General features: G+C 63.8%; 51 protein-coding genes and 2 tRNA genes (2 of these 53 running past the window's edge). 20 read left to right on the top strand and 33 right to left on the bottom strand.

Annotated elements, in window-relative coordinates:
* Window positions 1-433: the start of an acyl-CoA dehydrogenase gene (locus PVU19_RS09670; protein ID WP_050661543.1), read on the bottom strand. It extends 791 nt beyond the left edge of the window; 433 of the gene's 1,224 nt are visible here — the first part of the coding sequence; its start codon is at window positions 431-433; its stop codon lies off the left edge, out of view.
* A 101-nt stretch (window positions 434-534) separates the two neighbouring features.
* On the opposite strand from PVU19_RS09670, the gene PVU19_RS09665 reads away from it, so the two are divergent.
* Entirely contained in the window at window positions 535-1,446 is a 912-nt protein-coding gene (locus PVU19_RS09665) for a LysR substrate-binding domain-containing protein (protein WP_050661544.1), read from the top strand.
* Between the two features lie 3 nt (window positions 1,447-1,449).
* On the opposite strand, the gene ntrX is transcribed toward PVU19_RS09665, so the two are convergent.
* From ntrX to dusB, 5 genes are all read right to left on the bottom strand, one after another.
* Complete coding sequence (ntrX, locus tag PVU19_RS09660; RefSeq protein ID WP_050661545.1) at window positions 1,450-2,859, bottom strand: nitrogen assimilation response regulator NtrX; 1,410 nt, start codon at window positions 2,857-2,859, stop codon at window positions 1,450-1,452.
* A gap of 7 nt (window positions 2,860-2,866) precedes the next feature.
* Entirely contained in the window at window positions 2,867-5,119 is a 2,253-nt protein-coding gene (locus PVU19_RS09655; protein ID WP_050661546.1) for a sensor histidine kinase NtrY-like, read from the bottom strand.
* 120 nt (window positions 5,120-5,239) lie between these two features.
* Entirely contained in the window at window positions 5,240-6,601 is a 1,362-nt protein-coding gene (locus tag PVU19_RS09650; RefSeq protein ID WP_050661547.1) for a sigma-54-dependent Fis family transcriptional regulator, read from the bottom strand.
* A gap of 3 nt (window positions 6,602-6,604) precedes the next feature.
* Window positions 6,605-7,681: a two-component system sensor histidine kinase NtrB gene (locus PVU19_RS09645; protein ID WP_050661548.1), complete on the bottom strand. Its 1,077-nt coding sequence runs from the start codon at window positions 7,679-7,681 to the stop codon at window positions 6,605-6,607.
* The gene (gene dusB, locus PVU19_RS09640) at window positions 7,678-8,673 is read right to left on the bottom strand and encodes a tRNA dihydrouridine synthase DusB (protein WP_050661549.1); all 996 of its coding nucleotides are present in this window, start codon (window positions 8,671-8,673) and stop codon (window positions 7,678-7,680) included. The genes PVU19_RS09645 and dusB overlap by 4 nt, the downstream gene beginning before the upstream one ends.
* Before the next feature lie 162 nt (window positions 8,674-8,835).
* Here dusB and PVU19_RS09635 point away from each other — a divergent pair, with 162 nt between their 5' ends.
* From PVU19_RS09635 to PVU19_RS09625, 3 genes are read left to right on the top strand one after another with little or no spacing between them, the layout of a single operon-like run.
* Entirely contained in the window at window positions 8,836-9,975 is a 1,140-nt protein-coding gene (locus tag PVU19_RS09635) for a bifunctional 2-C-methyl-D-erythritol 4-phosphate cytidylyltransferase/2-C-methyl-D-erythritol 2,4-cyclodiphosphate synthase (RefSeq protein ID WP_050661550.1), read from the top strand.
* A complete protein-coding gene (locus tag PVU19_RS09630; protein ID WP_050661551.1) occupies window positions 9,966-10,463 on the top strand; it encodes a phosphatidylglycerophosphatase A family protein in 498 nt (165 codons plus the stop codon). Before PVU19_RS09635 ends, PVU19_RS09630 begins: the two co-directional genes overlap by 10 nt.
* Window positions 10,460-10,939, top strand: coding sequence for a CinA family protein (locus PVU19_RS09625; protein WP_050661552.1), 480 nt, complete (start codon window positions 10,460-10,462; stop codon window positions 10,937-10,939). The genes PVU19_RS09630 and PVU19_RS09625 overlap by 4 nt, the downstream gene beginning before the upstream one ends.
* On the opposite strand, the gene PVU19_RS09620 is transcribed toward PVU19_RS09625, so the two are convergent.
* Window positions 10,922-11,374: a type II toxin-antitoxin system RatA family toxin gene (locus PVU19_RS09620; protein WP_050661553.1), complete on the bottom strand. Its 453-nt coding sequence runs from the start codon at window positions 11,372-11,374 to the stop codon at window positions 10,922-10,924. The two genes, PVU19_RS09625 and PVU19_RS09620, sit on opposite strands and share 18 nt — an antisense overlap.
* A 71-nt stretch (window positions 11,375-11,445) precedes the next feature.
* On the opposite strand from PVU19_RS09620, the gene hpt reads away from it, so the two are divergent.
* On the top strand, window positions 11,446-11,991 hold the full coding sequence (hpt, locus tag PVU19_RS09615) for a hypoxanthine phosphoribosyltransferase (RefSeq protein WP_050661554.1): 546 nt from the start codon (window positions 11,446-11,448) through the stop codon (window positions 11,989-11,991).
* Window positions 11,992-12,185: 194 nt separating this feature from the next.
* On the opposite strand, the gene PVU19_RS09610 is transcribed toward hpt, so the two are convergent.
* The 5 genes from PVU19_RS09610 to pdxH form a co-directional block, all read right to left on the bottom strand.
* Window positions 12,186-15,851 carry a vitamin B12-dependent ribonucleotide reductase gene (locus PVU19_RS09610; protein WP_050661555.1) on the bottom strand — a complete coding sequence of 1,222 codons (3,666 nt, stop codon included), beginning with the start codon at window positions 15,849-15,851 and terminating at the stop codon, window positions 12,186-12,188.
* A gap of 515 nt (window positions 15,852-16,366) precedes the next feature.
* A tRNA-Pro gene (locus tag PVU19_RS09605) sits at window positions 16,367-16,443 on the bottom strand.
* Window positions 16,444-16,510: 67 nt separating this feature from the next.
* Window positions 16,511-16,975: a DUF192 domain-containing protein gene (locus PVU19_RS09600; RefSeq protein WP_152911583.1), complete on the bottom strand. Its 465-nt coding sequence runs from the start codon at window positions 16,973-16,975 to the stop codon at window positions 16,511-16,513.
* Window positions 16,972-17,508: a cold-shock protein gene (locus tag PVU19_RS09595; RefSeq protein ID WP_082237387.1), complete on the bottom strand. Its 537-nt coding sequence runs from the start codon at window positions 17,506-17,508 to the stop codon at window positions 16,972-16,974. Before PVU19_RS09595 ends, PVU19_RS09600 begins: the two co-directional genes overlap by 4 nt.
* Before the next feature lie 122 nt (window positions 17,509-17,630).
* Window positions 17,631-18,233, bottom strand: a complete 603-nt coding sequence (gene pdxH / locus PVU19_RS09590) for a pyridoxamine 5'-phosphate oxidase (protein WP_050661557.1) — start codon at window positions 18,231-18,233, stop codon at window positions 17,631-17,633.
* Window positions 18,234-18,384: 151 nt separating this feature from the next.
* On the opposite strand from pdxH, the gene fabI reads away from it, so the two are divergent.
* The 7 genes from fabI (at window position 18,385) to PVU19_RS09555 (ending at window position 25,067) form a co-directional block, all read left to right on the top strand.
* On the top strand, window positions 18,385-19,191 hold the full coding sequence (gene fabI / locus PVU19_RS09585) for an enoyl-ACP reductase FabI (protein ID WP_050661558.1): 807 nt from the start codon (window positions 18,385-18,387) through the stop codon (window positions 19,189-19,191).
* 12 nt (window positions 19,192-19,203) lie between these two features.
* Window positions 19,204-19,809, top strand: a complete 606-nt coding sequence (locus PVU19_RS09580) for a LysE family translocator (RefSeq protein ID WP_050661559.1) — start codon at window positions 19,204-19,206, stop codon at window positions 19,807-19,809.
* 5 nt (window positions 19,810-19,814) lie between these two features.
* Window positions 19,815-20,312 (top strand): xanthine phosphoribosyltransferase, encoded by a 498-nt coding sequence (gene gpt, locus PVU19_RS09575; protein ID WP_050661621.1) that lies wholly within the window; start codon window positions 19,815-19,817, stop codon window positions 20,310-20,312.
* Between the two features lie 95 nt (window positions 20,313-20,407).
* A complete protein-coding gene (locus tag PVU19_RS09570; RefSeq protein ID WP_050661560.1) occupies window positions 20,408-22,246 on the top strand; it encodes a peptidyl-prolyl cis-trans isomerase in 1,839 nt (612 codons plus the stop codon).
* 12 nt (window positions 22,247-22,258) lie between these two features.
* On the top strand, window positions 22,259-23,770 hold the full coding sequence (trpE, locus tag PVU19_RS09565; RefSeq protein WP_050661561.1) for an anthranilate synthase component I: 1,512 nt from the start codon (window positions 22,259-22,261) through the stop codon (window positions 23,768-23,770).
* A 98-nt stretch (window positions 23,771-23,868) separates the two neighbouring features.
* Window positions 23,869-24,483: a rhodanese-like domain-containing protein gene (locus tag PVU19_RS09560; RefSeq protein ID WP_050661562.1), complete on the top strand. Its 615-nt coding sequence runs from the start codon at window positions 23,869-23,871 to the stop codon at window positions 24,481-24,483.
* Window positions 24,484-24,521: 38 nt separating this feature from the next.
* On the top strand, window positions 24,522-25,067 hold the full coding sequence (locus tag PVU19_RS09555; RefSeq protein WP_050661563.1) for a pseudouridine synthase: 546 nt from the start codon (window positions 24,522-24,524) through the stop codon (window positions 25,065-25,067).
* An 18-nt stretch (window positions 25,068-25,085) separates the two neighbouring features.
* On the opposite strand, the gene PVU19_RS09550 is transcribed toward PVU19_RS09555, so the two are convergent.
* The 6 genes from PVU19_RS09550 to PVU19_RS09525 form a co-directional block, all read right to left on the bottom strand.
* Window positions 25,086-25,583 (bottom strand): hypothetical protein, encoded by a 498-nt coding sequence (locus PVU19_RS09550; RefSeq protein ID WP_050661564.1) that lies wholly within the window; start codon window positions 25,581-25,583, stop codon window positions 25,086-25,088.
* Window positions 25,584-25,711: 128 nt separating this feature from the next.
* Window positions 25,712-25,879 (bottom strand): hypothetical protein, encoded by a 168-nt coding sequence (locus PVU19_RS09545; RefSeq protein WP_235575671.1) that lies wholly within the window; start codon window positions 25,877-25,879, stop codon window positions 25,712-25,714.
* Window positions 25,880-25,979: 100 nt separating this feature from the next.
* Entirely contained in the window at window positions 25,980-27,242 is a 1,263-nt protein-coding gene (locus PVU19_RS09540; protein ID WP_152911584.1) for an alginate export family protein, read from the bottom strand.
* A gap of 64 nt (window positions 27,243-27,306) precedes the next feature.
* Entirely contained in the window at window positions 27,307-28,089 is a 783-nt protein-coding gene (locus tag PVU19_RS09535; RefSeq protein ID WP_050661566.1) for a polyphosphate polymerase domain-containing protein, read from the bottom strand.
* Window positions 28,090-28,101: 12 nt separating this feature from the next.
* Complete coding sequence (locus PVU19_RS09530) at window positions 28,102-28,623, bottom strand: DUF4956 domain-containing protein (protein WP_050661622.1); 522 nt, start codon at window positions 28,621-28,623, stop codon at window positions 28,102-28,104.
* A 394-nt stretch (window positions 28,624-29,017) separates the two neighbouring features.
* Window positions 29,018-30,499: a S8 family serine peptidase gene (locus tag PVU19_RS09525; RefSeq protein ID WP_235575673.1), complete on the bottom strand. Its 1,482-nt coding sequence runs from the start codon at window positions 30,497-30,499 to the stop codon at window positions 29,018-29,020.
* Window positions 30,500-30,606: 107 nt separating this feature from the next.
* Between PVU19_RS09525 and PVU19_RS09520 the strand changes: the two genes are divergently transcribed.
* Window positions 30,607-31,113: an RNA polymerase sigma factor gene (locus tag PVU19_RS09520; RefSeq protein WP_050661567.1), complete on the top strand. Its 507-nt coding sequence runs from the start codon at window positions 30,607-30,609 to the stop codon at window positions 31,111-31,113.
* Between the two features lie 27 nt (window positions 31,114-31,140).
* Window positions 31,141-31,848: an anti-sigma factor family protein gene (locus PVU19_RS09515; RefSeq protein WP_050661568.1), complete on the top strand. Its 708-nt coding sequence runs from the start codon at window positions 31,141-31,143 to the stop codon at window positions 31,846-31,848.
* A gap of 192 nt (window positions 31,849-32,040) precedes the next feature.
* On the opposite strand, the gene PVU19_RS09510 is transcribed toward PVU19_RS09515, so the two are convergent.
* A tRNA-Ser gene (locus PVU19_RS09510) sits at window positions 32,041-32,130 on the bottom strand.
* 191 nt (window positions 32,131-32,321) lie between these two features.
* Between PVU19_RS09510 and lexA the strand changes: the two genes are divergently transcribed.
* Entirely contained in the window at window positions 32,322-33,023 is a 702-nt protein-coding gene (lexA, locus tag PVU19_RS09505) for a transcriptional repressor LexA (RefSeq protein WP_050661569.1), read from the top strand.
* Here the strand turns inward: lexA and PVU19_RS09500 are convergent.
* Window positions 33,017-35,035 (bottom strand): ComEC/Rec2 family competence protein, encoded by a 2,019-nt coding sequence (locus PVU19_RS09500; protein WP_050661570.1) that lies wholly within the window; start codon window positions 35,033-35,035, stop codon window positions 33,017-33,019. The two genes, lexA and PVU19_RS09500, sit on opposite strands and share 7 nt — an antisense overlap.
* A gap of 77 nt (window positions 35,036-35,112) precedes the next feature.
* Between PVU19_RS09500 and gltX the strand changes: the two genes are divergently transcribed.
* Together gltX and gltA are read left to right on the top strand one after the other, a co-directional pair.
* Window positions 35,113-36,525, top strand: coding sequence for a glutamate--tRNA ligase (gltX, locus tag PVU19_RS09495; RefSeq protein WP_050661571.1), 1,413 nt, complete (start codon window positions 35,113-35,115; stop codon window positions 36,523-36,525).
* Window positions 36,526-36,598: 73 nt separating this feature from the next.
* Window positions 36,599-37,894 (top strand): citrate synthase, encoded by a 1,296-nt coding sequence (gene gltA, locus PVU19_RS09490; protein WP_050661572.1) that lies wholly within the window; start codon window positions 36,599-36,601, stop codon window positions 37,892-37,894.
* 92 nt (window positions 37,895-37,986) lie between these two features.
* Here gltA and PVU19_RS09485 read toward each other — a convergent pair whose 3' ends face one another.
* The 10 genes from PVU19_RS09485 to PVU19_RS09440 all read right to left on the bottom strand — a co-directional run bounded on the left by PVU19_RS09485 (window position 37,987) and on the right by PVU19_RS09440 (window position 49,392).
* On the bottom strand, window positions 37,987-38,736 hold the full coding sequence (locus PVU19_RS09485; RefSeq protein ID WP_050661624.1) for an enoyl-CoA hydratase-related protein: 750 nt from the start codon (window positions 38,734-38,736) through the stop codon (window positions 37,987-37,989).
* A 103-nt stretch (window positions 38,737-38,839) separates the two neighbouring features.
* Window positions 38,840-39,292, bottom strand: a complete 453-nt coding sequence (locus PVU19_RS09480; RefSeq protein ID WP_050661573.1) for a cytochrome c-type biogenesis protein — start codon at window positions 39,290-39,292, stop codon at window positions 38,840-38,842.
* Window positions 39,289-41,253, bottom strand: coding sequence for a heme lyase CcmF/NrfE family subunit (locus PVU19_RS09475; RefSeq protein ID WP_050661574.1), 1,965 nt, complete (start codon window positions 41,251-41,253; stop codon window positions 39,289-39,291). The genes PVU19_RS09480 and PVU19_RS09475 overlap by 4 nt, the downstream gene beginning before the upstream one ends.
* A 75-nt stretch (window positions 41,254-41,328) precedes the next feature.
* Window positions 41,329-41,895 (bottom strand): holin family protein, encoded by a 567-nt coding sequence (locus PVU19_RS09470; protein WP_050661575.1) that lies wholly within the window; start codon window positions 41,893-41,895, stop codon window positions 41,329-41,331.
* Window positions 41,889-42,497 (bottom strand): holin-associated N-acetylmuramidase, encoded by a 609-nt coding sequence (locus PVU19_RS09465; protein ID WP_050661576.1) that lies wholly within the window; start codon window positions 42,495-42,497, stop codon window positions 41,889-41,891. Before PVU19_RS09465 ends, PVU19_RS09470 begins: the two co-directional genes overlap by 7 nt.
* A gap of 143 nt (window positions 42,498-42,640) precedes the next feature.
* Entirely contained in the window at window positions 42,641-43,087 is a 447-nt protein-coding gene (gene ccmE / locus PVU19_RS09460; protein ID WP_050661577.1) for a cytochrome c maturation protein CcmE, read from the bottom strand.
* A 15-nt stretch (window positions 43,088-43,102) separates the two neighbouring features.
* On the bottom strand, window positions 43,103-44,131 hold the full coding sequence (gene argC / locus PVU19_RS09455) for an N-acetyl-gamma-glutamyl-phosphate reductase (RefSeq protein ID WP_050661578.1): 1,029 nt from the start codon (window positions 44,129-44,131) through the stop codon (window positions 43,103-43,105).
* Window positions 44,132-44,196: 65 nt separating this feature from the next.
* On the bottom strand, window positions 44,197-45,009 hold the full coding sequence (locus tag PVU19_RS09450) for a glutamate racemase (RefSeq protein WP_050661579.1): 813 nt from the start codon (window positions 45,007-45,009) through the stop codon (window positions 44,197-44,199).
* Between the two features lie 18 nt (window positions 45,010-45,027).
* Window positions 45,028-45,891 carry a lysophospholipid acyltransferase family protein gene (locus tag PVU19_RS09445; protein ID WP_050661580.1) on the bottom strand — a complete coding sequence of 288 codons (864 nt, stop codon included), beginning with the start codon at window positions 45,889-45,891 and terminating at the stop codon, window positions 45,028-45,030.
* Between the two features lie 81 nt (window positions 45,892-45,972).
* Window positions 45,973-49,392: an indolepyruvate ferredoxin oxidoreductase family protein gene (locus PVU19_RS09440; protein WP_050661581.1), complete on the bottom strand. Its 3,420-nt coding sequence runs from the start codon at window positions 49,390-49,392 to the stop codon at window positions 45,973-45,975.
* A gap of 171 nt (window positions 49,393-49,563) precedes the next feature.
* On the opposite strand from PVU19_RS09440, the gene PVU19_RS09435 reads away from it, so the two are divergent.
* The gene (locus tag PVU19_RS09435; RefSeq protein WP_050661582.1) at window positions 49,564-50,469 is read left to right on the top strand and encodes a LysR family transcriptional regulator; all 906 of its coding nucleotides are present in this window, start codon (window positions 49,564-49,566) and stop codon (window positions 50,467-50,469) included.
* 216 nt (window positions 50,470-50,685) lie between these two features.
* On the opposite strand, the gene PVU19_RS09430 is transcribed toward PVU19_RS09435, so the two are convergent.
* Together PVU19_RS09430 and PVU19_RS09425 are read right to left on the bottom strand one after the other, a co-directional pair.
* Window positions 50,686-51,816, bottom strand: a complete 1,131-nt coding sequence (locus PVU19_RS09430; RefSeq protein ID WP_050661583.1) for a M24 family metallopeptidase — start codon at window positions 51,814-51,816, stop codon at window positions 50,686-50,688.
* Window positions 51,813-52,844 carry a pyridoxal-phosphate dependent enzyme gene (locus tag PVU19_RS09425; protein WP_050661584.1) on the bottom strand — a complete coding sequence of 344 codons (1,032 nt, stop codon included), beginning with the start codon at window positions 52,842-52,844 and terminating at the stop codon, window positions 51,813-51,815. The genes PVU19_RS09430 and PVU19_RS09425 overlap by 4 nt, the downstream gene beginning before the upstream one ends.
* A 200-nt stretch (window positions 52,845-53,044) precedes the next feature.
* Here PVU19_RS09425 and PVU19_RS09420 point away from each other — a divergent pair, with 200 nt between their 5' ends.
* Both PVU19_RS09420 and purL read left to right on the top strand, forming a co-directional pair.
* Window positions 53,045-53,545, top strand: a complete 501-nt coding sequence (locus PVU19_RS09420; RefSeq protein WP_235575674.1) for a phosphoribosylglycinamide synthetase — start codon at window positions 53,045-53,047, stop codon at window positions 53,543-53,545.
* A gap of 161 nt (window positions 53,546-53,706) precedes the next feature.
* Window positions 53,707-55,872 carry a phosphoribosylformylglycinamidine synthase subunit PurL gene (gene purL / locus PVU19_RS09415; RefSeq protein WP_050661585.1) on the top strand — a complete coding sequence of 722 codons (2,166 nt, stop codon included), beginning with the start codon at window positions 53,707-53,709 and terminating at the stop codon, window positions 55,870-55,872.
* A 166-nt stretch (window positions 55,873-56,038) separates the two neighbouring features.
* On the opposite strand, the gene hflX is transcribed toward purL, so the two are convergent.
* Window positions 56,039-56,652, bottom strand: the 3' end of a protein-coding gene (gene hflX / locus PVU19_RS09410) for a GTPase HflX (RefSeq protein WP_050661586.1). 664 nt of this gene lie beyond the right edge of the window; the window shows 614 of its 1,278 coding nt (coding positions 665-1,278); its start codon lies beyond the right edge, outside the window — the gene reads right to left on this strand; its stop codon occupies window positions 56,039-56,041.

Raw genomic sequence — 56,652 nt, 5'->3', positions numbered from 1 at the left:
ACTCGCCGCTCGCCAGCCCCGGCAGGTACTTGCGGCGCTGCTCTTCGCTGCCATAGGCGTAGATCGGGTACATCACCAAGGAGCTTTGCACGCTCATCATCGAGCGATAGCCCGAATCGACCCGCTCGATCTCGCGCGCCACGAGGCCATAGCTCACATAGCTCGATCCCAACCCGCCATATTCCTCGGGGATGGTGGTGCCCAAGAGGCCCATCTGCCCCATTTCCTTGAAGATTTCCGGCTCCACCCGTTCTTCGCGATAGGCGTCGATGACGCGCGGTTGCAGGCTTTCCTGCGCGAAGGTGCGGGCGCTTTCCGCGATCATCCGTTCCTCTTCCGAGAGCTGATCACTCAGGCGGAACGGGTCGCTCCATTCAAAGGAATTGAGATCCGGCGCATCCTTGGCGCGGAGCGTGGGGGTATTGGCGTTCATGGCGCAATCCTCATGCAATTCTTGGGTTAGAGGCACTTTACACTGGCCAAACCGGCCTGAATAACGATAAATCCACATAAACCCATGAGTTTTTCGCAAGCATGACCCTGCCCCGCCGCTTCCTGCCTTCGATCTCCTCGCTGCGTGCGCTTGAGGCGCTCGACCGTCTCGGGAGCGCCACTGCCGCCGCCGAGGAGCTGTCACAAACGCAAAGTGCGGTCAGCAGGCAGTTGAAAACACTTGAAAATCAGCTTGGCGTGACGCTGTTCCTGCGGCAGGGGCGCAGCATGCGTCTGACGCCCGACGCGGCGGTCTATGCAGACAAGGTGCGCGGGGCGCTGCAGCAGATCGCGCAGGCCTCGGTCAACATGACGGTTAACCCGGTCGGCGGCAGCCTGAGCCTTGCGATCCTGCCCACCTTCGGCATGCGCTGGCTGGTGCCGCGGCTGGCGGATTTCGCGCGCCGTCACCCGGAGGTGACGATCAACCTCTCGACTCGTCTCAAACCGTTCAACTTCGCCTCCGAACCCTTTGACGCGGCGATACATTTCGGGACTGCAGACTGGCCTGGAACGGATGCGCTGCGGCTGAAAACCGAGGCAGTTCTGCCGGTTGCAGCCCCCGACCTTCTGTCGGCCCATCCCCCGGTCACCTCTGCGCGGGACCTGCTGCGTCTGCCGCTCTTGCATATCGAGACGCGGCCCAATGCCTGGGCCGATTGGTTTGGCGCGCATGGCATCGAGGATGCGCGCATCACCGGGACGGTCTATGATCAATTCTCAACCATCACGCAGGCGGCGCTGCACGGGTTGGGCGTGGCGCTGCTGCCCGATTACCTCGCGGAGCAGGATTTGGCGACCGGGCGGCTGGCCCGCGTCTGGGGCGCGCGCACGGAGATGTCGGGCGCCTATTACCTCGTCTGGCCGGAAAGCCGCGCGCGCGATCCCGCGCTGCTGACGTTCCGCGACTGGCTGGCGGGACAGACCGAGGATGAGGACACGCTGCCGCGCTAGGCGTTATCCTGCCGCGCGCGTTGCCTCGTCATCTTCATCGTCGCGCCCGCCCTTGGCACTGGTCACCACGCCGAGCGATTTCAGCTTGCGGTGCAAGGCGCTGCGCTCCATCCCGACGAATTCCGCCGTGCGGCTTATGTTGCCGCCGAACCGGTTGATTTGCGTCATCAGGTATTCGCGCTCAAACGCCTCGCGGGCGTCGCGCAGGGGCATGGTCGCGACGGCCCCCGACAGCACGACGCGCCCCTCTTCCACCGGGCCGCTGCTCTCGCCCGGCAGTTCGGCGACGCCGATCGGCCCGCCCCCTTCGCCAAGGATCAGCACCCGCTCGATCACGTTGCGCAGCTGGCGCACGTTGCCCGGCCAGTGCATGGTCTGCAAGAGGGCCGCGGCCTCCTCGGACATCTCGCGCAGCGGCAGCCCTTGGGTCTTGTGCAGCATGTCGATGAAATGCGCGGCCAGCGCCGGGATATCCTCGCGCCGCTCTTCCAGACTTGGGACGCTGATCGGCACCACGTTGAGCCGGTGAAAGAGTTCACGACGAAACCGGTCGGCGGCAATTTCGGCCTCCAGATCGCGGCTGGTCGAGGAAATCACCCGCAGATCGACCTTGATCTTGTCGCTGCCACCGACGCGCAGAAAGGTCTGATCCACCAGAACCCGCAGGATCTTGGACTGCGTGCCGGGCGGCATGTCGGCCACCTCGTCGAAATAGATCACCCCGCCATTGGCCTCTTCGAGCAGGCCCGGTGTCACGCCGGTCTCGGTGTTTTCACGGCCAAAGAGCACCTCTTCCATCCGGTCGGCCGCGATCGAGGCGCAGCCCACGGTCACGAACGGGCCGGTGGCCCGGTGCGAATTTGCATGGATATAGCGCGCGGCGAGTTCCTTGCCCGAACCGGCCGGCCCGCTGAGCATCACCCGCCCGTTCGATTTTGTGACCTTGTCCAACTGCCCGGTCAGCGCACGAAACGCGGGCGCATCGCCGAGCATTTCCGACGGGGCCGTCTCGCGCCGTTTCAGAGCCTGGTTCTCGCGCCGCAAGCGGCTGGTTTCCATGCCGCGCCGGATCACCACCATCAACTGGTCGATGTTGAATGGTTTCTCGATGAAGTCATAGGCGCCTTGCTTGATCGCCGCGACCGCGATTTCGATATTGCCATGTCCCGAGATGATCACCACCGGCACATCTGGGTAGTCGCGTTTCACGGTCTTGAGGATGTCGATGCCGTCCATCTGGCTGTCCTTGAGCCAGATATCGAGGATCAGAAGGCCCGGCTGTTCGGCGGCGATTGCTGTCATCGCCTCGTCGGAATTGCCCGCCCGCCGGGTGGTATAGCCCTCATCCTCGAGAATATCCGAGATCAGTTCGCGGATATCGCGTTCGTCATCGACAATCAGAATGTCACTCATTGGTCCCTCACATGGCCGCCATGGCCTCTACAATCTCGTTTTGTGCCGTCAAAAGCGGCAGGCGCACCACCGCACAGGCACCAGCATGCGCGCCCGGCGCAAACGGCACAGCGTCCTCCAGCGTGAGCGTGCCGCCATGCTCTTCGATGATCTTCTTGACGATGGGCAGGCCGAGGCCGGTGCCCTTGTCGCGCGTCGTCACGTAAGGCTCGAAGAGGCGCGCGCGATCCTCGGGCAGGCCGATGCCGTTGTCGGAAATGCGGATCACCGCGCTGTCGCCGTCTTCGGCGCTTTCGATGCGTATCATCGGCTGATGCCCCTCGGGCGCGCCTTTTTCGGTCAGGCTCTCGATGGCCTCGCCCGCGTTCTTGATCAGGTTGGTCAGCGCCTGCCCGATCATCGACGGGTCGATTTCGGCGCGCAGGGGCGCGTCCGTCATATCGAGATCGAACCGCACGTCCGGCTGGCCGCTCTCTTGCAGGAGTGCGGCCTCGCGCAGGACCTGGCTCAGGCTCAGCGGCTCGGTCTGCGGCTCGGGCATGCGGGCGAATTTCGAAAATTCATCGACGATCCGGCGCAGGTCATTGGTCTGGCGCACCACCACGTCGGTCAACTGCTCCAGGCTCTCGGCCTGATCCGGCTCCAGCTGGCGGGCGAACTTGCGCTTGATGCGCTCAGCGCTCAGCTGGATCGGCGTCAACGGGTTCTTGATCTCATGCGCGATGCGCCGCGCGACGTCGCCCCAGGCGGCCATGCGTTGCGCCGTCACAAGATCGGTCACATCGTCGAACGCCACCACATAGCCCTCGCGCCGTCCGCCCTCGCCCATCCGGGTGGACATGCGCACCAGCAGATTTTCCTGCCGCGTGCCGCGGCTGACCTTGATTTCTTCCTGCACAAAGCCGCTCGGAACCACGCGCAGCCGGTCAAAGAGCGGGCCGAATTCGGGCACCGCCACCGACAGCGCCATGGATTGTTGATCCTCCTGCCAGTCGAGCAGGCGTTCGGCGGCGCGGTTGACGAAGGTCACACGCCCCTTGGCGTCGAGCCCCACCACCCCCGACGAGACCGACCCCAGCACCGAATCAAAGAGGCGGCGGCGGCGCTCGATCTGTTGGGTATTGGCCAGCAGGCGCTCGCGCTGGCCCTTCAGCTGCCGGGTCATCTGGTTGAAATAGGTGCTGAGCTGCGCGATCTCGTCGTCGCCCTCTTCCTCGCGCACCTGCGTATCGAGATCGCCCTCGCCGACCCGCTGCGCGGCAGAGGTGAGCCGTCCGACGGGCCGCGACAGACGCTCGGCGAACCACATGCCAAGCCAGATCGCGGCGAGGATCAGAATGACCGCGAAGCCGAGATAGAGCAGCCCGAACTCGAATAGAAGCCGCCCGCGCTCGCTCTCGCGTTGCTTGTAGAACCGTGCGGTCTCCTGCGTGTCGTCGAGCAGGTTGAGGATCGCGCCATCGACATTGCGGCTGATGTAGAGCAGCCGGTCGGAAAAGGCATCGAGCGGCATCAGTGCGCGAAACTCGTTATTGTCCCAATCGCGGATCACCGTGACGCCCTGCTCTCGGGCTTCGGCGATATGCTCGGGCGTCGGCTCTTCGTAGTCGAAGAGATAGGAGCGCTCGCCGCGCGCGCGCAACTCGCCGGTGCCGTCGATCACGAAGGCCTCGCGCAGCCCGCGCTGAATCTCGCGCTGCCCAGATGAGAGGACCTGCCGGATGTCGCCATCGCTCATGAAGACCGTCGCGCGCTTGGTGGTATTGATCACCTGCGCCAGCACCCGTGCATCGGTCACCAGATCGCGGCGGTGCTCGTCTTCATAGGCTTGCGCGGCGGCCACGGAACTGTCGACCACGCGCCCGACCCGGTCGGAAAACCACGCCTCCAGCCCCATGTTGACCGATAAAGTGGCAAAGACCGCCACCGTGATTGTCGGCAAGAGCGCCATCAGCGCGAATACGCCGGTCAGCCGCAAGTGCAGCCGCGAGCCCGCCGAGCGCGACCGCCGCGCCGCGATCATCCGGGCCACGCGTTGCAGCACCAGCCCCGCGACCATGAGCACATAGATCATGTCCGCCAAAAGCACGAGCCGAAGACCGTTGGAGGAGGTGCCCTGATCGAGGGGGCCGAGCAGCAGGTAGGTGGCGAAGGCCAGAACAGGGCCAAGGATAACAAGGCCCAGTGTGGCGTAGCTCCGCAACTGACGCAGCCGCCTCAGGCGGGTGATCCCCTCCCATGACAGGCGCCTGCCGCGCATTTTGCGTGTCCGCGTTGCCACGCATGCCCCCCATCGGTTAGTGGGGCGGCCGCGCCTGCCCCGCAACATCTGGCCCTGCGGCGCGCGAAACGCCGGTCAGGTCACAGTCCTGTTGCAGTTTTACATCAACTTGCGGCGGCGTGTCACGTGAATATCAAGATCGGTGATTTTCTTGCGCAGCGTATTGCGGTTGATGCCAAGCAGATCGGCGCATTTCATCTGGTTGCCGCCGGTGGCATCGAGCGCGATCTCGATCAGCGGTGTTTCGACCTCGCGCAGAATGCGCCCATAGAGCCCCGCAGGCGGCAGGTCCGCACCGTGCAGATCGAAATAGCGTTGCAGATGCCCCGCCACCGAGGCCGACAGGCTCTCGCCGCGCACCTGCCCCATTACCGGCTCGGCGCGCGGCTGATTGCCCAGCACCGCCTCGACCTCGGAGCGGGTGATTTCCTGCGCCAGCGCAGTGAGGCCGATCCGGCGCACCGCGTTCTCCAGTTGCCGCACGTTGCCGGGCCAGCTATAGGCGCGCATCAGCTCCACCGCGCCGTCCGACAGGTGACGCGCGGGCTGTCCCTCGCGTTCGTCCCGGGTGAGGAAATGCGCGGCAAGCAGCGGGATATCCTCGATCCGTTCGCGCAGGGACGGCACGTCGATCACGGCCCCGCTCAGCCGGTAATAGAGATCCTCGCGCAGTGTGCCGTCCTCCAGCGCCTGTGCCGGCGGCACCCGGCTTGTCGCCATGAAGCGCGGCACGTGATCGCCCGGCGCATCCATCATCCGCACCACGCGGCCCTGCGCCTCGAGCGGCAGATCGCTCGCCTCGTCCAGCACCAGCGTGCCGCCCTTGACCCGCGCCATCACCCGCGACGGGCCGTCAAGTTCGCTCAGATCGCTTGCCGTCACCGTCACGAAGGGCAGCGTGCGCCGGTCCGAGAAATCGTGCAGCGCCTTGGCGATGAGCGACTTGCCGGTGCCCGATTCGCCGCAGATCATCACCGGCAGATCGCTGTGCATGACCCGCGCCACCACGCGGTAGAGGGTCTGCATCGCGGGCGTGCGCCCGATCAGCGGCAATTCCTCGGGTCGGTCCTCTTCGGGGGCGACCACGCTGCGCCGGGCGCGGGCCTCGAGCGCGCGCGCGGTGCGTTTCATCAGATCGGGCAGATCGAAGGGCTTGGGCAGGTAGTCATAGGCCTCGGCCTCGGCGGCCTTGATCGCCGTCATGATCGTGTTCTGCGCCGAGATCACGATCACCGGCAGGCCGGGCCGGTCCTGCGCGATCTTGGGCAGCATCTCCAACCCATTGCCATCGGGCATCATCACGTCCGAGATCACCACGTCGCCCTTGCCTTCGCCGACCCACCGCATAAGCGTGGTCAGGCTCGACGTGGCATGCACCCGGCACCCCGCCCGTGTCAGCGCCTGTGTCAGAACCGTCCTGATCGTGCGGTCATCATCGGCGACCAATACCGTGCCGTCCATGTTCTAGCCTCCCTGCCCTGTCGTCGTCTGTGCGCGTTGCAATGAAATGCGGAACACCGTGCGCCCGGGCACCGAACTTACCGAGATCCAGCCGTCGTGATCCGAAATGATCTTGGCCGCGAGCGCGAGGCCAAGCCCGGTGCCATTTTCGCGGCCCGACACGAAGGGATCGAACACCTCTTCGGCGATCTCGGGCGGCAGGCCCGGCCCGTCGTCGATGATCTCGATCTGAAGCGGCAGCGCCTTGCCCTTGCCCTCACCGCGCCGCACCCGCAGCGATTGCTCGTAATAGCTGTGCAGGCGGATCGTGCCGGGCCGTCCCTGTGCTGCTTCCGCTGCGTTCTTCAGCAGGTTCAGCACCACCTGCAACAGCTGATCCGCATCGCCAAGCGCCAGCGGCAGCGACGGGTCGTAATCCTCGATCATCGTCATATGCGCGGCAAAGCCCAGCATCGCCGAGCGACGCGCGCGATCCAGCACATCGTGCAGGTTCACCGGCTTCAGATCCGGGGCACTGATATTGCCGAACTGCTCCACCCGCTCCAGGAGGCCCACGATGCGGCGGCTTTCGCTGACGATCAGATCGGTCAGTTCGAGATCGTCCTGCCCCAGCGTCATCGACAGAAGCTGCGCCGCGCCCGTAATGCCCGCGAGCGGGTTCTTGATCTCATGCGCCAGCATCTCGGCCATGCCGATCGCCGATTTCGCCGCCGATTTCACGTTGCTGTTCTGCACCATGCGGCCGGCAAGCTCTCGCGGGCTGATCAGCATGATCATGTGGCCGGGGCTGCCCGCCAATGGGGCCACCTGAAGATTGCACTGCATCGGCGCGCGCTCTCCCGTGCCGACGTCCACGTCATTGACGAAAAGCGGCGCGTCGTTCTCGCGGGCTCGTTCGAACGCCTCTTCCAATGGCGCATTTACCGCCAGTTTGTCCCAGAGCGGCTGACCGGTCAGCGCGCGTTCGGAACTCATCATGAAGCCCTCGGCGGCGGGGTTGATCCGCGTGATGCGATCCTCGGCGTCGATCACCAGCGCGGGCACCGGCAATGACGTCCAGATCCCCTCCTCGGTGCTCATGCCGCGTGCCTTTGGCAGACGCTGTCCTGCATGGCATCTGGCAAGAGGTGCAGCACCGTGTCCGGCGCCGCCGTCAGCACCCGGCGACGCAGATCGGCCCCGGTGCCCGCGTGATCCATGTACCAGCCCAGATGCTTGCGCGCGGCGCGCCCGCCGAGATCGCGCCCGTAAAAGCCCAGCATCGCCTCGTAATGCCCGGCCACCAGATCGGCCAGTGCCGCACCTTGCGGCACCTCGGGCGCGGGTGTGCCGTAAATCTCTGCCGCCACCTGCGCCAGCAGCCAGGGGCGACCTTGCGCCCCGCGTCCGATCATCACGCCGTCGGCGCCCGACCGCGTGAGGGCCTGTCGCGCGCTCGGCCCGTCCACGATGTCGCCATTGGCCAGCACCGGCACGCGCACGGCGTCCTTGACCGCGCGAATGGCCGCCCAATCGGCGCGCCCCTTGTAGAATTGACAGCGTGTGCGCCCGTGGATGGTGATCATCTGCACGCCTGCCGCCTCGGCGCGGCGCGCGATCTCGGGGGCGTTGAGGCAATCGTCAGCCCAACCCAGCCGGGTCTTGAGCGTGACCGGCACACGGACCGCGCCGACCACCGCCTCGATCAGCCGCAGCGCATGATCGGGGGTGCGCATCAGCGCCGAGCCAGACGCCCCTGCCCCGCTCGCGCTCGTCACCTTCTTGGCGGGGCAACCCATGTTGATGTCGATGGCTTGCGCGCCGCGATCCTCGACCATGCGCGCGGCCTCGGCAATCCAGCGGGTGTCACAGCCGGCCAGCTGCACGACCGTGTTCGCAATCCCCAGCCCAAGTTCGGCCTTTTCGCGCACGCCAGGCTTGGCTTGCACCATTTCCTGGCTCGCGACCATTTCGCTCACCACCAGCCCCGCGCCAAAACGCGTCACCAGGGACCGAAACGGCAGGTCGGTGATTCCCGCCATCGGGGCGAGCGCCACGGGCGGATTGAACCACCTATCGGCAAGTGAGAGCATGTGTGTGCCTAATCCTTGTGCAACATCGCCTTTGTAGCCCTGACGCGGGCGAGAAACAACGCTGCAAGGTATAATTCACAGCGCCCTCACCAGCACTCGCCTATTTATTAAGCACATGCTCAGCCATTGCGCTCGCCCCGGACGCGCCGTAATCAGGACCACATGATGAACGCCGCTCTCATCGTCGCCGCAGGTCGCGGCACCCGTGCTGGCGGGGACTTGCCAAAACAATGGCAGCCCCTCGCCGGTCGTCTCGTGATCGACTGGACGGTCGATGCGTTTCTCGCGGTGCCGGGGATCACCTCGATCACCGTTGTCCTGCACCCCGACGATATGGACCGGCTTGTGCCGCACCCGCGAATCACTGTCACGGCGGGCGGGACCACGCGCGCGGCATCGGTGCGCAATGGCCTCGAAGCCCTCGCCGCTGATCCGCCTGATCATGTTCTGATCCACGATGTCGCGCGCTGCTGCATTACCCCCGAACAGATCACCGCCGTGCTCGATATGTTGCGCGCGGGGGCTGTTGCCGCGGCCCCCGCCCTGCCCGTCACCGATGCGCTCTGGACCGGCGCGGGTGGCCATGTCACAGGCACCCGCGACCGCGCGGACCTTTTCCGTGCGCAGACGCCGCAGGGGTTTGATTTTGCCACGATCCTCGCCGCGCACCGGGCCCATGCGGGGGATGCGGCGGACGATGTCGCCGTCGCGCGCGCAGCGGGCATCGCGGTGGCCATCGTCGAGGGCGATGAGGATAACCTCAAGATCACCCACCCCCACGACTTTGCCCGCGCCTCTAAGCTATTGGAACATAATATGGATATACGTATCGGCACCGGGTTCGACGTGCACCGTTTCGGCCCCGGCGATCACTGCATGCTCTGCGGCGTCGCGGTGCCGCATGATCGCGGGTTGCAGGGCCATTCCGATGCCGATGTGGGCATGCACGCGCTGACCGACGCCATTTACGGGGCCATGGCCGAGGGCGATATCGGGCGGCATTTTCCGCCCTCCGATCCGCAGTGGAAAGGGGCCGAAAGCCATATCTTCCTGCGCCACGCGGTGGATCTGGCATCACAAAAAGGGTTCACGATCAATAATATGGACGTCACTCTTGTCTGCGAGCGCCCGAAGATCGGACCGCATGCGCAGGCCATGCAGGAGGTGCTGAGCAGGGTCACTGGCCTCGCCCCTGACCGGATCTCGGTCAAGGCCACCACGTCCGAACGGCTCGGCTTTACCGGGCGCGAGGAAGGCATCGCAGCGCAAGCCGCCGTGACACTGGTGAAGACATGCGCGTAACTCATTTGATAGCCACGTTTTTCCATGTCGGTCACCTGCGCCCGGCCCCCGGCACATGGGGGTCGCTCGCGGCCTTGCCCTGGGGCTGGGCGCTGCATGTGGCGGGTGGCCCGCTCCTGCTCGGTCTTGGGGTGATCGCGGCATTCACATTAGGAACATGGGCAACGTCATTGGAAACTAAGGGAAAAGACGATCATGACCCGTCCGAGATCGTGATCGACGAGGTCGCCGGTCAGTGGCTTGCCTTTTTACCGGTGTCCATCGGCGCGACGCATGCCGGGGTGGCGCTGACCGCGCTCTGGCCGGGTTGGGTCACGGCATTCCTTGCCTTTCGCCTGTTCGACATCTGGAAGCCCGGCCCGATCGGCTGGGCGGACCGGCGCGGCGATGCGCTTGGTGTGATGCTGGATGACATCCTCGCGGGACTGGCCGCCGCGCTCTGCGTCATGGCGGGGGCGGCGATTTCGCACGTGGTGCTGGGCCTGTGAGCGTCGCCGATATCCTCGACCGCGCCCGTGCGCAGGGCGTGATGATCGCGACCGCCGAAAGCTGCACGGGGGGCATGGTTGCCGTTGCGCTTACTGATGTTGCGGGCTCCAGCGCGGTGGTTGAACGTGGCTTCGTAACCTATTCTAATCAGGCGAAAATCGAGATGCTTTGCGTGTCGCCCGAGACGCTTACCGCGTTTGGTGCCGTGTCCGAGGAGACCGCGCGCGAGATGGCCGACGGGGCGTTGCGTCACAGCCGTGCCAATCTTGCCGTGTCGATCACCGGCATCGCCGGTCCCGGCGGGTCAGAGCACAAGCCCGAGGGGCGTGTCTGTTTCGGCCTCGCCCAGACCGGCCATGCTACTGTCAGCGAAACGCAGGACTTTGGCGCGCAGGGCCGGGACGCGGTGCGCCGTCTTTCGCGGGATCACGCGCTCGAACTGCTGCAAGCTGCGGTGTCACGCGGTCCCGTATAGGGCCTCCGCGCGCTCCTCGAAGGCACGCACCACCCGCTTCATCGCCTCGTAAAAGAAGAACTCCGCCGCCGATTGCAGCAAGCGGTTCTTGAAGGCGAAATCGACGTCGAACGCCACCTCGCAGCCGCCCTCGATATCGCGAAACGCCCAGTTGGAGCGCATGTGCTTGAACGGTCCGTCGAGATACTCGGTCGCGATGCGCCGCTCTTGCGGGAAGAGTTCCACACGGCTGCCGAAGCGTTCGCGGAACACCTTGAAGCTGATCACAAGATCCGCCTCCATCAGTTCTGAACCATCCTCGCGCGGGGTGACCTTGCGCACCCGGGCCGCCGCCGTCCAGGGCAGGAACTCGGGGTAGCGGGCCACATCCGCGACCAGCGCATACATCTGATCCGCCGTGTAGCACAGCGTTCGCGTTTCTGAATGTGATGGCATGGCAGCCCCGGTTTGCACGTGACAGAGGTGCGCTTTTTCATAGACTGGGGCGGAAAGTTCAAGGGGGTCACATGCCGCAACGCGCCTATGTCATCGACAAATTGATTTCCGCCAAGAGCATCGCCGCCCGTATCGAGACCCTCTCGCATGAAATCGAGGCCGAATTTGCGGGCACCAGCAAGCTGGTTGTCGTGGGGCTTTTGCGCGGCTCTTTCATCTTTATCGCCGATCTGGTGCGTGAGTTGGACCTGCCGGTCGAGGTCGATTTCGTCGAAACCTCGTCTTACGGGAACGCGATGGAGAGCAGCCGGGAAGTGCGCATTCTCAAGGACTTGCGCGGCGATATTGAAGGGCGCGACGTGCTGGTGGTCGAGGATATCGTCGATACTGGCCACACCCTCGCGCATGTGCTGCACCTACTGAATAGCCGCCGCCCCGCGCGCCTGCGCACCATCGCGCTGCTCGACAAGCCGTCACGCCGCGAGACAGATATCAGCGCCGACTGGATCGGCTTTGAAATCCCCGATGAATTCGTCGTCGGCTACGGCATCGACTATGCGCAACGCAACCGCAACCTGCCCTATATCGGCACGGTCCGGTTCATTGATCCCGCGTGATCGACGCGGTGGCGGACGCAGCGGGAGTGGGTGCTGAGACCTCCGCCGTTTGAATGCGGCGGCGCAGCAAAAGAAAAAGAGGGGGCACAAGGCCCCCTTAGGTTCGCGGATCGGGATGTTTATTTACCGCCCGATTATGGTTGTTGCCTGTCTCCGATCCGCGTCCAGGGCGAGCGCACCCGCCCCTGAACTCTTCAGCTACACCCGCTTGTCCCGCCGCAGGTGTTGCACTTCATGCAGGTGCCATTGCGCACCAGCGTGTAGTTGCCGCATTCGCCGCAGGCCTCGCCTTCGTAGCCCTGCATCCGGGCCTTGGTGCGGGCGTCCATCGACATCGTGGTCGACGTGGCCGACACCGATGTCACGTTGGCCTGCACCGTCTCGGGGACGAGGGTTTGCAGCGCTACCTCGGCGTCGCTGCCACGAAAGCCGGTGGTGCCGGTGCCCTGCCCGCCCTGGAACACGACCAGTTCCTGCGGAAGGCGCTTGCGCAGGTAGCCGGTGGAGCTGATCTGCTTGAGAACCTCCAGCGAGCGTGACGCAGCTTCGCCCGACATCTCCTTGATATTGCTCACGCCTTCCTCTTCACCGCGTCCCAGATCGTCGAAGGATGCGCCGGAGGGTTTGACATGCGCCAGATCGGTGCGGTCGAGATAGCTGACCGCTAGTTCGCGGAAGATATAGTCGAGGATCGAGGTGGCGTTCTTGATGCTGTCATTGCCCTGCACCATGCCCGAGGGTTCGAACTTGGTGAAGGTGAAGGCATCGACGAATTCCTCAAGCGGCACGCCGTATTGCAGGCCCACCGAAACCGCGATGGCAAAATTGTTCATCATCGCGCGGAACCCGGCACCCTCCTTGTGCATGTCGATGAAGATCTCGCCAAGCTGGCCGTCCTCGTATTCGCCGGTGCGCAGATAGACCTTGTGCCCGCCGACGATGGCCTTTTGCGTGTAACCCTTGCGGCGTTCGGGCATCTTTTCGCGGTTGGAGCGGACGATTTCCTTGATCACCACCTTCTCGACGATCTTCTCTGCCAGAACGGCGGCCTTTTCCTGCGCGCTGCCTGATTCGAGGATCTCGGCGGCCTCGTCATCATCCTCGACCAGCGCCGATGCCAGCGGCTGGCTGAGCTTGGAGCCGTCGCGGTAGAGCGCGTTGGCCTTGACGCCGAGGGACCATGAGAGCTCATACGCCTTCTGGCAATCCTCGATGGTGGCGTCGTTGGGCATGTTGATCGTCTTGGAGATCGCCCCCGAGATGAACGACTGCGCCGCCGCCATCATGGTGATGTGGCTTTCCACACCGAGATACCGCTTGCCGGTCTTGCCGCAGGGATTGGCGCAATCGAAGATGTGGTAGTGCTCTTGCTTCAGATGCGGCGCGCCTTCCAGCGTCATGGTCCCGCAGACGTGATCGTTCGCGGCGTCGATATCGCGCTTGGAATAGCCCAGATGCGCGAGCAGGTCGAAGGTCGGATCGTTCAGCTTTTCGGTGGGAATGCCCAGCACCTGCGTGCAGAACTCCGCGCCGAGTGTCCACTGGTTGAAGACGAAACGGATATCAAAAGCCGAACCGAGTGCGGCATCGACCTTGGCCAGTTCGTTCTCGCCAAAGCCGTGACCGATGAGCGAGGTGTGGTTGATGCCGGGCGCATTGCCGATGGTGCCGTGGCCCACGGCATAGCCGATGATTTCCTCGATTTGCGCGGGGCCATAGCCCAGCTTTTCAAGGGCGGCGGGCACCGACTGGTTGATGATCTTGAAATAGCCGCCCCCGGCCAGTTTCTTGAACTTCACCAGCGCGAAATCGGGCTCGATCCCGGTGGTGTCGCAATCCATCACCAGCCCGATCGTGCCGGTGGGCGCGATCACCGATGTCTGCGCGTTGCGGTAGCCGTGCTTTTCGCCGAGTTTGAGCGCCTCGTCCCAGCTGGCCATCGCCAGGTCGATCAGCCGTGCATCGGGGCAGCTCTTGTGGTCGAGCGGCACCGGTTTGACGGCGAGCGCCTCATAGCCCTCGGTTGCGCCATAGGCGGCGTTGCGGTGGTTGCGGATCACGCGCAGCATGTGCTTGGCGTTGGATTTGTAGCCTGCGAAGGCGCCCAGTTCGCCCGCCATTTCGGCGGAGGTCGCGTAGGAGACGCCGGTCATGATCGCGGTCAGCGCCCCGCAGAGCGCGCGGCCCTCGTCGCTGTCATAGCCGTAGCCCATGTTCATCAAGAGGCCGCCGATATTGGCATAGCCAAGGCCAAGCGTGCGGAAATCATAGCTGCGCTGCGCGATTTCCTTGGAAGGAAACTGTGCCATGGTCACCGAGATTTCCAGCGTCACCGTCCAGAGCCGGGTGGCGTGCATGTAGGCATCGGCGTCGAACTGCCCGTCGACGTAGAACTTGAGCAGGTTCATCGAGGCGAGATTGCAGGCGGTGTCGTCGAGGAACATGTATTCCGAGCACGGGTTGGAGCCGCGGATTTCGCCATCTTCGGGGCAGGTATGCCACGCGTTGACGGTGTCGTGATACTGAATGCCCGGATCGGCGCAGGCCCAGGCCGCGTGGCCCACATCCTCCCAAAGATCGCGCGCCTTGATGGTCTTGGAGACCGAGCCGTCGGTGCGGTTGATCAGCGCCCAATCCTCGTCATTCTCGACGGCCTTGAGAAAGGCATCGGTGACGCGGATCGAGTTGTTGGAGTTCTGGCCGGAGACGGATGCATAGGCCTCGGAATCCCAGTCGGTGTCATAGGTCGGGAATTCGATGCTGTCATAGCCCTGCTTGGCATAATCGAGCACGCGCTTGACGTAGGTTTCGGGGATTTGCACCTGTTTCGCGCCGCGAATGGCGGCTTTCAACTGCGGGTTGGTCTTGGGGTCGACCGCATCCTCGGTGCTGCCGTCCCAGGCGCGGATTGCGGCGAAGATCTCGTTCAGTTTCAGCTCGTGCATCTTGGAGCCGGCGACGATGCTGGCGACCTTCTGCTCTTCCTTGACCTTCCAGTTGATGAATTCCTGGATGTCGGGGTGATCGGCGTCGCAGATCACCATCTTGGCGGCGCGGCGCGTGGTGCCGCCCGACTTGATGGCGCCCGCCGCGCGGTCACCGATCTTGAGAAAGCCCATGAGGCCCGAGGATTTGCCACCGCCCGAGAGCGGCTCATTGGCGGCGCGCAGGCTGCTGAAGTTGGTGCCGGTGCCGGAGCCGTACTTGAAGAGCCGCGCCTCGCGCACCCAGAGATCCATGATGCCGCCATCGCCAACCAGATCGTCCTTGACCGACTGGATGAAGCAGGCATGCGGCTGCGGATGCTCGTAGGCGGAGGCGGATTTGGTCAGCTCACCAGTCTCGAAATCGACGTAGTAATGGCCCTGACCGGGGCCGTCGATGCCGTAAGCCCAATGCAGGCCGGTGTTGAACCACTGCGGCGAGTTCGGGGCGGCCATCTGGCGGGCCAGCATGTAGCGCATTTCGTCGAAATAGGCGAGGGCGTCGGCCTCCTTGGTGAAGTAGCCGCCCTTCCAGCCCCAATAGCACCACGCACCCGCCAGCCGGTCGAAGACCTGCTTGGCCGAGATCTCACCGCCGAAGCCGTCATTGTCCGCCGCGGGGCGGCCGCGCCACAGGAATTCCGGCACGCCGTCCTCGGCAATTTTCTCGAGTTTGTTGGGCACGCCCGCCTTGCGGAAATATTTCTGGGCGATCACGTCGCTGGCGACCTGGCTCCAGCCTGCGGGCACCTCGATTTCATCGAGTTTGAAGACCGTCGTGCCATCGGGATTGCGGATCTCGGAACTCGTGGTCACGAACTCCAGCGCGGCGTATGCGTCCTGTCCGGCGGTGGTGAATTTACGTTCGATCTTCATGTGGCTGCCCCATAGCAAATTGGTTCGTGGACCGCTGTGGTCCGGTGTGAGTGACCGTCGCCCGACCGAAGGCAAAGCTATCCTGTGTGCCGCGTGACTGATCAGCGGCGCAAGCTGTACCCGGTGGTGATCCGGCTATGTCGAAGTTTGGGTCGTATGTCCCTGCCCGGGCCGATCACTATATCTTGTGGTCTTGCCGCCCGCTCACACAAACTGACGTATGTTGCCCTATCTGGTCAACGAAAAATTTAGCAGTTTTTCGACAAAAAGGATTTGACTATTCGGCGGTGTGGCATTGCCGTTCACGGAACAGTGATTCATCCACAGGCTGTCATGCAGGTGCAGCGAAAACGGCTTGCGGCAAAGAAGCCCTGCGATCATCGGGCATTAGCGCGTAAAGCTGTCAAATGGGTTGAACTCGGGGGCTGCGCGATGCCAGCGCGACGGGCAGAGCGATGCTGCACCCGCAACATCTAGCGGACCGATGCGCCATGTCTACATCTTGTGCAGGAAAGTGGTCGGGGCGGCGAGATTCGAACTCACGACCCCCTGTACCCAAAACAGGTGCGCTACCAGACTGCGCCACGCCCCGGACCACGGGGCTGTGTCTAGCGCCGAAGCGTGCGGTTGAAAAGCGTAAAACGCCGGATGGCGCCGTCTTATTGACCTTCGCCACAGGGCCAGGCCGCCGCGTCCTGATCAATCGCCGGATGGCGCAGTTGCCAGCCCTCCGCGATGCCGATCTTGCGCGACAGGCCGCCGTTGATTTCCAGCACGCTCTGAATCTTGTTGCCGCCGAAGATTGGCGACTCGTCCAGCGGCGTGGCCTCGTGATGCACCTTTTGCACGGTGCCGCTGGCATCGAGAAAGATCATGTCGAGCGGAATGAGGGTGTTCTTCATCCAGAACGCCACGCGCTTGGGCTGCGGGTAAACGAACAGCATGCCCGCGCTCGAAGAGAGGGTTTCGCGGTTCATCAGGCCCTGCCCGCGCTCGGCCTCATCATCGGCCAGTTCGACGCGAAACCTGACCATTCCGGCGTCGCTCCGCAGGATGACCGCGTCCTCGCGACAGGGTTCCGCCACCGCCGTGCCCGCCCACAGGGCGAGCAAGGCAATTTTCATAAGCCCGAAGACTTGGCTGCCGCTTCCCATCCACACACCTCAGTTGCCATTCGCCCTCTTTTACCATCAATCACGCGAATAGCCAGCGCTTCTCCGGGCTGGACATCCGCCAGACCCGAACGGCGCAACACCTCTATGTGAACGAACACGTCCTCTTCCGAGCCGAAGGTATTGGCAAAGCCGAATCCCTTGCCCTTGTCGAACCATTTGACGCGCGCAGGCTGTAGCGGGGCCGAGCGTATCTCGTCGAGGTCGATCTCTTGCAGGTCGCTCAGACCGGTCAGTTCCAGATCGTCCGGTGCCTCGATTGCATGCACCTCGACGGCCTGATGGCCGCGTTCCGTCTGTTGCACGTCCAACTCAACCCCTGCGCGATCAGCAACAGAGCTTTGGCCAAAGTTGCGGAGCACGTTGGCATGGAGCAGAATGTCAGGACCACCCTCATCGGCAACCACAAACCCGAATCCCTTTACGGGATCAAACCATTTAACACGTCCTTTTACTCGGCGAATATCGTCATCGTTTCTTGTCACAGTGTCCTACCTAACAGCCTTCATCCCCAAGACCGTGCCTAGACTTGCGCTATATTCACCCCCGCATGCAAGTCCAAAATATCACTTATATTCAAATGCTTGCATTTCACGTGACGTGAAATTCATGGGTTCAGGCGCTGAATATTCCAGCTTTCATCGTCAGTTTCGCGGCGCCAGACGAAACGGTCATGCAGACGGAATGCCCCGTCTGCCCAGAACTCAATCTCAACGGGGGCGATTCTGAAACCTCCCCAAAAGGGGGGGCGCGGCGGATTGGGCCCCTTGCGCGCGGTCACTTTCGCGACTTCGGCCATCAGCGTCGCGCGCGAGTCGAGCGGCCTGGACTGCTCGGACGCCCATGCGCCAAGACGACTTTTGAGCGAGCGCGATGCGTAATACGCGTCCGCCTTCGGCCCTTCCTCGCGGGTGACATTCCCGCGCAGCCTGATCTGTCGTCGCAGCGATTTCCAGTGCAGGACCATCGCCGCCTGCGGGTTCGCGTCGAGTTCCTGCCCCTTGGCCGACCCATAGTTTGTGTAGAAAACAAAGCCATTCTCGGCGATTTCCTTGAGCAGGACCATTCGCACGTTTGGCAGGCCGTCGGCGTCCGCCGTGGCGAGGGCAACCGCGTTGGGATCATTGATTTCGCTGGCTTCGGCCTCGGTCAGCCATTGCCGCGCGATCTCGAACGGATCGTCGCCTGCGAATATTCCGTCTCGTTCCATGTAGGGGCCGTCCTGTCTGTCAAATAGCATGAACCGAGCAGTTTAGCTCATTTCACGAATTTTGACAGGTCTGACGTGATGGCGACCAGCCCTTGATGCAATCCCCCCGATCGCCTAAAGGTCAAAAAAATCGTTGTGGCGGGGGCTGGGAATGTCGAACACTTTGATGGCGGGAAAACGCGGGCTGATCATGGGCCTCGCCAATGACAAGTCGATTGCATGGGGCATCGCGCGCTCCTGTGCGGAGGCCGGTGCAGAGCTGGCGTTCAGCTATCAGGGCGATGCGCTCAAGAAACGGGTGGCCCCACTGGCGGCGCAGCTTGGATCAGACATCGTGCTGCCCTGCGACGTGGCCGACATGAATTCCATTGATCAGCTGTTCACCAGCCTGAGCGAGCATTGGGACGGGCTCGATTTCGTGGTCCATGCCATCGGCTTTTCCGACAAGAGCGAATTGCGCGGCCGCTACGTCGATACCAGCCGCGACAATTTCCTGATGACCATGGACATCTCGGTCTATTCCTTCACTGCCGTGATGCAGCGCGCCGAGAAGATGATGGGTCCAGACAGCGCGGCCCTGACGCTCACCTATTACGGGGCTGAGCAGGTGATGCCGCATTACAACGTGATGGGCGTGGCCAAGGCGGCGCTGGAGGCGTCGGTGAAATACATGGCCGAGGATCTGGGCAAGGACGGTATTCGCGTCAACGCGATCAGCGCCGGCCCGATCCGGACACTGGCAGCCAGCGGCATCGGCGATTTCCGTTACATCCTGAAATGGAACGAGCTGAATTCGCCGCTGCGCCGCAATGTGACGATCGACGATGTGGGCCGCTCGGCGCTCTACCTGCTGAGCGATCTCGGCTCTGGCGTCACCGGCGAGACGCTGCATGTCGATGCGGGCTATCACGTCGTGGGCATGAAAGCCGTCGACGCCCCCGACATCGACGCGACCTGAGCGCGCGGGCCGATGACCGCGCTGGACCTTATCGCCTTCAACGCGGTGCTGGCCGCCGCGATTCTGAGCCCCGGCCCGGCGCTATTGTTTGCGCTGCGCACGGCGCTGGCGGATGGGCGCGGGGCGGGCATTGCGGCGGGTCTGGGCCTTGGTCTGGTCGCAGCCCTCTGGACGCTGGCGGCACTACTGGGTCTGGAGGCGCTGTTCAGGTTTTTCCCTTGGGCCTATACCACGCTCAAGGTCGGCGGCGCGCTCTATCTGCTTTATATCGCATGGGGCACATGGCGTGCGGCGCGCGCGCCGATGTCCGATGCCCCGCAAAAGCCGCGCGGGCGCGCGTTCCTCGACGGGGCGCTGATCAACCTCGGCAATCCCAAATCGGTGCTTTTCGCCGCCTCGGTGCTGGTGGTGATCTTTCCCAAGGGGCTCACGGCCACGGAAATCGCGCTGATCACGCTTAACCACATGGTTGTGGAATGGCTGTTTTACGCGGTCTTTGCCACGTTGCTGAGCGGGGCCCCGGCCCGCCGCGCCTATCTGGGCGCGAAACCATGGATCGACCGGGCGGCGGCGCTGATGCTGGGCGCGCTCGGGCTCAAACTCTTGACTGACAGGTGATCGCCATGACCGACCGTCTTCCGCATGAAAAAGGCTTTCACGTCAGCTGGGACCAGTTGCACCGCGATGCGCGGGCGCTGGCGTGGCGGTTGCAGGGTGAGGCCCCCGAGGGCGGCTGGCGCGCGGTGGTGGCGATCACACGGGGTGGCATGGCGCCCGCGATGATCGTCGCGCGTGAACTGGATATCCGGACGGTCGATACGATCAGCGTCAAATCCTACAATCACCAGACCCAAAACGAGCCGGTGGTGATCAAATCGCCGGACATGGAGATCATGGGCGACGGCGCGGGCGTGCTGATCGTCGATGATCTGGTTGATACCGGCCGCACGCTCGAGGTGGTGCGGCGGCACCTGCCCCACGCGCATGTCGCGACGGTCTATGCCAAGCCGATGGGGCGCGCGCAGGTCGAGACGTTCATCACCGAGGTGAGCCAGGATACGTGGATCTTCTTTCCCTGGGACATGGCGCTGCAATATGTGGAGCCGTACCGGGGCGTGTGACGGCGGGGCCTGGGCCGGGGTCTTGCCCCGTCCCGGTTCAACGCGTAGACAACCGCAACGAAAAGCGTTTCAACACGGGCTGACAGGGGGCCGAGATGGCAGGCAAGGGCATATCCAAGGGTGCGATGTGGGTGCTGATGGGGCTTCTCATCGTCGGGCTGGGGGGCTTTGGCGTCACCAACCTGTCTGGCAATGTGCGCAGCGTCGGTTCGGTCGGTGATGCGGAGATTGACGTCAACACATACGCCCGCGCGCTGCAGAACGAGATCCGGGCGCTGGAGGCGCAGCGCGGCGAGAGCGTCAGCTTTGCGCAGGCGCGCGCCGCCGGTGTGGATCAGCAGGTGTTGGGGCAGCTTGTGTCGCGCGCGGCACTTGAGCATGAAACCGCCCGGCTGGGGATTTCGGTGGGTGACGCCACCCTGCGCGACGAGATCCTGGCCATGTCCGCCTTCAGCGGCCTCGATGGCAGCTTTGACCGCGAGTCCTATGCCTTTGCCCTGCAACAGGCCGGGCTGAACGAGGCGGAATTCGAGGAAAACATCCGCGCCGAGACAGCCGCGACCCTGCTTCAGGCGGCTGCCGTGGCCGGTATGCAGGTGCCGCCCGCCTATATGGACGCGATGATGACATATCTCGGCGAGCGCCGCAGCCTGGCCTTTGCCACGCTCGACCGCGGCGATCTGCAATCCGGTCTGCCGGTGCCGTCCGAGGAAGACCTGCGCAGCTATCATCAGAGCCACCTGCCCGATTTCACCACGCCCGAGACCAAATCGATCACCTATGCCTGGGTCACGCCCGAAATGATCGTCGATACCGTCGAGGTGCCCGAAGACGCCCTGCGCCGCGCCTATGACGAGCGCTCTGCGGAGTTCAATCAGCCGGAACGCCGTCTGGTGGAGCGGCTGGTTTATTCCGATCCCGAGCGCGCCGAGCGCGCCATGACGCGGCTGGACGATGGTGTGCTTTTCGAGATGCTGGTCGCCGAGCGCGGGCTGGAGATGGCGGATGTCGACATGGGCGACGTCAGCGACGATGATCTTGGCCCGGCGGCAGAGGCGGTCTTTGCCGCTGATTCCGGTGAGATCGTAGGCCCGATCGAGACCAGCCTGGGCCCTGCCCTCTTTCGGATCAACGGTGTGCTTGCGGCGCAGGTCACGTCGTTTGAAGAGGCCAAGGCGCAACTGCGCGAGACCCTGGCCCGTGATCGTGCCGGGCGCGTGATCGACACGATGAGCGAGCGGGTCGATGATCTGCTGGCCGGAGGGGCCACGCTTGAAGATGTGGTGCGCGAAACCGAACTGGAACTCGGTGAAATCGACTGGCATCCTGATCTTGCCGAGGGGATCGCGGGCTATGCTGCCTTTCGCAGTGCCGCGGAGGCGGTGCAGGACGGCGATTACCCGGCGGTCGAGCGCACCGAGGATGATGGTATCTTTGCGCTGCGGCTCGACGGGATCGAGGAGCCGCGCATTCAGCCGCTTGACGATGTGCGCGAGGCGGTGCGGCAGGGCTGGCGGCAAGAGGCCACCGTCGACGCGCTTGCCGAACAGGTCGCGCCGCAGGTTGCGGAATTGAGCGACGGGGCCAGCTTTGACGATCTTGGCCTTGAAGCCAGCGAGATCACCGACATGACCCGCCGCGATTACCGCGCCGATGCGCCGCCTGAATTCATCGAGCAAGTGTTTGCCATGGAAGAAGGCGAGGTGCAGGTGATCGAGGGTGTGGGCCGCATATTCCTGCTGCGGCTGGACGCGGTCGCCCCGCCCGCCGAGGATGACGAGGACATGACCCGTTTGCGCACCGCGCTGCGCGATCAGGTGGCCGCTGATTTCGGACAGGATATCTTTCAGCTTCTTGCCGATGACATTCGCGCCCGTGCCGGGGTCGAACTTGATCAGTCGGCGCTCAATGCCGTGCATGCCAATTTCAACTGAGGATCGCATCGCGTGGATCTGACCCCTTCCTTTGACGAGTTCGCCCGAGCCTATGAGGCGGGCCAGAATCAGGTGGTGCACACCCGCCTTGCCGCCGATCTGGATACGCCGGTGTCATTGATGCTCAAGCTTACGGGGGCCGCCCGCGATGCCTTCATGCTCGAATCGGTGACCGGCGGCGAGGTGCGCGGGCGCTATTCGATCATCGGCATGAAGCCCGACCTGATCTGGCAGTGTCACGGCAGGTCAAGCCGGATAAACCGCGCCGCGCGGTTCGACAGCGATGCCTATGAGGATCAGGACGGCGATCCGCTGAGCAACCTGCGCGCGCTGATCGCCGAGAGCCGCATCGACCTGCCCGAGGATCTGCCGGCGGCGAGCGCGGGGCTGTTCGGCTATCTCGGCTATGACATGATCCGGCTGGTCGAGCATCTGCCCGATGTGCCGGCCGACACGCTGAACCTGCCCGATGCCGTCATGCAGCGCCCCTCGGTGGTGGCGGTTCTGGACGGGGTCAAGGGCGAGGTGATCGTGGTCGCCCCCGCCTGGGTGAGCAGCGGCCAATCGGCGCGCGCCGCCTATGCGCAGGCCGCCGAGCGGGTGATGGATGCGGTGCGCGATCTGGAACGCGCGCTGCCGCAGGCGAGCCGCAATCTGGGTGAGGCGCATGAAGATGCAGCCCCGGTGTCGAACTTTACCCGCGATGGCTACAAATCGGCGGTGGAAAAGGCCAAGGAATATATCCGCGCGGGAGATATCTTTCAGGTCGTACCATCGCAGCGCTGGTCGCAGCCGTTCCGGCAGCCGCCCTTCGCGCTTTACCGCTCGTTGCGCCGCACGAACCCGTCGCCCTTCATGTTCTATTTCAATTTCGGCGGGTTTCAGGTGGTCGGTGCCTCGCCCGAGATATTGGTGCGGGTGTTCGGCAACGAGGTTACCATCCGGCCGATTGCGGGCACCCGGCCGCGCGGCGCCACGCCCGAGGAGGACCGCGCGCTGGAAGCCGATCTGCTGGGCGATCAGAAGGAACTGGCCGAACATCTCATGCTGCTCGATCTGGGCCGCAACGACGCGGGCCGCGTGAGCCGCATCGGCACCGTGCGTCCGACCGAGGAATTCATCATCGAGCGCTACAGCCACGTGATGCATATCGTGTCGAACGTGGTGGGCGAGTTGGCCGAGGATCAGGATGCGCTGTCGGCGCTTCTGGCGGGGTTGCCTGCGGGCACGGTCTCGGGCGCGCCCAAGGTTCGCGCGATGCAGATCATCGACGAGTTGGAGCCCGAGAAACGCGGCGTCTATGGCGGCGGTGTCGGCTATTTCAGCGCCGGGGGCGACATGGATGTCTGCATCGCCCTGCGCACCGCAGTGGTGAAGGACGAGACGCTCTATATTCAGGCCGGGGGTGGTGTCGTGCATGACAGCGACCCCGAGGCGGAATACATGGAGACGGTGCATAAATCCAACGCGATCCGGCGCGCGGCGGCGGATGCGGCACGGTTCGGCGGCGACGGAAACCTCTGAGCCACGTTTGATTCAAGTCAATGCGGACAAGGCATTGCAGGCGTAACCCTCGATTATCATATTCCGACTCTGGAATGTATAAATCAGGAGGAACCGCAATGCGCTATTTTACCCGCCTCACCGCCCCGGCCCTTTTGGCATTGAGCCTCGCGCTCGCCCCGCACTCGGGCGTGGCCGAAACGCTCGCCCTGCAAGATCCGGTCGCCGTCGAGACCCTGAGCAAGAGCAAGCAGACCGAAGCGGGTCTTTACATCACCGCCGCCGAGGCGGGGCGTGTGCTGGCCGAAAAGGACAATGTTGCACTCATCGACGTGCGCACCCCCTCGGAGACCATGCTGATCGGCTATCCGGTGCCCGCCGCCGCAAACATCCCGTCGAAACTGGTCGATCCGGATCTTGCCTTCGATGCCAAGAAGGGCGTCTACAAGATGGTGGACAACCCGACATACGTGGAGGAAATGCAGGCCTGGCTGGCGAGCGACGCGGCCTCTGGCGTGGATACATTAATGATCATGTGCCGGTCGGGCTCGCGCAGTGCGGCGGCCATTGGAAAGCTGGTCGAGGCCGGTGTCGATGTGACGCTCTACAACGTCGTGGACGGGTTCGAGGGCGACAAGAACGAGGGTGGCGTGCGCGCCGTGAATGGCTGGCGCAATGCAGGCCTGCCCTGGACCTACAAGCTGCGCGAGGGTCTGTGGCCGGGCCATAACTGAGACTTGCGGCGGGGCTGCCTCTTGGGGCATCAGGGGCCATGGCGCGCCTGATCCTCTTCAACAAACCCTGCGGGGTGCTGTCGCAATTCACCGACAAGGGCACTGGTGACAGCCCCCGTGCGACGCTGTCGGATCATGTCGCTGTGCCCGGCGTCTACCCCGCCGGGCGGCTGGATCGTGACAGCGAGGGGCTGCTCTTGCTGACCGACGACGGCAAGCTGCAGGCGCGCATCGCCTCGCCCCGGTTCAAGACCGAGAAGACCTATCTGGTGCAGGTGGAGGGCGCGCCCGAGGACGCCGCGCTCGAGGCGCTGCGAGAGGGCATCACGCTCAAGGACGGGCCGACGCGGCCCGCGCGGGTGCGCCGCATCGACCCGCCCGAATTGTGGCCGCGCACCCCGCCGGTACGCTATCGCAAATCGGTGCCCGATTGCTGGCTGGAGATCACCATATCGGAGGGGCGCAATCGTCAGGTGCGTCGCATGACCGCCCATGTCGGGCACCCTACCCTACGCCTCGTGCGCTGGCGCATCGGCGAGTGGACGCTCGACGGCCTTGCCCCCGGCGCATGGCGTGATGCGTGAGCACAAGCGATCGCCGGGTCAGTATTTGCCGATGTCGACCGTCTTGACCTCTGCGAGCACCTTGCCGGCCTTGTCTATCGCCCGCAGATCCACCGTGTAGCGATTTCCGCGCCCGCCCGAACAGGGCGGCAGGTATCCCGGGCTTGCGTAATCACCGCGAGAGCGGGCCGGGTGGATCACCCGCGCACCCCCCGGCAGGCTGGCCGTCATGCCGGGCACTGCAGGCAGGCGCGCCGTGCTGCCCTTAACTGGAAATCCGATGGTGCCATGGCCTCCGTTGCGCGACAGCGGCGTGTAGGACTTGTCATTGAAATAGGCGATGACCCAGACCGCGCCCGACGGGATGCCTGACACCGTCATTGGCGGCGTCGCGCCCTTTCCACCATGCAGCGCGCATTGCTGTCCTGCGGGCACCTTTTGACCATCCCAACCTCCACCGAGTTGAACCTGCATCTCGGCAGAGGCGGCCGCGCCTGCCAGTATCAAAGCCGCTGTCAGTGAAAGTGTCTTAAGCATGGTCTAATCCTGGAAATGCGATTTTCGTATTCGACGCTAGCCCGCTAAAGGTGACACGTCAATTTCAATGCTTGCGGTCGCGTGCTGCGCCAGGTCGTCGTATCGGCATTGTTTCATTGAAGGCGTCCTCATGCAAAAAGTGCCCCGGCCATGTCCGCCTGCGCCAGAATAGGATGCCGTAGAATAGTGGCTCCTGTCGTCTCAAGATGCGCGACAAGTGCGCCGTCAAGGCCGCCGATCCGGTCAGTCCAACGGCTTGCAGGTATCGCATTCAGGGTTTCGGTCAGTTCGCCCAATGCGGGCAATGATTCCGTTCACACCTGCAGCTCTGCAAACGACTTCCGTTTGATGAAAGGCTTTCGCCAGTTGCGCGACTAGAAACTTTTTCGAAACGATTCAGAACTTCCATGTCAGTTCAAGCCGGGCAGCGAATGCTCGGCCTTGTCGAGTTCCCGCAAAAGCTGATCCGGGTTCGAACCAGCCAAAGGCACCGTCAATCGCAATGTTCTTTGCGGGTCGATAGCCGATTACGACATCGACTCCCTGTCCCAAGGCTCCGCCAGAAACTGGATCCGCGCGCAGAGCTGCGCCGCGCAATCCGTGCTCGCTATTGCCTAGCCTGTAGTCGCGCCAATAGACATCCGCCGAAAGTTTTTCATCGAACGTCATGCCCGCCCCGATGGTTAGAACCGTCAAATTGGCCAATTCCGGGCGCAGGACCTCGCCATAGTAGAACGTTTCTATATCTTGGCCGAGCGAGCCCTCGTTGCTGTGCAGGTCGGGCTGGCGGAAATTGCCGCTGCCCCGTGCCCAGCCGAGGGTCAGGCGCGGTTTTAGCGGGTGATCGAATTGCCATTTCCCGCCCAGGTCGACCCCGCGCCCGCGCTGCTTGCGGCCGTTCCGCGCTGTTTCGGTCCAAGAGACATCCGCCCAGTAGCTCAGTTGATCCAGCGCCTCACCCTGCGCGCGCGCCCCAAGCAGGCGCAGGCGATCACGGTTTCCGTCGGTTTCCTGCTGCCAGATGGCATGCGCGCCCAATTCGATCTGCGTGTTGATCTCGTATCTGAACAATCCGGCGATGTAGTCCGTGTCACCATCGCGGGACTCCCGGTCAAGAAGATCCTCGCGAAACTGGTTTTCGCGCGCCGCCAGGATATCAGCCTCAAGCCGCTCGCCGCGATAGCGCATCCAGATCCCGTCAAGTCGGGCATCTATCAGCCAGCGGCGTGCGTCTTCGTAGTCCCAACGCCCGATGCGCAGGTCAAGGTTCGGGGCCAGAACATCCTCAACCTCAAGATAGGCCTCTCGCAGACGCAATTCTGTCCCGGTCTCACGAGGTCTAGCCTGACGGTCGTCAATGTCGCGGCGCAGCTCGAACTCGACAAAGCCGGCCAACGGTCCGTCAGGGTCGAATTCAGCCGAAAACCGAAGCTTTGCGGCGATCCTGTCCTGGCGATCGCGTGGGCGGGTGTCTGCGCTCGGGCGCAAGCTCATGTTTTTCTCATGCAGGACATCGAGGTGCAGACTGTGCTCGAATGTCAAAATTTCCCCTGAAGCTGCCGTCTTGGGCGCTATCAGGCTGGCCGCGACAAACAGGCAGAAGGTGATGCGGGCGGACCGGGGCATTGTATCAGGTTCCGCCCAGGTATTTGCGATCAACCGCTCTCTGCGTGACCGGCCTTTCCTTTTTCATGGTCTGTCCTCCTGAAATGAAACCGGGATTTCAGGCCCTGCGCGCCGGGCTCAGCAGGTCGAGCCGCCGCAATGCGGGCAAAAAGCGATTGCGCCGGGTCACCTGTTCGGTCGCGGCCATGCCGATGCAGTATTTCGAACAACGCTTAGTGGGATGCATATGCATTGATCGCAGGATCTTGTCGGCAATGCCGTTGCCACGCGCTGATTTGGTCTCAACGATGAACATGTCAGGCCGCACGATGCGTGTGATATTCGCAGCCTCGAACCGCAGGGCGGTGTCGATTGTCATGCGCTCTCCGCCTGCCTTGGCGACAAGCGTGATGCGCTCATACTGCATGCCGATCATGGCAAAGAGAGGCTTGGCAAAGGGACTGGCGTAAAGGCTTCTGTGGCAGTCTTCCACGAAATTCAGAGCGCCACGATCCAATCCGACACTGGGGGCCGTCAGCTTCAGTCGCTTCTTGATGGTAACCTGGCGCTTGTCCTTGAGCTTAACTTCCAGATAGCTCAGACCGGCGTCGAGATAGTTGCGCATCCGCACCTTGCACCGCTTGCGCCGCCCTTGATGATGATCAAAATAGCCGCGCAGGTCCGGATCGTCGAAATAGGTCGTGGCATAACCAAACGCGCGCTTGCCGCCGATTTCCAAGACATCGAAATGCGTGGCAAAGACCTCCAGCGCGGGGCGCAAGCTGTGAGCAGGCAAGATGTATTTGTTGTCCAGCCGCTCCAGCATCGCTGCCTTGGCATTCAGCTCGTCCAGTGAGATGGGCACAAAGCCATGCAGTGTGTTGTTGATGATCGGGTCCATGACTTGGGCTCCTTATGCGCGGGGCTTGCGAAAGAACACATTGAGCCGCGCCATGTCGTTGATGTAGTCAAGCGCCGTGATCTGGTAGGACATGACGTCAACACCAAGTCGGGCGGACAGGTCCGCGCGCCTTTTGACCGGGTTCGACAGGGCATCATGGTCGATCTTGTCCAGCGTGATCTTGACGCCATCGCTGGAGGCCAGGATGGCCGGGTGGTCGAAGATCCAAGCTCCGATCAGAACCAGCGCGGCAACCGCGCTCGCCAGCACGAGGTCGGTGCCTGGTATGGCGCAGATGACCGCGATAGAGACCGACCCGAAGAAATAGGTAATTTCGACCTTGCTGATCTGCTCTGATCGCAGGGTGAAGAGGGCAAGGATTGCAAAAAGGCCGAACCCCGCCGCCAACGAGAATTCCACCGCCGACAATATGGACAAAACACCAAATGCGAAGATGTTGAACAGGGACGCGGCCGTTACCAGTTCCTTGTCACGGTAGCGGCGGTAATAGAGACCAAATACCAAAGCCACCATCGCCGACACATTGATACCAAAGCGCAAGGGGGTTTCGCTCAGAAGCAACATTTCAATCATGTTTCACCTGTTTTGAAAGGCAGCCATCAGTGTGACTGACACAGGTAAAACGCGGGCGTTTGGTGTTTATTCCCAGAAATGTAACATTTTTCTAAATTATTTGTGACGGCCCTCTCAGAGACCACGCCGCGCACGAGATTTAGTTTCCGAACCGCTGCAAGGTTACGTTCCCGAAAGCCGAAAATCGAAGAAAGAGGGATGTTGCAGACCGGAAGAGATATTTGGAGGACGGTAAAAGATCGAGCTAGATACTTTCAGCGCGCCAGTTCGGCTAGGCTCAACGTTCCTCTTCCGGTCAATGATCCGTTGTCATGCAACCGCAGCGCGCCGGGTTCTATTCTGCCAAGGCCGGTGTGAAAACGGCCCGGCCGGGGCAGTTGCCGCCAAGGTTGAGAAGCCCGTGTCCGTATGTATCGTCAAGACCGTCCGGGCCACGATCACCCGCCGAGGCGGTCAGCCGCGCGCGGATCTCCTCGGGGGTCAGCGTCGGGTCGTGTTGCAGCCAGAGGGCCACCGCCGCCGTGACATAGGGCGCGGCGAAGGAGGTGCCGGTCTTCCAGCGCGCGCCCTTGACCGAGGCCGCGGTCCAGACCTCAACGCCGGGGGCGGCAAGCTCGACATGCGCGCCGCGAATGGCGCGGCGATAGATGGTGCCGCTGCGATCCACCGCTGTCACGGCGATCACGCTGTCATAGGCGGCCGGATAGGCAGGTTCGGCGCGGGGGCCGTCATTGCCCGCCGCCGCGATCACCGGGATCCTGCGTTGCTCGGTCAGTTGCAGGAGCGTGTCTTCGAGCACCGTGTTGGGCGGCCCGGCGAGGCTGAGATTGATCACCTGCACGCCGCGCTCCGAGAGATGATCAAGCGCGCGCACCAGCGTGAAGGCGTCGGTCCGCTCATCGCCCGAGGCCCGGTGAAACGCATCCACCGCCACCAGCGGCAGGCCCGGAAGCAGGCCGGGAACGCGGGTCTCGGGATCGCCGACGAGAATGGCAGCGACCGCCGTGCCGTGGATCGCGGCGGAGGCGGAATACTCCTCTGGGGCGATGCGCGTGAGGTCGATATCGGCCCCGGCCAGCACCTGGTGATCGGCGTTCAGCCCGGTATCGACCATGCCGATCGTCACCGGCGCACCGCATCCCTCGGGACCAAGCGCCTGCGGCCAGCCGATCAGGGCGCGGGCCGGACAGTGCAGGCCGTCACAGGCGGGCGCGGTTGCGGCGATCGGGATCACCGCCGCGCTGTCCTGTCCGGCGCGGTAGTAATGATTGAAATCCGCCGCCTCGGCCCCCGGCAGGGCGCGAATGGTGTCGCGTGCTGCGTCGAGCGTTGTGCCCTCGGGCACCTGAAAGCGGCGCACGGTGGTGGCGAGGCTGACGAGATCGGCGCGTTCGAGAACCACGTAGCCCTGTGTCACGAGGGCCGTCGTCTGGTCGTCGGTCAGGCCGCGCGCGACGATCTCGGCGGGCGCACGCTCAGGCCTGGGGGCCGGTTGCGGGGCGGGCCGACGGCGGGCGCGTTGTGGCTCCACGGGCTGTCCGCGAAAGAGACGGCGCAGACCGCGGATGATCTCCCGGGGATCATCGACTTCTCCCGAGTTGATGCCGCCGCGCGACGCGCCGCCGCCCGTGCTGGAGGAGCTACTGCTGCCGCCACCATCATCACCGTCATCGCCGTCGCCGCCGTCTCCGTCACCGCCATCGCCATCGTCTGCCCAGGCAGGCGCGGCGATCATGCTGGCGGACAGGGTCGAAACCGCGCCAAGCGCGCAGAGCCAGGCCGCAAAGACCAACACAGTCCCTCCGAATACGCGCATCCCGGAAATCTCCTTTTGCTAATTGGGAAAATGATGCCATCTAATGCTCTACGTTAGAAGCCTGGGTTTATTCCCCGGCGAAGTTTTGCAATCGGTAAGTGTGGGTCATGCAGGATTCTTTTGTAGAAGACGTCGTGGCCCTCCTGCCCAACCTCAAGCGTTTCGCGCTGTCGCTGTGCCGCAGGTCGGATGTGGCAGACGACCTTGTGCAGATCACCGCCGAGCGCGCCTTTCGCGCGCGCCATCAGTTCGATCCTGCGACGCGGCTGGAGGCGTGGCTGTTCCGCATCCTGCGCAACGCCTGGATCGACATGCTCCGGCGCGACAGGACGCGGGGCGAGACGGTGGACATTCATGACAGCCCGCAGGCCGATCCGGTGGACAGCGCCGCTCAGACCGATGACCGGATGATGCTGCAATCGGTGCAGGCGGCGATGACGACATTGCCCGAGGATCAGCGCGCGGTGCTGCATCTGGTCTGCGTCGAGGGGCTGAGCTATGCCGAGACGGCGCAGACGCTGGACATCCCCCAGGGCACCGTGATGAGCCGGTTGAGCCGGGCCCGGCGCGCCCTTGGCGAGAAAGTGGGAATAAAGGGCGGGATGGGCCGTTGACGCCCTGCAACGCAAAGGATCGTGACGATGGATATCGACGATGACACATTGATGGCGCTCGCCGATGGCGAGATCGACGGCGACGAGGCCGCGCGGCTGCACGCGCAGATTGCCTCCGATCCGGCGCTGGCGGATCGCTACGCGCTCTTCACGCAGAGCGCGGACTGGGTGAAGGCGGCGGCGCTGGCCAATCCGGAGGCCGCGGTGTCGCCCGATCTGGAAGCGCGCATTCGCGAGATGGCGGCGACCACGTCTCCCGAGGCCGGAAACGTGGTGCCACTGCATCGTCCTGCCCCCCGGTGGCAGCCGATGGCGATGGCCGCCTCGCTGGCGCTGGCGATCGGCCTGTCGGCGGGGCTGTTGCTTGCGCCCGGCGCTCAGGAGACGGGTGCTACACTGCTAAGCTCGGCCGTGCAGGAGCGGCTGGGCACCCTGCCCTCGGGCGCGGAAGACCGGTTGCCGGACGGGCGGCGCATGAGCGTCGTTGCGTCCTTTACCGATAGCGCGGGCGCGTTCTGCCGTGAATACGAGACGGACGCAGAGGGCGGGACCGGCCACGTCGGCGTCGCGTGTCGGAACGGAGCGGAGTGGTCCCTGCGCATTGCCATCGCGACGCATTCGGCAGGCGATGGCTATGCCCCGGCCTCGTCCCTTGAAACGCTTGACGCATTTTACGCGGCAAGCGGCGCCTCGCAGCCGCTGTCCGCAGAGGCCGAGCGCGAACGACTGGAATAGATCATGCCACTGAATGATCGCCGGGTAGTGCCTGCCCCGTTGGGATGCGGGCTTGTCCGGTAATCGAGCAACAGGAAGGTCGGCGCGGCGCTTATGGACGACAATCAAGCGGACCAAACACCGCCGTCAGCGCGACAACGCCTAATTCGACGCTACTGTCAGGTCGTTACGAGATACCGGTTTTGAGGATAATGGCGGAGACGAAGGGATTCGAACCCTCGAGACCCTTCCGGGCCTACTCCCTTAGCAGGGGAGCGCCTTCGACCACTCGGCCACGTCTCCGCCGACGCGTATAGCCGTGGCGCGTGACGGGTTACAAGACCAAATTTGAAACTTTGCGGCAAAAGCCTCGGACATCAGGGCGCGGGTGTCGGAGCGGGGCGTCCGCCACCGCCGGATCTCGGGACCATGGTTGACACAAAACAAGAACATGCGTAGAACAAAACAAACGCCAAGCTCAAGGAACATGGCCGATGCTTACCAAAAAACAGCTCGATCTGCTTGAATTCATCCACAAGCGCGTGCAGCGCGACGGTGTGCCGCCCAGCTTTGACGAGATGAAGGAGGCGCTGGATTTGCGCTCCAAATCGGGCATCCACCGCCTGATCACGGCGCTCGAGGAACGCGGGTTCATCCGGCGGCTTGCACACCGGGCGCGCGCGCTTGAAATCGTCAAGTTGCCGCAAAGTCTTGGCGGCGAGGCGACGCATGGCTTTACCCCCCGCGTCATCGAGGGCGACCGTCCGACCGCCGCGCAACCCGCCAACGCGCAACCGGTCGAGGCGGCATTGGCGTTCGAGGTGCCCTTGATGGGGCGGATCGCCGCCGGTGTGCCGATCGAGGCGATCGCACATGCCAGCCGCAACGTCTCGGTGCCGGGCGGCATGATTTCGGGCAAGGGCGAGCATTACGCGCTGGAGGTTAAGGGCGACTCGATGATCGAGGCGGGGATCAACGACGGGGACGTCGTGATCATCCGCGAGACCCGGACTGCCGATAACGGCGATATCGTCGTGGCGCTGATCGAGGATGAAGAGGCCACGCTCAAGCGGTTTTTCCGCAAGGGCAACGCCATTGCGCTGGAAGCCGCCAACCCGGCCTATGAAACCCGCGTTTTTCCGGATGATCAGGTCAAGGTGCAGGGGCGGCTTGTGGGCCTTATCCGCACTTACTGAGCGGACCACAGGCGGGTGCCGGTCACCGATCGCGCGGTGACGACGCGCAGACCGGATGTCTCGTCGGAGATGGCAAGCGACCCGGTTCTCCTCAGGGTCTTGGGCGTGATGCTCTGACAAGTGTCGGTGTCCGGCAGGGTGTCGGGTTCGGCGCTGAAGACAACGAGCGAGGCGCCACCGCAATCGACCGTTTCGCGCGCCGCACGGGAACCGATCACAACCTGCAACGGCACCGGCAGGCTTGAGTTCTCAGGCCAGCGCAGATGCGCGTCTTCCTGAGTTGCGGCATCGCCATCATTCTCCAGCCAGTTGAGGGCGACGAAGCCACCGCCGCGCGGTTTGCTGAGGGCGCGCCCCTCGGAGGTGAGCACACCGACAAGCGCGCCATTGTCCGAAACCAGAATGGCGGGCCGGTCGGCTTCGGACCAGAGCCAGAATCCGAGCATCGCAGGCGCCAGCCCGATGACGCGCGCCCGCCCTTGCCACAGCACGAGAACAAGCGCGCCGAAGGCGATGAGCGGCAGAACCTCGGGGCCCGGAGAGACGACGAGGCCGCGCGCGCCCTCCCACGCCGACACGCGCGTCGCCACGCCGAGGATCCAATCGAGCCCCTGCCCCATCACCCAGAGCGGCACCCAGTCGAGACCGAACGGTAAGAGGAGCGCCGCGACCACGGCCGCGGGCATCACCAGGACGCCCATCAAGGGCACGCTCATCAGGTTCGCGAGCAGGTCATATTGCGCGATCTGGTTGAAATGCGCCGCGGCAACGGGTGCCGTGGCCGCCCCCGCTACCGCCGAGGAGATCACCACCGCCAGTACGGGACGCAGCCAGCGCGGCCCGAGCGGCACCTGCGCGTCGCGCAGCCAGCCAAAGACGGCGACCAGCGCCACCGTGGCGGCAAAGGACATCTGGAACCCGGGACCGAGCAGCGCCTCGGGTTGCAGGCAGAGCACGATGACCGCCGCCACCGCCACCGCCCGCAGGCTGAGCGCGCGCCGGTCGAGCATCACCGCAAACAGCATCACCGCCACCATGACAAAGGCGCGTTCGGTCGCGACATTGCCGCCCGAAAGGCCGAGATACCCCGCCCCTGCAAGGATTGCGACACCCGCCGCGATCTTCTTGATCGGCCAGCGCAGCCCGATCCCCGGAAGGGCCGCGAGGCCGAGGCGGCAGGCGGCGAAGACGAACCCGGCCAGGAGCCCCATATGCAACCCCGATATGGCCAGAAGATGCGCAAGATTGGAGATGCGCATCGCCTGCAATGTCTCTTGCGACAGGCCCGAGCGGTCGCCGGTCATGATGGCGGCGGCAAAGGCCCCGCCCTGCCCCGGCAGCCGGTCCTGAACATGGCCCGAAAGCGCCATGCGCGCCCGGAAGAGGGCCTGCGCGCCCTGTGCCTCGCCCGCCGTCAGGACGGGCGTGCGTGTGTAGCCGATCGCACCGATCCCCAGAAACCAGGCGTGACGCTGAAAGTCGAAGCCGCCGGGTTCGACCGGGCCAGAGGGTGGGCCGAGATGCGCGGTCATCATCACCCGCAATCCGGGGCGCGGGGTGATGAAGCCCTGATCGCCGTGCAGCGAGACCCGCACGCGGTCGGGCACCTTGTCAGGGCGCATGCGCTCCAGCACCACGCGATCGAGCGTCAGGCGCAGCGCGTCCGAGGCCGAACGGTCGATCACGACGATCCGCCCCTCAACGGGGCCGTAATAGCGCCAGCCGAGAACCGGCCCGGCGACCAGATGCGCCCGCGCACCCGCGATCGCCACGCCCGCCAGCACCAGGGCGCAAAGCAGCAAGAGCGGCCCGGCCCATTCGCGCCCGCGCAGGGCCAGCAGCCCGAGCAAAAGAGCCCCCGCGCAGCACGCCCAGAGCGCGGCCGCCGGCGGTTCGACCCGCAGCGCGAAATAGAGGCCGACGCCGCAGCCGAACCAAACCGGGACCCACGGGAACAGCGATCCGCGCTGCGACAGCCATCCGTGTTCGATCAGATGCCAGACGCGCGCCACTTGTGTCCCTCCCGGCGGACCGATAGACAGTGGCAGATCCTAGCCCCTGCATCGTTACCGAAAGGTTAATCCGCTCCATGGCAAGCCCAGTCGTGACCCGTTTTGCCCCCTCGCCCACCGGCTTTCTGCATATCGGCGGGGCGCGGACGGCGCTGTTCAACTGGCTTTATGCCCGGGGCCGGGGCGGCAAGTTCCTGTTGCGGATCGAGGATACGGATCGGGCGCGCTCCACCCCAGAGGCCACGCAGGCGATTCTCGACGGGATGGCCTGGCTGGGGCTTGATCATGACGGCGAGGCGGTAAGCCAGTTTGCGCGCGCCGAGCGGCACCGCGAGGTCGCGCATCAGCTGCTCGCCGAGGGCCATGCCTATAAATGCTTTTCCACCCAAGACGAGATCGAGACCTTTCGCGATACCGCCCGCTCCGAGGGGCGCTCCACGCTGTTTCGCAGCCCCTGGCGCGAGGCGACGCCAGACCAGCATCCGGGCGACAGCGCCTACGTGATCCGCATCAAGGCCCCGCGCGAAGGTGTGACGGTGATCCGTGACGTGGTTCAAGGCGACATCACCATCCGCAACGACCAGCTCGATGACATGGTGCTGTTACGCGGCGATGGCACACCGGTCTATATGCTGGCGGTTGCGGTGGACGATCATGACATGGGCGTGACGCATGTGATCCGGGGCGACGATCACCTCAACAACGCGGCGCGCCAGATGCTGATCTATCAGGCCATGGGCTGGCCCCTGCCCACGTACGCCCATATCCCGCTGATCCACGGCCCCGATGGCAAGAAGCTTTCGAAACGCCATGGCGCGCTTGGCGTCGAGGAATACCACAAGATGGGCTATCCGGCGGCGGGCATGCGCAATTACCTTGCGCGTCTGGGCTGGAGCCATGGCGATGACGAGTTCTTCTCGGACGCGCAGGCGGTGGAGTGGTTCGACATCACCGGCATCGGCAAATCGCCCGCGCGGCTCGATTTCAAGAAGCTGGAGAATCTCTGCGGTCAGCATATCGCGGCAGTGGACGATGCTGCACTGCTGCATGAATTGCAGGGATTCTTGGCTGTGACCGGTCAGGCCCCGCTATCTGACGCAAAGGTGACGCTGATGGAACGGGGTATGTACTGCCTCAAGGAACGCGCGAAGACATTCCCCGAACTACTTGATAAGGCAGAGTTTATAATTACCGAACGGCCTATCGTTCCGGAGGAGAAGGCGGCTGCGCAGCTGGATGATGTATCCCGTGGTATACTGAGTGAATTGACGCCGCAGTTGCAAAATGTTACGTGGACGCGAGACGGTATCGAGGCTCTCGCGACCCAATTCGCCGAAACCCACGGCATGAAATTCGGCAAGCTGGCCGGTCCATTGCGGGCCGCGCTTGCAGGCCGCAGCGCAACACCGAGCGTGTTCGACATGATGCTGGTTCTCGGGCGTGATGAAAGCATCGCCCGACTGACCGACGCCGCCCGCGGCGGGGCCTGACGCCCTGCCCGGGTTTACGTTTATCCAGCCCGGGGCGCTATGGCCATGCGGGCGTTGAGAGGGAGGACCCCTGATGTCAGAGAACAAAAGAGCCGCCAAGCTGGAAATCGACGGCAAGACCTATGATCTGCCGATCTTTTCGCCCACGGCGGGCCCCGATGTGGTGGACATCCGCAAGCTCTATGGCACGGCGGGCGTGTTCACCTATGATCCCGGCTTTACCTCGACGGCAAGCTGCGACAGCACCATCACCTTCATCGACGGTGACAAGGGTGAGTTGCTGCACCGGGGGTATCCGATCGACCAACTGGCCGAGAAATCCCATTTTCTCGAGGTTTGCTACCTGCTGCTCTATGGCGAGTTGCCCTCGCCCGCCGAGTTGGAGGATTTCGAGAGCCGGGTGACCAACCACACCATGCTGCACGAGCAGATGGTGTATTTCTTCCGCGGCTTCCGGCGTGACGCGCATCCGATGGCGATCATGGTCGGTGTCGTTGGTGCGATGTCGGCGTTCTATCACGACAGCACCGATATCAGCGACGAGTGGCAGCGCGAGGTGGCCTCGATCCGGCTGATCGCCAAGATGCCGACGATTGCCGCCTGGGCGTACAAGTATTCCATCGGGCAGCCCTTCGTCTATCCTCGCAACGATCTGGATTACGCGTCGAACTTCCTGCGCATGTGCTTTGCCGTTCCGGCCGAGGATTACGAGGTCAACCCGATCCTGAGCCGCGCGATGGACCGGATTTTCACGCTGCATGCGGATCATGAACAGAACGCCTCGACCTCGACCGTGCGTCTGGCGTCGTCGTCGGGGGCCAACCCGTTCGCCTGTATCGCGGCGGGCATTGCCTGTCTCTGGGGGCCTGCGCATGGCGGGGCCAATCAGGCCTGCCTCGAGATGCTGCGCGAGATTGGTACGCCCGACCGCATCCCCGAATTCATCGCAAGGGCCAAGGACAAGGACGACCCGTTCCGCCTGATGGGCTTTGGTCACCGGGTCTACAAGAACTTCGATCCGCGCGCCAAGGTGATGAAGCAATCCGCCGACGAGGTTTTGGAACTACTGGGGGTCGAGAACAACCCGACCCTGCAGGTCGCCAAGGAGTTGGAGAAGCAAGCGCTTGCGGATGACTATTTCACCGACAAGAAACTGTTCCCGAACGTGGATTTCTATTCGGGCATCATCCTCGAGGCGATGGGCTTTCCGACCTCGATGTTCACGCCGGTGTTCGCGGTCTCGCGCACCATTGGCTGGATCTCACAGTGGAAAGAGATGATCAGCGATCCGCAGATGAAGATCGGACGTCCACGGCAGCTTTATCAGGGCGAAACACTGCGCGATTATGTCGATATCGAGAAGCGCTAACGACTTCGCCACAACGCAAAACATATCTCAAAAGGCCCGCAAAGCGCGGGCCTTTTCATTTCGGCGCGAGGCAAGATCGGTCCAGTTTGCCCTCAACGTCCTTCAAAATTTGCCGGGCGCTTTTCGAGGAAAGCCATCACGCCCTCCTGAAAATCGCGGCTCTGGCCGCAGCTGCCTTGCAGCTTGGCCTCGAGATCCAGTTGCTGTTCCATCGTGTTATCCCAGGTGCCTCGGATCGCCTGCTTGACGGCATTGTAGGTCTGCGTCGGCCCCTTGGCCAAGTGCGCGGCGCGCGCCTGCCAGTGCGCCTCGAAGCCTTCGTCGCTGACGCATTCCCAGATCATCCCCCAATCGCTGGCCTGCCGTGCGCTGATCGGCTCTGCAAAAAGCGCCGCCCCCATCGCCTTGGCCATGCCCATCTGGCGCGGCAGCGCCCATGTGCCGCCTGCGTCCGGGATAAGCCCGATCCGGGTGAAAGCCTGCAGGAAATAGGCGGCCTCGGTGGCGATCACCACATCCGCCGAGAGCGCCAGATTGGCCCCTGCCCCCGCTGCGGGCCCGTTGACGGCGCTGATCGTCGGCACGGGGCATTCGGTGATGGAGCGCAGCATCGGCACGTATTCCTCGCGCAGGACCCGCTCCAGATCCAGGGTCGTCGCGTTACCGCCATCGCTGAGATCCTGGCCCGAGCAGAAGGCCTTGCCCTTGCCGGTGAGCACGATCACGCGCGCCTCGCGTGCCGCATGGGTCATCGCATCGGTGATTTCGGCGCGCATCTGGGTGTTGAGCGCGTTCATCTTGTCGGCCCGGTTGAGGCAAAGGACGGCGACGCCCTCGATCATTTCGAGCGTGATGGTTTGGTAATCTTTCACGGGAATCGGCCCTCCTGACGTGGTCTCGGGGATCAAACCCTATCGCTGCCCCCGGGCCAAGGGCAACGGCGCGTCAGTCGTCGAGAATCTCGCGCAGGCGGCGTTCTTCGGATTCGCTGAGGCGGGCGACTTCGCGTTCAGGTGTTCGCGCCCGGCCGCGCAGATAAACCCCTGCCATCACCAGCCCCGCACCGAGCATAATCGGCCCGGCCATCCATAACAGCAGGTTGGAGCCACCGCTGCGCGGCTTGAGCAGCACGTATTCGCCGTAGCGGTCGACCACGAAATCGACCACCTCTTCGTTGCTGTCTCCTGCCACCAGCCGTTCGCGCACCAGAAGGCGCAGGTCGCGGGCAAGTTCGGCGTTGGAATCGTCGATGCTCTCGTTGCGGCAGACCAGACAGCGCAGGCCCGCGGAGATGTCACGCGCGCGCTCTTCCAGGGCGGGATCGTCGAGGATTTCGTCAGGCTGCACCGCGAAGACGGGCGCCGCGATCACGCAGAGCGCAAGGATCAGGCGTTTCATTCTGCGGGCACCCCTTGCGGCAGTTTGCGCGCACCTGCGGCCACGCGGTAGCGCCGGTCGCTGAGCGACAGCGCCCCACCGAGGGCCATAAGGATCGCGCCGCCCCAGATCCAATTCGCCAGCGGCTTGTAATAGCTGCGCACGGCCCAGCCTCCGCCCTCTTGCGGGTCACCAATGACGACGTAGATGTCGCGCAGGAAGCCGTTATCGAGCGCGGCCTCGGTGGTGGGCATCTGCGCCACGGGGTAGACGCGTTTTTCGGGGTGCATTTCCGCAATATCACGGCCATTCTGACTGAGGGTGAAGGTCGCCTTGGTGGCCATGTAATTTGGGCCCTGATCCTGATGCACCTCGTCGAGGCGCAGCCCGTAGCCCGCGATTTCCAGATGCTCGCCGACTTGCAGCACGCGAATATCCTCGGCCTCCCAGGCCATCATCGCGGCGATGCCGGCCATCGTCACACCCAGCCCGCCATGCGCCACCGCCTTGCCCCAATCGGCACGCGGCAGACGGGTGAGGCGTGCGAGACGCCCGCTGCCACGCCCGGTGCGCGACCAGATATCGACCATCGCTCCGGCCACCAGCCATGCCCCGAGGAACAGACCAACCGGCCCAAGCGCGGAGCGCCCGGACTGCATCGCCCATGCGAGCGCCCCGATCGCCACGGCGAGCGCGAAGGCGGGGATCAGTTGTCGCACCACACGGCTCACCGTGGCACGTTTCCACGCCATCATCGCGCCGACCGGCAGGACGAGGCCAAGCAGCACCATGAATGGGGTAAAGGCGGCGTTGAAAAACGGCGCCCCGACCGAGAGCTTGCGGTCGAACGCCATCTCGGCAATGAGCGGCCACATCGTGCCGATGAACACCACGAAACAGGCCACCGCCAGCAGGATGTTGTTGAGCACCAGCACCGATTCCCGGCTGACCATGCTGAACACGCCCCGCGCCTGCATCACATTGGCGCGCGCGGCAAAGAGCGTGAGCGCGCCCATCATGAAGGCGGCGGTGATGCCCAGCAGGAACACGCCACGCTCGGGGTCGGTGGCGAAGGCATGCACGCTCGTCAGCACGCCGGAGCGGGTAATGAAGGCGCCGACCATGGAAAAGCCGAAGGCGATGATCGCCAGCAGAATGGTCCAGCTTTTCAGGCTTTCACGCTTTTCCACCACGATGGCGGAATGCAGCAGGGCGGCGGCAATGAGCCAGGGCATGAAGCTGGCGTTCTCCACCGGGTCCCAGAACCAGAAGCCGCCCCAACCCAATTCGTAGTAAGCCCACCAGGAGCCGAGCCCGATGCCAATGGTCAGGAAAATCCACGCCGCCAGCGTGTAGGGCCGTACCCACCGGCCCCAGGCCGCATCGACGCGCCCCTCGATCAGGGCGGCCACGGCAAAAGAGAAGGTCATCGAAAGACCGACATAGCCGAGATAGAGGAAGGGCGGGTGAAAGGCGAGGCCCGGATCCTGCAGGAGCGGGTTGAGGTCCTGCCCGTTGAACGGCGGTGTCGCCATGCGCAGAAACGGGTTCGATGTGAGCAGGATGAAGGCGAAGAACGCGGCCCCGATCATCGCTTGCACGCTCAGAACGCGGGCCTTGAGCGAGGGCGGCAGGTTCGCACCGAACCACGCCACCGCCCCACCAAAGAGCGTGACGATCAGCACCCAGAGCAGCATCGAGCCCTCGTGATTGCCCCAGACGCCGGTGATCTTGTAGAGCATCGGCTTGTCGGTATGGCTGTTGAGGGTGACCAGCCGCAGCGAGAAATCAGAGGTCACGAAGGCCCATGTAAGGGCCGCGAACGATGCCGCCGTCAGCAGGAACTGGATCGTCGCCGCCGGTTCCGAGAAGGCCATCCAGCCGGGCCAGCGTTTATGGGCGCCGACCAGTGGGATGACCGCCTGCGCGCATGCGACTAGGAATGCCAGGATGAGGGCGAAGTGACCGAGTTCTGTAATCATGCGTCAAAGATAACGCAGGCGCGGCCCCGCGCCAATCGCAATCGGCACCGGGCGCGGTTCACATTGTCGCGGGGGTCAGGCCGTTGCGCGCCATTCTGCAAGCGCCGGGTTGTCCGAAGGGGTGAGCACGCGCAGCGCAGTATCGGCATCGGGGCCGGGATCGGCGGCACCGGGGCTATCGGCGCGCAGGCCGCGCAACTGCGCCACGCTCTTGACCACCTGCGGCGCGCGCGCCAGCGTGGCGGCGATGGAGCGTTGAAATTCCTGACCCTTCACCTGATAGCGCGCGCCGAAATAGAAGCTGACGATCGCGCCCAAAAGCCACCAGAGCGGATCGGGCACCAGCGCCAGCCCCGCCATCCGCTCGCCGAACCACAGCGGATCGACCATCGCCGCGACAAACAGCGCCAGCGTCCCGAGCGCCATGGCCGGGCGCGGAATGCGGTTGAGCCCGTCGATGATCCGGTCGAAGGGGCTGCGCCCTGCAGCCCCGAACTCCGCCGCCATCTGATCAAGCGCGGCACGCTGCGTCTCGACCCGGCGCTGATCGGCGGCCTCGGCATTGACGCGAAACACCTCGGCAGTCTCGCGCACCACGTTGCCGCCCGTCCCGAAGAGGGCGCGCAGGATATCGATCACCATGCCGCCACCCGTTCCTGAAAGGCCTGATCGGACAAATGAAAGCGCGGCGCGATGAACTCTTCGGCGCGCCTGATCCAGCCGCCCTTTCCGCCCGAACGCGTCCGCGCGAATTTGCGGCTTGCGGGGCGGGCATCGGCGAGGGCCAGGTAGTAATTGCGCCGCGCGATCCCATAGGCGTCGGCGATATGATCCGGGGCCGCCTGCGCCGCGCGCGCCGCCGCGGCTTGCGTCTGCGGCCCGATCACTCCGTCCACATCGACGGCCTCGCCCATCTCGCGCAGCAGGCGTTGCAGGATCTTCACCGCGTTGGCCCCGGCATTGACATACATGTCAAAGACGCTGGCGCGCAGTGCCTCGGGCAAGCCCGCGATGCCGGGGCGGCGGTAGTAGTGGTCGATGAAGATCGCCACCGCCTGCCCCCGGCTGAGCGCCCGCACATCGCCCACATCCACGTCGCCGTCACGGTCGAGATCGAGCCCCAAGCGCCGCATGGTGTGGATCGTCACCCCGAAATTCGTGGCCCCGCCGGGATCATCGGGGTCGTTCACGAAGCCGCCTTCGCGTGCGACGATCTCTTCGGCTATCTGTTCAATGCTTTGCATCCGCCTGCCCCATCTTGCCTATGCAACATGGGCGCGAGGATGGGTTCACAAAGATTAACGCGCGCCTGAACCAGCGCGCGCTCTCATCTCATCGACCGCAGTTTCTTTTTGGCGAAAATACTCAGAACCCGACGGCAGCACCCTTAACTGCCGTCCGCCTCCTTGTAGACGCCTTGTTCCTTGAGCGCGTCCACGACTTCCTTGGGCATGTAATCCTCGTCATGCTTGGCAAGGATTTCGCTGGCTTCAAACACCCCGCCGCGATAACTGCCGGTGCCGACCATGCCCTGATTTTCCTCGAAAAGATCGGGCAGAACCCCCTTGTAGGTCACCGGCACGACGCCGCCGCCATCGGTCACATTGAAGTGGATCACCTCGCCCTGACCGCGTTTCAGACTGCCTTTCTCGACCAGACCGCCGATGCGGAAAATCTCGGTCTCACTTGGCGGTTCGGCCAGTACTTGGGTGGGCGAGCGGAAGAAATTGATCCCGTCGCGCATCCCGTAGCCGATGAGAGCGGTCGCCATCACCAGCGCCACGGCGGCAATCGCGATGACCTGCACGCGGCGCTTCTTCTTCAGCGATTTCATGGGCGTCGTCCCTTTTTACGGAAAGACCGGGGCCAGCATGAGGCCCGTCGTCTCGTTCAGAGATAACATCAGATTGGCATTTTGCAACGCCTGCCCGCTGCTACCTTTTGTCAGGTTATCGAGCGCCGCGATGACGGTTGTCCGCCCCGCCTGCCGGTCCGCAACGACACCGATATGGCAGAAATTGCTGCCCCGGATGTGGCGCGTGCTGGGGGCCTCGCCCAAGGGGAGAACCTCGATGAAGGGCTCGGACGCATAGGCCGCGTTCAGCGTGTCATGCACCGCCTGTGCGGAGCCCCGCAGATAGGCCGTCGCCAGAATGCCGCGATTGGCGGGGATCAGATGGGGCGTGAACTGGATCTCCACGGGCCGCCCGGCGATGGCCGAGAACTCCTGATCGAACTCGCCCAGATGCCGGTGCGTACTGCCCAGGGCATAGGCGTGGTAGCCCTCGGACAGTTCCGCATGCAGCAGGTTTTCCTTGAGGCTGCGGCCCGCACCCGAGACGGCGCATTTCAGGTCCAGAATGATTTCATCCAGATCGATCACCCCGGCGCTGATCAAGGGCCGCAGGATATACTGCCCCGTGGCCGCGTTGCACCCCGTGCCCGCCACCAGCCGCGCGCCCGCAATCTCGTCGCGGTAGAACTCGGTCAGGCCGTAGACCGCCTCTTTCTGCAACTCGGGGGCGGCATGCGGATTGCCATACCACTTTTCATAGGCTGCCGGGTCGCGCAGCCGGAAATCAGCGGAGAGATCGACGATCTTCAGGTCGCGCGGCAGGCTTGCTATCACCTCCTGGCTGGTCTTGTGCGGCAGGGCACAGAAACACAGGTCGATGCCCGAAAAGTCGATCTCGTCAATCGTCACGAGATCGGGCAGGTCGAGATGGCGCAGATGCGGAAAGACGGCGCCCATCCCCTGCCCCGCCTTGGAATTGGCAGCAAGCGCGGCGATCTCAAGATCGGGATGGGTGGCAATCAGCCGGACAAGTTCGGCGCCGGTATAGCCGGACGCGCCCAGGATGGCGATTTTATGGGTCATGGTGACCTCTCATAGCGAAATTCAAACAGGGAATAGTGCGTATCGCGGCACAGTGCAACGCGCGCTCAGACGGGACGAAAGCTGATCTCTCGTCGCAGGAATTGCGTCGCGCGGGACGACACGCGCTTGGGATCGCCCGTGGTCAGAAAAACCGACTCTGTGCCCGGCCCGATCTTGTCGGGGTGGCGACCGAGGTAATCGCTCAGGCTCGCCGCGACCAGCGTGGGCTGCGAATAAACCGCCACGTCGGGGCCGAGGGCGTCGCGAAACACCTCCTCGACCAGCGGGTAATGCGTGCAGCCCAGAACGGCGGCCTCCGGGTGCGGCATCTTGCGCCTGAGCGCGTCCACATGGGAGCGCACCAGCGCCTCGGCGAGGATCATGTCACCCTCCTCAATGGCATCCACGACGCCGCCACAGGCCTGCGCTTCGACATCGACGCCGATGGCGCGGAACGCCAGTTCGCGCTGAAACGCGCGGCTTGCGACCGTCGCAGGCGTCGCGAAGAGCGCGACGTTCTTCACGGCCACCTCGCGCGGCGGAGAGTTGTCGCCCCACTCCCGTTCGGTCAGCGCCTCGATCAGCGGCACGAAGACGCCCAGCACGCGCTTGCCTTCGGGCACCCAGGCCTCCTGCATGCGGCGCAGGGCGGCAGCGGAGGCGGTGTTGCAGGCCAGAATTACCAGATCGCAGCCGGCATCGAACAGCCGTGCGACGTTGGTCGTGGTCAGATCATATATATCATCGGGATCGCGCACACCGTAGGGCGTGTGGGCGTTGTCGCCGAGATAGACAAACGGCACCTCGGGGAGACGCTTGCTCACCGCGTCCCAAACCGTCAGGCCGCCCAGCCCGCTGTCGAAAATCCCTACCGCCATGTTCCGCGCCCAATGTCGTTACTCGTATTCGAACCCGATTTCCGAGGCGATAACCGGGCTTGGCGATAATTCATAGGTCTTTGAGCGCAAGAATGCCATCAGGGATTTCGTGTCGCCCGCATATTGCGCAAGGGTGTGACGCGGGATCGGATCACCCACCACGACTTTGACGGGCGTGTCCACCCGCTTGCGGAATTCCTTGATCAAGAGGCCCATGCGCAGCGTGTAATGCAGGTGGCTCGCCAACTGAAAGAGGCGGCTGGTGTGACCGTCGAAATAGACCGGCACAACGGTGGCCTCGCTCTTGGCGATCATCTTGGCCGTGAATCCGCGCCAGCCCGGGTCCATCGGGCGCGAAAACGGCTTGGCCGCCGTGCTGACCGTGCCGCCGGGAAAGACGCCAATCGCCCCGCCCTGCCCCAGGTAATCGAGCGACGCCTTGCGTGTGGCGAGATTGAGCGCGACCGCCTCTTTGGTGCCGTCGAAACTGATCGGCAGGATCACCTTGTTGAGATCTTCGGCCTTGCGGAACACCTGATGCGCAAGAATGCGAAAGTCGCCCCGGGTCTGGCTGAGGATGTGGCCCATCATCAGCCCGTCGAGGATGCCGTAAGGGTGATTGGCGATCAGCACCAAAGGCCCCTCGCGCGGGATGTTCATCAGGCTGCCGCCCACAACGTCTAGCGTCAGGCCGTAGCGCTCCACGATCACTTCCCAGAAATCGCGCCCGCGCGAGACCTCGGTCTCGTATCCCGCTGCGCGCTTGATCAGCGCAATGCGCCCGGTCAGGTTCTCCATCGTGCGGATCATCGCCCGCCCGCCCTTGGTCTGGGCGGAATAGGCATAGGAAATGTCACGGGCGATCTGGCGATCAGGGCGCATGGGCGGCGGTCCTTGGCTGGCTTGCGGCCTGTTAAGATTATGCGACGCTTTTGACCAGATCACGTGACAGTTTCGTGACGCCTACTCGGCCGCCTGTGCCATTTCCGTCCCACCTGCGCGGATCACCGCCAAAAGCTCCTCGCGCCGTTTCGCGGCCTTTTGCTCGTTGGCCTGCTTGACCGGGCCAAAGCCACGGATCGAGAGCGGCAATTCGGCGAGCGCGATGATGGCGTCGCGGGTGCGGGTGTCGAGTTTCGGCAGAAGCTCGGCCATATCGGCCTCGTATTGCTTGATCAGCGCGCGTTCCATCCTGCGCTCCTCGGTGCGGCCAAAGGGATCGATCGGGGTGCCGCGCAGCATCTTCAGCTTTGCCAGGAGACCGAAGCCGCGCAGGATGCCGGGGCCGAATTCACGCTTCTTCGGGCGTCCGTCATGGCCGGTCTTAGACAGGATCGGCGGGGCGAGGTGGAACTTCATCCTGAAATCACCGCCGAATTCGGCGCGCGCCTTCGCGGCCGTCTCCAGATGCAGCCGGGCGACCTCGTATTCGTCCTTGTAGGCGAGCAGCTTGTGATAGCCCTTGGCCATCGCCTCTTTCACGCCGGTATCCTGGATGCCGTCGAGCATCTTGCGATAGCGTTTGACCAACCGCTTGCCTTGATAGGCGCGCAGATGGTCGGCGCGGTAGGCAATCTTTTCGTCGAGCGTTTTGGGCTTGGCGACCACATTGGGGGTCAGGACCTTCTCCACCTCGGCGGGATAGAGCGCGGCCCAACGGCCCACCTCAAAGGCGCGCAGATTAGCCTCGACGGCAGCACCGTTGAGGGTAATCGCCTGCGTGATGGCGTCATGGCTGATCGGCAGGAGGCCGCGCTGCCAAGCCGCGCCGAAGATCATCATGTTGGAATAGATCGAGTCGCCCATGACGGTTTTCGCGAGATCCGAGGCGTCAAACAACTGCACGCCCTCGCGCAGTCGCGCCTCGAGTGCCAGTTGCAGCCGGTCGGCGGGCAGGTGAAATTCCGGATCGCGGGTGAAATCGCCGGTGACGATCTCGTGGCTGTTGACCACCGCGCCAGTGCGCCCGGCCAGCGTGAGGCCAAGCGTCTTGGCCCCCGCACTGACCACCAGATCGCCGCCGATCAGCGCATGCGCCTCGCCAGTTGCGACCCGAATCGCGTTGATGTCGCCGGGTTTCTCGGCAATGCGACAGTGGATATGCACAGCCCCGCCCTTTTGCGCGAGACCGGCCATTTCCATCATGCCCGCGCCCTTGCCGTCGATCTGCGCAGCCTGCGCCATGACCGCGCCGATGGTGACGACGCCGGTGCCGCCCACCCCGGTGATCACCACGTTATGCGTGCCATCGATTAGGGGCAGCGTAGGCGCGGGCATATCGGGCAGCTGCAATTCCGTCGTGCTCTCCTTGCGCGGCGTCGCTCCTTCGAGCGTGACGAAGGACGGACAAAACCCCTTGAGGCAGGAGAAATCCTTGTTGCAGCTTGACTGGTCGATGGCCCGCTTGCGGCCCAGTTCCGTCTCGACCGGCACGATGGCGACGCAGTTCGATTGCACACCGCAATCGCCGCAGCCCTCGCAGACATCGGTGTTGATGAAGACGCGGCGGTCGGGGTCTGGAAACTTGCCGCGCTTGCGGCGGCGGCGCTTTTCGGCGGCGCAGGTCTGGATATAGAGAATAACGCTGACACCCTCGACCTCAGCCAGCCGATCCTGCACCGCCATCAGATCTGATCGTTCCGAAAATTCAACGTCTTGCGGGAAGGACTTCAGGTCGATCTCTTCCTTCTCGTCATAGACCACCGACAAGTGCTTCACGCCCATCGCGCGCAACTCAGCCGCGATCTGCGGCGCATCCAGCCCGCCGTCATTGCCCTGCCCGCCGGTCATCGCCACGGCGTCGTTATAGAGGATCTTGTAGGTCATCGTCGTGCCAGCGGCGAGCGCCGCGCGAATGGCCTGCACGCCGGAATGGTTGTAGGTGCCGTCGCCGAGGTTCTGGAACACGTGACCGCGCTTGGAAAACGGGGCCTCGCCGATCCAGTTCGCGCCCTCGCCGCCCATATGGGTGAAGCCGGTCGTCTCGCGGTCCATCCACTGCACCATGTAGTGGCAGCCGATCCCGGCATAGGCGCGGCTGCCTTCGGGCAGCTTGGTCGAGGAATTATGCGGGCACCCGGCGCAGAAATACGGCAGGCGCGTCGCGATTTCCTCGGCATTGTCACCGGCGCGCACCTCCGAGAGCGCGGCCAACCCCGCCTTGATGCGGTCGGTGCCGCGCCCCTCTTCGATGAGGATGTCGCCCAGTTTTTCAGCGATCCAGATCGGATCGAGCGCACCGCGCGTCGGGAACAGCTCGTCGCGATGCATGCCGCCCGCGCCGCCCTTGTACCAGCCGTAAACACGCCGTCCGCGCCGGTCGTCGAAGATGGCCTCCTTGATCTGCACCTCGATCAGCTTGCGCTTTTCCTCGACCACCACGATCAGGTCGAGCCCCTCGGCCCAGTCGTGGAAGCCGTGCATGTCGAGCGGAAAGACCTGCCCAACCTTGTACGTGGTGATGCCGAGACGCTCGGCCTCGTCGGCATCAATCCCCAGCAATTCCAGCGCATGCACCAGATCGAGCCAATTCTTGCCCGCCGCGACAAAGCCGATCTTGGCCCCCGGCTTGCCCCACATCCGCTTGTCCATGCGGTTGGCACGGGAAAACGCCTCGGCGGCGAAGCGTTTGTAGTCGATCATGCGGGTTTCCTGCGCATGCGGCGTGTCGATCAGGCGGATGTTCAGCCCTCCCTCGGGCATCGGGAAATCGGGCGTCACCAACTGCACGCGATCCGGATTGCCATCGACAACCGCCGTTGCCTCGACGGTGTCCTTCATGGTCTTGAGGCCGACCCAGACCCCGGCAAAGCGGCTGAGCGCATAGCCGTAGATGCCATAGTCGATAATCTCCTGCACACCTGCGGGGCTGACCACGGGCATGTAGGCATCCACGAGCGCCCATTCGCTTTGATGCAGCACGGTGGAGGATTCGCCGGTGTGATCGTCGCCCATGGCCATCAGCACACCACCATGCGCGGAGGTGCCCGCCATGTTGGCGTGCCGCATCACGTCGCCGGAACGGTCGACCCCCGGCCCCTTGCCATACCAAAGGCCGAAAACGCCGTCATATTTGCCCTCGCCGCGCAGTTCCGCCTGCTGCGAGCCCCAGAGCGCGGTCGCCGCCAGATCCTCGTTCAGACCTTCCTCGAAGCGCACCTGCGCCTCGGTCAGGACCTTCTCAGCGCGGCGCATCTGCATGTCCACCGCGCCCAAGGGAGAACCGCGATACCCGGTGACATAGCCCGCAGTATTCAACCCCGCCGCCCGGTCGCGTGCCGCTTGCGTCAGCATCAGGCGCACCATGGCCTGCGTGCCGTTCAAAAGAACCGGTGATTTTTCCAGATCGAAACGGTCGTTCAGAGATACCTTCTGCGTGGTCATGTGCGTGCCTCCCTTGGTTTGAGGGCCTTGCCTCAGTATAGGGCAATATTAGGTCATAATTTATGACCTACCAAGTGGAATTTCATAAAATTATCGCGCGCTTGCTATCGCACCACGAGGATTTTCTGCTATTACGTCAGACGTGCTGAAGTTTTTCGGAAAGTTAGGGTCATGGACTGGGATAAGCTCAGAATCTTTCACGCGGTGGCGGATGCAGGCAGCCTGACCCATGCGGGCGATCAGCTCCATCTGTCGCAATCGGCGGTCTCTCGCCAAGTGCGCGCGCTTGAGGAATCGCTGAATGCCACCCTGTTTCACCGCCATGCGCGGGGGCTGATTCTCACCGAACAGGGCGAATTGCTGTTTGATGCGACGCGCGCCATGCTCAAGCGTCTCGACGCCGCCACCGCCCGCATCCGCGATAGCGAGGAAGAGGTGTTCGGAGAATTGCGCGTGACCACCACGACCGGGTTTGGCACGCTGTGGCTCGCCCCGCGCCTGCCCAAGCTCTATGCGAAATATCCCGATCTCAAGATCGATCTGATGCTTGAGGAACGCGTGCTCGACCTGCCGATGCGCGAGGCAGATGTGGCCATCCGGATGAAGGAACCGAGCCAGGCCGACCTAATCCGCAAGCGGCTGATGAGTGTGCATATGTGCCTATACGCCACGCATTCCTACGTGGCGCTGCACGGCAATCCCGAAGCACCCGAGGATCTGCAGGCGCATCGGTTGATCTGCCAGAACCCGCGCTCGGCGCAGGTTGGCGCGGCGGCGACGCTGGTGAATGAGTTGATGACGAATGACATCTCGTCTCTGCTGACGGTGAATAACTATTTCGGTGTTTTGCAGGGTGTGCTCCACGACCTCGGAGTGGGCGTTCTGCCAGATTACCTGATCCGTGATTTTCCGCAGCTCGTGCGCGTCCTGCCCGACGTGTCCTCGAACGAGGTGCCGGTGTTCCTCGCCTACCCTGAGGAATTGCGCCACTCCAAGCGGATTTCGGCCTTCCGCGATTTCGTGCAGGATGAGATCATCGCCTACCGGAAAACGATGAAAGAACAGGCGCTTGGCTAAGGGTTTGGGCACCGTCTGAATCAGCCATGCAGGAATCGCATATCGGCCATGCTGCACATGCGGCATTATTTTCCTTGAACGCGCCGAAGCGGCCCCTTATTTGCCGATTGTGACGGTGATAGCCGCAAGGCGCTCACCATCATACCTCCCTGTTGGACTTTGGCCGAGCTTAGTGCTCGGCCTTTTTTTTCGCTGCACGAAATTTGCGCAAGGCTGTCAGATCACGGGCAGGTCGGGTGTCGCAAAACGCGAGAGCCTGCGCGGCGCGGCGTCGGTGATCACGATGTTTTCCTCATGCACCATGATCCGGTTCGGGGCGAGGTTCACGCCCGGTTCCAGCGTGATGACCATCCCGGGCTGTAACACGGTCTGATCCTTGGCGGTCAGCGACAGTCCTTCGGTCAGTTGCATGCCCAGACCATGCCCCAAACGCCCGGCCCCTTCGCCGCCACCGACGATATCGGCCATCGCCTGCCATAGATCACAGGCCCGAGCGCCCGCGCGCGCCGCCTCTTCGCCCGCGAGCGTGGCCTCGATCAGCCTTGCCTGCGCGTCGCGCTGCGCCGGGCTTGATCGCGCGATGGCGAAATTCCGGTCGTAGTCGCAGAAATACCCGTCCCAGACCGCACCGGTGTCGAGCATCAGCACATCACCCTCGGCCAACGGCGCATCCGATGCGGGCGAAATCACATCCGCATACCCATCCGGCCCGGCCCCGCCTGCAAGATAGGGCACCCAATCGGCCCGCTCCTCCAGCAAGAGCCGCTGAAAATCTCGAAAGACGCGGGACAGCGGCACGCCGGGGGCTGCAATCTCGGGCACCCGGTCAAAGGCGCGGCCCGCGATAGCGCAGGCCTGCGCGATCTTGGCGATCTCGGCCTCTGACTTCACGGCGCGCAATGCGGCCACGATGCCCTCATCGCCGCGCCAGTCCAGACCGCTTGCATGGCGCACCCGCTCGAAATCGCCGAGCGGCATGCGCACGTGGCTCTCGGGGCCATCGGGCACGCCCACCGGGCCGCCAATCTCACGCAGGGTATCGGCCAGAAGCGATACCCCGTCATCGTCGGGGTCGGGGGCCGCCCAGGTGCGGATATCGCTGATCCATGTCGTCCCCATCAGCGCCGCGCCAATCGAGGGGATCACCGCCACCGGGTCGCCCGAGGCGGGCAGGATCAGAAACCAGGGGCGCGACGGGCTTTCCCAAAAGCGCGTCAGAAACCCGGTGAAATAGCGGATTTCAGGCTCGGTCGTGAGCAACAGCGCCCCTAGCTCCACCCGCGACATTTCCGTCTGCGCGCGACGCACCCGCGCGCGATATTCCGCAACCGCAAAGCCGCGCGTCACCCCTCGGCCTCTTCGCTGAGGATGCACAGCACGCGCGCATCCCCCGCCAGATCGAGCCCGCGCAGCGCCGCCACACCGGCCGCGCCCGAGGGCGTCGAGGCAAGTCCCTTGGCCGCCAAATCCGGCAGCACCGCCTCGGCCTCGGCGTCCGAGATCGTGACAAAGGCGTCGGCATCCCGCGCCAGCCCCTTGAGCGCGATCAGTGACGGCACCTTGCAATCAAGCCGCCCCATGTTCGACACCTCGCCGGAGGTTTCGACGGGGCGTCCCTCACGGATGCTCTCTTGCAGGGCGGGCGCGCGTTCGGGCTCGACCACGATGATTTGCGGGCCGTCGCCCCAGACATGGCGGAACCAGGCCGCTGCCGCCCCGGCCAGCCCGCCGACCCCGGCCTGCAAAAGGATATGGCTGGGCGGCTCGGCCATCTGCCGCGTCACCTCTTCGGCCATGGCGAGGTAGCCTTCCATCAGGCGATGCGGCACCTCGAAATAGGCGGGCCATGAACTGTCGGACAGAAGTGTCCAGTCATTGTCGGTCGCAGCCCGCCCGGCGGCCACCATGCTCGCCTCGTAATCGACGCCGTCGCGGATCACCTCGGCGCCCTTGGCGCGCAGCTTGTCGGCGAACCATTCTGGCACCCGTTCGGACAGGTAGATCACCGCCCGCGCGCCGAAGATATGGGCACCCGCCGCCACGGACAGGCCGTGATTTCCCGCGCTCGCCGTCACATAGGTTCGACCCGTGAGCGCGTGGCGCATGTCTTCGACCCCGGTTTCGGCGGCGTCATGCGCGATGACATAGGCCGCGCCAAGCGCCTTGAAACTGCCCAGGCCCATACGCTCGCGCTCGTCCTTGATCCACAGGTCCGCACCGAACCCTTCGACATGGCGCAACGGCGTCTCTGCCGCCGCCGGACAGCGTGCCAGAAGGTTACGCACCGCATCTGCATCCACGCTTGGCCACGGCGCGCCGGCAAGCAAGGCCTCGTCCATGCCCTTGCCGCGAAACGGATTTTCCACAGTTTTCATGATACCCCCTTGTTTCGCGTATCAGAGCGAAAGCGGTCCGTGGCGTCAATGCCTCAGCTGTGACCAGAGGAAAATTTCACCTGCGCGAAATTTATCAGGAACAAGATTGCCGCCCCTGTCGTTGTCTCACCAAGCGCGCATGAAGCGCGTTGAATTCAACCGCAGGGCGCACCCTGCGCTAGCAGAAACGGAGGACTGTAATGACATTCCACAAACTCGCGCTCGCAACCGCATTGACCAGCGTCACCGCGATGGCAGCCTATGCCGACGAAGGCACGTACCAGAGCTCCAAGGATGCCGACGAAACCACGGCAGACGCAACGCAGAGCTCTGAAATGGAGGCGACTGTGAGTGATGACGGTCAACTCACCGCGCCGAGCAGTGTCGACGTTGCGAACAAAGAGTTCACCAATTCGGACAAGACGCTGATCGAGAATGTGCTCACGCAAGCCGACGATGGCGCGACGCTGAACTCTGTCGATGACGTCATCATCGGTGAGGTCACTTCGCACGCGGGCAACCGCGACGCCGAGCATCTGGTCTATGTCGATATTCGCGATGATGCCGACCTTGCTGCGGACAAGATCGCGTTCGAGGCTGGCACGCTCAGCGCCGAGGAATCCGGTGGGCTGGAATATGCCTACTCGATGGAGCAATTGCGCACTGCAGTGGCCGCCAAGGTCGCCGCAATGAAGCAATAAGACAGGCAAATCGGATCCGCCTGTGGCCCGGCCCTTTGGCCGGGCCCTTCTTTTTTCAAAGCTGCGGATTCTGACTGTTCGGCGTGAGCGGCCCCTTTCCCCGGCCTGCGCAATGGCCTAAAGAGACGCGCAATCGGACCACCTTGGGGGATTCCAGTCAAATGCAGGAACCGGCACTCACGCCCGAACTGATCGAGGCCCATGGGCTCAAGCCCGACGAGTACGATCGCATCCTCGAAATCATCGGACGCGAACCGACATTCACCGAGCTTGGCATCTTCTCGGCGATGTGGAACGAGCACTGTTCCTACAAATCCTCCAAGAAATGGCTGCGCACCCTGCCCACCACCGGGCCACAGGTGATCTGCGGCCCGGGCGAGAATGCGGGCGTGGTCGATATCGGCGACGGGCAGGCCGTGGTCTTCAAGATGGAGAGCCACAATCACCCGTCCTATATCGAGCCCTATCAGGGAGCTGCGACCGGCGTGGGCGGCATCCTACGAGATGTGTTCACCATGGGCGCGCGCCCGATTGCGGCGATGAATTCGCTCAGCTTCGGCGAGGTGTCGCATCCCAAGACCCGCCAGCTTGTGCATGGAGTGGTCGAGGGGGTCGGCGGCTATGGCAACTGTTTCGGCGTGCCCACCGTGGGCGGCGAGGTTCGGTTCGACCCGGCCTATAACGGCAACTGCCTGGTGAATGCCTTTGCCGCCGGTCTCGCCGATGCCGACAAGATTTTCTATTCCGCCGCCTCTGGCGTCGGCATGCCGGTGGTTTACCTCGGGGCCAAGACAGGCCGCGACGGTGTCGGCGGGGCCACGATGGCATCGGCCGAGTTCGACGAGACCATCGAGGAGAAGCGCCCAACCGTGCAGGTCGGCGACCCGTTCACCGAAAAGCGCCTGATGGAGGCCACGCTGGAGCTGATGCAGACCGGCGCGGTGATTTCGATTCAGGACATGGGGGCAGCGGGCCTCACGTGTTCCGCCGTGGAGATGGGCGACAAGGGCGGGCTGGGCGTCAAGCTGCAACTCGATGCGGTGCCGCAGCGCGAGACGGGCATGACAGCCTATGAGATGATGCTGTCGGAGAGCCAGGAGCGCATGCTGATGGTTCTGCGCCCGGAAAAAGAGGCCGAGGCGCGCGCCGTGTTCGAGAAATGGGATCTCGATTTCGCCATCGTCGGCGAAACCATCGCCGAGGACCGCTTTCTCATTCTGCATGGCAACGACGTGAAGGCCGATCTGCCGCTGGCTACCCTGTCAGGGAGCGCGCCGGAATATGACCGGCCCTGGGTGGAGCCTACCCTGCCAGAGGCGCTAGATCCCGCCTCGGTGCCGGGCGTCGATCCCATCGACGGGCTGCGCGCGCTGATCGCCTCGCCAAATTATTGCTCGCGCCAATGGGTGTATGAGCAATACGACACCATGGTCATGGCCGACAGCGCCCGCACGCCCGGTCAGGGTGCGGGGCTGATCCGCGTGCATGGCACCGAAAAGCTGCTGGCCTTCACCTCGGACGTGACCCCGCGCTATGTGGCGGCGAACCCGGTCGAGGGTGGCAAGCAGGCAGTGGCCGAAGCCTATCGCAACCTCTCGGCGCTCGGGGCGGTGCCGCTCGCCAGCACCGACAACCTGAACTTCGGCAATCCCGAAAAACCCGAGATCATGGGGCAGTTCGTGGGGGCCATCAAGGGCATCGGCGAGGCTGTGTCGGCACTCGACATGCCGATCGTGTCGGGCAATGTCTCGCTCTATAACGAGACCGACGGCACGGCGATCCTGCCGACACCGACCATCGGGGCGGTGGGCCTGATCCGTGATCCCGAAACGGCAATCACCGGCGAGGCGCGCGAAGGGCATGTGGCGCTTGTTCTGGGTGAAACCCATGGCCATCTTGGTCAATCCGCGCTTCTGGCCGAGGTGTTCAACCGCGTCGAGGGTGACGCGCCCCCGGTCGATCTGGACGCCGAGAAGCGGCACGGCGATTTCATCCGCGCCAATCATGCGCTGATCAAGGCCTGCACCGATCTCAGCGATGGCGGTCTGGCGCTTGCGGCCTTCGAGATGGCCGAGGCGGCAGGCGTTGGCGTGCATCTGGACAGCGACGACACCGCGACGCTCTTTGGCGAGGATCAGGGCCGCTATCTGATCGCGTGCAATTTCGATCAGGCCGAGGCGTTGATGATCGCCGCCGGTCAGGCCGGGGTGATGCTTGCGTCGGTGGGCCGCTTCACCGGCGACACGGTGCGCATGGGTCGCTCCGAGGCCCCGCTCAGCGATTTGTCCGAGGTGTTCCGGGGCAGCTTCGGGGCGACCTTCGGCTGATTCGAGATGTCGATTTTTGGGCTGGAGCGGACCTTTGCCGTTTCAGAGACAAGCCGCGTGGTGCCCGGGGGGCGGTCGGACGCTGCGCGGCGGCGCGTGCCGCGCCTTGATTCCGCGCATTGGGGCTGAATTTCGGCGGCAGCAACAGACCACCACCACGCCCCGCTCACATATCCTCGAACTGCTGCTCCTGCCGGGCCGTCCAGCGGACAGTCAGATCAAAGCCGTCCTCGGTTTGACGCTCATCCTCAACCAGGTCCTTCTGAAACAACCACGCGCGCTTGCGGCCCTCGTCGAATCCCAGGTGCACGTCGCTCAGATGCCGCACCTCGGCGAGCGCCTGTGACACCGCCGTGACCAGATCGTCGATGCCCTGCCCCGTCACCGCCGACAGCGCCTGAACCCCATCTTGCCGGGCTGCCTGCGTCATGGCAGCGGCGCGCGCCTCATCCTCCAACCGGTCGATCTTGTTCCATATCTCGATCTGCGGCACCGTGTCCTTGACCCCAAGACTTTCGAGGATCGTCGCCACGTCGCGCCCCTGCGCCGCGCTCTCGGGATGCGAGATGTCGCGCACGTGGCAGATAAGGTCCGCCTCCAGCACTTCTTCCAGCGTGGCGCGGAACGCGGCCACCAGTTCGGTCGGCAGGTCGCTGATGAAACCCACCGTGTCCGACAGGATCACTTCCGCTCCGCCGCCCGGCAGAACGACCCGGCGCATCGTCGGGTCGAGCGTGGCAAAGAGCATGTCCTTGGCCATGACATCTGCGCCGGTCAGGC

The organism is Roseovarius tolerans (assembly GCF_028885395.1).
Lineage (GTDB): Bacteria > Pseudomonadota > Alphaproteobacteria > Rhodobacterales > Rhodobacteraceae > Roseovarius > Roseovarius tolerans.
The sequence above is the reverse complement of the archived record's forward strand: the minus strand, read 5'-3'. Positions and strand labels throughout refer to the sequence as shown.

What these genes read in the sequence shown, in the direction of transcription:
- PVU19_RS09665 (WP_050661544.1), top strand. Translation starts at nt 535, where the DNA reads ATGACCCTGCCCCGCCGCTTCCTGCCTTCGATCTCCTCGCTGCGTGCG.
- ntrX (WP_050661545.1), bottom strand. Translation starts at nt 2,859, where the DNA reads ATGAGTGACATTCTGATTGTCGATGACGAACGCGATATCCGCGAACTG.
- PVU19_RS09655 (WP_050661546.1), bottom strand. Translation starts at nt 5,119, where the DNA reads ATGCGCGGCAGGCGCCTGTCATGGGAGGGGATCACCCGCCTGAGGCGG.
- PVU19_RS09650 (WP_050661547.1), bottom strand. Translation starts at nt 6,601, where the DNA reads ATGGACGGCACGGTATTGGTCGCCGATGATGACCGCACGATCAGGACG.
- PVU19_RS09645 (WP_050661548.1), bottom strand. Translation starts at nt 7,681, where the DNA reads ATGAGCACCGAGGAGGGGATCTGGACGTCATTGCCGGTGCCCGCGCTG.
- dusB (WP_050661549.1), bottom strand. Translation starts at nt 8,673, where the DNA reads ATGCTCTCACTTGCCGATAGGTGGTTCAATCCGCCCGTGGCGCTCGCC.
- PVU19_RS09635 (WP_050661550.1), top strand. Translation starts at nt 8,836, where the DNA reads ATGATGAACGCCGCTCTCATCGTCGCCGCAGGTCGCGGCACCCGTGCT.
- PVU19_RS09630 (WP_050661551.1), top strand. Translation starts at nt 9,966, where the DNA reads ATGCGCGTAACTCATTTGATAGCCACGTTTTTCCATGTCGGTCACCTG.
- PVU19_RS09620 (WP_050661553.1), bottom strand. Translation starts at nt 11,374, where the DNA reads ATGCCATCACATTCAGAAACGCGAACGCTGTGCTACACGGCGGATCAG.
- hpt (WP_050661554.1), top strand. Translation starts at nt 11,446, where the DNA reads ATGCCGCAACGCGCCTATGTCATCGACAAATTGATTTCCGCCAAGAGC.
- PVU19_RS09610 (WP_050661555.1), bottom strand. Translation starts at nt 15,851, where the DNA reads ATGAAGATCGAACGTAAATTCACCACCGCCGGACAGGACGCATACGCC.
- PVU19_RS09600 (WP_152911583.1), bottom strand. Translation starts at nt 16,975, where the DNA reads ATGAAAATTGCCTTGCTCGCCCTGTGGGCGGGCACGGCGGTGGCGGAA.
- pdxH (WP_050661557.1), bottom strand. Translation starts at nt 18,233, where the DNA reads ATGGAACGAGACGGAATATTCGCAGGCGACGATCCGTTCGAGATCGCG.
- fabI (WP_050661558.1), top strand. Translation starts at nt 18,385, where the DNA reads ATGTCGAACACTTTGATGGCGGGAAAACGCGGGCTGATCATGGGCCTC.
- PVU19_RS09580 (WP_050661559.1), top strand. Translation starts at nt 19,204, where the DNA reads ATGACCGCGCTGGACCTTATCGCCTTCAACGCGGTGCTGGCCGCCGCG.
- gpt (WP_050661621.1), top strand. Translation starts at nt 19,815, where the DNA reads ATGACCGACCGTCTTCCGCATGAAAAAGGCTTTCACGTCAGCTGGGAC.
- PVU19_RS09570 (WP_050661560.1), top strand. Translation starts at nt 20,408, where the DNA reads ATGGCAGGCAAGGGCATATCCAAGGGTGCGATGTGGGTGCTGATGGGG.
- PVU19_RS09560 (WP_050661562.1), top strand. Translation starts at nt 23,869, where the DNA reads ATGCGCTATTTTACCCGCCTCACCGCCCCGGCCCTTTTGGCATTGAGC.
- PVU19_RS09555 (WP_050661563.1), top strand. Translation starts at nt 24,522, where the DNA reads ATGGCGCGCCTGATCCTCTTCAACAAACCCTGCGGGGTGCTGTCGCAA.
- PVU19_RS09550 (WP_050661564.1), bottom strand. Translation starts at nt 25,583, where the DNA reads ATGCTTAAGACACTTTCACTGACAGCGGCTTTGATACTGGCAGGCGCG.
- PVU19_RS09535 (WP_050661566.1), bottom strand. Translation starts at nt 28,089, where the DNA reads ATGGACCCGATCATCAACAACACACTGCATGGCTTTGTGCCCATCTCA.
- PVU19_RS09530 (WP_050661622.1), bottom strand. Translation starts at nt 28,623, where the DNA reads ATGGTGGCTTTGGTATTTGGTCTCTATTACCGCCGCTACCGTGACAAG.
- PVU19_RS09525 (WP_235575673.1), bottom strand. Translation starts at nt 30,499, where the DNA reads ATGCGCGTATTCGGAGGGACTGTGTTGGTCTTTGCGGCCTGGCTCTGC.
- PVU19_RS09520 (WP_050661567.1), top strand. Translation starts at nt 30,607, where the DNA reads ATGCAGGATTCTTTTGTAGAAGACGTCGTGGCCCTCCTGCCCAACCTC.
- PVU19_RS09515 (WP_050661568.1), top strand. Translation starts at nt 31,141, where the DNA reads ATGGATATCGACGATGACACATTGATGGCGCTCGCCGATGGCGAGATC.
- lexA (WP_050661569.1), top strand. Translation starts at nt 32,322, where the DNA reads ATGCTTACCAAAAAACAGCTCGATCTGCTTGAATTCATCCACAAGCGC.
- gltX (WP_050661571.1), top strand. Translation starts at nt 35,113, where the DNA reads ATGGCAAGCCCAGTCGTGACCCGTTTTGCCCCCTCGCCCACCGGCTTT.
- gltA (WP_050661572.1), top strand. Translation starts at nt 36,599, where the DNA reads ATGTCAGAGAACAAAAGAGCCGCCAAGCTGGAAATCGACGGCAAGACC.
- PVU19_RS09485 (WP_050661624.1), bottom strand. Translation starts at nt 38,736, where the DNA reads ATGATCGAGGGCGTCGCCGTCCTTTGCCTCAACCGGGCCGACAAGATG.
- PVU19_RS09480 (WP_050661573.1), bottom strand. Translation starts at nt 39,292, where the DNA reads ATGAAACGCCTGATCCTTGCGCTCTGCGTGATCGCGGCGCCCGTCTTC.
- PVU19_RS09475 (WP_050661574.1), bottom strand. Translation starts at nt 41,253, where the DNA reads ATGATTACAGAACTCGGTCACTTCGCCCTCATCCTGGCATTCCTAGTC.
- PVU19_RS09470 (WP_050661575.1), bottom strand. Translation starts at nt 41,895, where the DNA reads ATGGTGATCGATATCCTGCGCGCCCTCTTCGGGACGGGCGGCAACGTG.
- PVU19_RS09465 (WP_050661576.1), bottom strand. Translation starts at nt 42,497, where the DNA reads ATGCAAAGCATTGAACAGATAGCCGAAGAGATCGTCGCACGCGAAGGC.
- ccmE (WP_050661577.1), bottom strand. Translation starts at nt 43,087, where the DNA reads ATGAAATCGCTGAAGAAGAAGCGCCGCGTGCAGGTCATCGCGATTGCC.
- argC (WP_050661578.1), bottom strand. Translation starts at nt 44,131, where the DNA reads ATGACCCATAAAATCGCCATCCTGGGCGCGTCCGGCTATACCGGCGCC.
- PVU19_RS09450 (WP_050661579.1), bottom strand. Translation starts at nt 45,009, where the DNA reads ATGGCGGTAGGGATTTTCGACAGCGGGCTGGGCGGCCTGACGGTTTGG.
- PVU19_RS09445 (WP_050661580.1), bottom strand. Translation starts at nt 45,891, where the DNA reads ATGCGCCCTGATCGCCAGATCGCCCGTGACATTTCCTATGCCTATTCC.
- PVU19_RS09440 (WP_050661581.1), bottom strand. Translation starts at nt 49,392, where the DNA reads ATGACCACGCAGAAGGTATCTCTGAACGACCGTTTCGATCTGGAAAAA.
- PVU19_RS09435 (WP_050661582.1), top strand. Translation starts at nt 49,564, where the DNA reads ATGGACTGGGATAAGCTCAGAATCTTTCACGCGGTGGCGGATGCAGGC.
- PVU19_RS09425 (WP_050661584.1), bottom strand. Translation starts at nt 52,844, where the DNA reads ATGAAAACTGTGGAAAATCCGTTTCGCGGCAAGGGCATGGACGAGGCC.
- PVU19_RS09420 (WP_235575674.1), top strand. Translation starts at nt 53,045, where the DNA reads ATGACATTCCACAAACTCGCGCTCGCAACCGCATTGACCAGCGTCACC.
- purL (WP_050661585.1), top strand. Translation starts at nt 53,707, where the DNA reads ATGCAGGAACCGGCACTCACGCCCGAACTGATCGAGGCCCATGGGCTC.